Consider the following 56,739-nt stretch of genomic DNA (forward strand, 5'->3'; position numbering starts at 1 on the left):
CAGCAGTGCCGCAATCAGCCCGATACGGCCGAGATAGCCGCCGAGACCGGCGTGGCGCGTCAGGCGCCGCAACCACAACGCAACGGGCGGCCGATAGCCGATCTCCGCCTCGAACGCGGTGCGGCCGTCCGCCAGCAGGTAGTAACCGGGGTCCGTCTCGCGGGCCGGCACCGCGCCGCCGGCCGGCACGCGGCTCGCCCCTTGCGCCGCTGCATCCGCGACGACGCGGCGAGCAATCTCGAGTTCGCTGACAGGCGCGCCGCGGGCAAGCGCTTCCACCGCGTCGCGATACAGGTTACGCGTGGGGAAATCCATCTCCGCGAAGCCCGGATGGCTGCGCAGCACCTGATCGACCAGGCTGATGCGCTCGAACAGATCGGTCCAGTCCACCTCCGAAATCAGCCGCATGCTGGTGATCACGTTGCGCACGGTCAGGCTGGCGGCGCCCTGCTGATGGTTGACGGAGGCGACGATCTGGTCCGGCGTCGCGCCGCGCGCCGCCAGGTGCCGATGCAGCCACGCCAGCGCCGGCGCGACGGCCGGATCGGGATCATGCAGCCGCTGAATCAGTTGCACCGCGAACGCATCGTGCAATACGGCCTGCTCATAACGGGCGACGAGCGGCTCCGTTTCCACCCGTGCCTGCCCGCGTTCGCCGAGCAGGCGATCCGCGAGCGCGTCGGCGTCGAGTCGCGCGTGCCGATCGTCGATGATCTGGTCCGCGAGCCGCCGCAGGTTTTCGATCAAGACGATCCGCAGCGTGATCGCCACTGCCCACAGTTCGCCGATCGTCAGCGGTTCCACGGCCTGATAGGCGAGCATGAAGCGGCATAGCATATCGGGATCGAAGCGGCTGTCTGTATGGGCGACGAATGACCAGTTGATCTCGAATACGCGCGGATACCCGGCAAACGGCCCGTTGCCGAGCTTGGGCAGTTGCCGGTAATAGCGCGGGGAAAGATCGTCGCGGATCTGCCGCACCTGCTCCGCGACAAGATAGTAGTTGTCGAGCAGCCACTCCGCTGCCGGCGTGATTTCCTCGCCGCGCGCATCTGCGGCCACCGTGTTCCGGTACGCCTTCAGCAGATGATCCGCGTTGTCCTTCAGCCGCGTCGCCAGAGACGGGCCAGAGGGCGCCCCGGGAAGTACCTTCTGCGCACGCGCCAGACTGCCCGCATGCTGCGCAAGCCGTTCATCGCCGAAGAACTCCTCGCGAATCGGCCGTGCATTGCTCCATGGCGATGTCCGGCGTCGCGAAACACGCGCAACGTGAATCTTCAACGCACCTTCTCCCAATGACCGCACCACCCGTCCGGCGTCATACCCGGTGCGTCGCACCATCAACCCGCTTCCGACAGCGATTTCGCGACGGGTTCGAAACGCACGTCGCGATGCTGCGCGGATCGATCGGCGGCGTTCGCGCACGCCATCGACACGAACGCATCGCGAGTCATGCGCAGCGCGCTCGCCGTCATGTCGATGTCGCGCACGATGCGCTTCGGCAGGCACAGCGCGATCCGCACGGAATTCGAGGTCACGCCGGTCAGGTCGATATCGAAGAACCGCCAGATTCCGTTACCCCGGTCGACATCCGACGCCTGCAATATCGCCATGTCCGTGGTCGGCGGCGGCACGAGACGCGCGGAGCGGTCATAGCAGGCCATGACCTGTCGCGCCGCAGCCGCCTGCAACTCGCCATACGAGTCACCCTCCACATCGATTTCCGGAAAATCCGGAAGCGCGCCGCGATAGCGGGGATTCCCGTGATGCGTGATATAGACCGGATATTTCATGAACCGCTCCCGACAGAAAATGACGACGAACGTCATCATGCGTCGCGGCGGCCCGACGAGTCGGTACGCTGAAGAACAGTCTGCGGGGCACGTTTCGTGGTGACCTGCCCGCCGTTCACACCCCGGATCGCCCGATGCCTCGCCACCCGGTCAGTCAGGCACAACGCGCTCGATCGAGGTACGGCACCGTACCGATCGGCACTGCAATGGCGCGCACACTCACATCAAGGGCCTCTGTCCCTGTTGCCAGAATGCCCAAGACGACCTGGGTGCGGCGTGCTTCATCGCTCATCCGGCAGGTCGTTGTCACCCAAACGGAGCCTCACCATGAATCCCATCACACTCGTTTTATCGGCTGCGTTCGTCCTCGCGGCATTCGCCGTCGGCGCGTGGGGCTACCTGTATCTCGCGGTCTCCCTTTTTATCGTCGCGGTCCTGATCGCGTTGTCCGTGCGGGTCGCCAACGTCTGGGAAAAGTTCGTGATCCTTCGGATTGGCAAGTTGCAAAGCGTCAAGGGTGCCGGTTTCTTCATGATCATTCCAATCCTGGACAATGTTGTCGCGATCATCGACGAACGTATTCAAACCACCGCCTTCAACGCCGAACAAGCGCTGACCAAAGACACCGTTCCTGTCAATGTCGACGCCGTGATTTTCTGGCACGTCCATGACGCGCAGAAAGCCGCGCTCGCCATCACCGACTACCGGCAAGCCATTGACCGCGTTGCGCAAACCTCACTGCGGGAAATGATTGGGGCATCGATGCTGGCTGCATTGTTGTCGGATCGCAAGGCGGCCGACATGCACTTGCGCGACGAGATTGGCAGAAAGACCGTGGAATGGGGCGTGACCGTCCGCTCGGTCGAGACCCGCGATGTCGCGATCCCGGTCGCGCTGCAGGATTCGATGTCGCGCCAGGCGCAAGCCGAGCGCGAAAAGCAGGCACGGGTGATCCTCGGCTCGGCGGAGGCCGAAATCGCCGCCAAGTTCGTCGAAGCGTCGCAGGTCTACGAAAATCATCCGGGTGCGCTTCAGTTGCGGGCGATGAACATCATCTACGAAACGACGAAGGAACGCGGCGCGACGATCCTGATTCCCAGCGCGATGGTGGACAGCCTGAATCCCGTGCTCGCGCTTGCGATTGCCGGGCATGACGCGGCGGGCGCCGCGCCCGTGCCTTCGCTCAAGACAGCGGCGTAATCGCTAGCTCGTATTCACTCCCCTGCGACGCCTTGCACAGATCGCCCGGACATTGCCAGAACGGGGTACACCTACAATTTGATGGCGAGTCTGTTGTGAATACTCCACCATGGGCAGGAGGCAGAAATCGCTTTACCACGTTACAACGCGGGGATGGTCGCGGCGAAGGTCAGTCCGACACTCATTCCAGATCGGCCGTCGATCCTGATATAGCATCGATTGCTGAACCTGCGTGAACGTGTCATGGCAAGAAGGTAGTGGCCGCGCTCATATCGCAAAGGCTGATCTTCGAATTGCACCTGGTTCGTCACCGAGACGGTGCCGCCGACGCGCCACGCGACTGCTGCTACGAAGTTCGCCTGGTTCGCGTCGGCAACTGACCCGACATGCGCCGCGATGACGGTGCATCACCTTGCGGGAGACTCGCGCGCTTTCATTTCCTATTAACGGTTGGTTTGACGGTATGCCTCGAACCCGCCGGCATGGCACCCAGACAACAACCATTTGATTTTAAACCAATATTTAGTGGGGGCGGGTCGCAAACCCGCATGCAGTCTAGAGCGCTCTAACCGGAGAACTCCACGGAAATCAAGGTTACCCCCACCTGGATCAAAACATGCAGCGCAGGAATAGTTACAAAATCACTAATATCGCTTGGAAAAAGCACAATTTCTTGCAAAATATCTCTCCGGAAAGTTGTTCTCGAAATCCCGCAGTCGCCCTATTGGCGGAGTAGTGGCGAGAACAAATTTATGCAACCCATCGTCGTGCGCCGATTGATCGCGAACGGCGAGCCACGTACAGTGTTCGCCTGCCCCTCTTCCGGAACTGTCATGTCGCTCGGATTTCAGAAGATGAACGCGAATGGCGATGACTTCGCCATCGTCGACCTGCGCGGTCAGGATCAGGATCAAGCGCAGCACATCGCCCCCGATCTGGTGCGGCGCATGGGCGACCGGCGTTGCGGCATCGGCTTCAACCAGCTCGCGGTCGTGTCGGACTGCGACGACGCGGCGGCCCGCGTCGCGTTCTGGAACGCGGACGGCACGCCGCTCGACACCTGCGGCAGCGCGACGCGCGGCGTCGCGTGGCAGCTGATGCGGGAAACCGGCCTGTCGTCGCTCGTGCTGCGGACTCCCCGCGGGTATCTCGTGTGCTCGACGGAGGCGAACGGCCTGATCACCGTCGAGATGGGCAGACCGCTCACCGGCTGGCGCGACGTGCCGCTCGCCGAGGCACTCGACACGCTCGCGCTGCCGCTGCCCGGCGCGCCGGCCGCGTGCAACATGGGCAATCCCCATTGCACGTTCTTCGTCGACGATCTCCGCGCGCTCGATGTTGCGGCGCTCGGCCCGGCCATCGAAACCCATCCGCTGTTTCCGCAGAGAACCAACGTGCACTTCGTTCAGGTCATCGATCGCACGCATGTTCGCCTGCGCATCTGGGAGCGCGGCGGCGGCGTGCCGCTCGGTTCGGGATCGTGTTCGTGCGGGGCGGTCGTCAATGGCATCCGGCGCGGGTTGCTCGACGAGACCGTTCGGGTCGAGTGCGACGGCGGCGACGTGACGGTGCGCTGGGACGGTGCCGGCAGCGTGCTCCTGAGCGGGCCCGTCGCGTTCGGGTTCAGCGGGGTGTGGCTGTGACGGCCGACGACGCACACACGTTCCAGGCACTGCGTCCGCGCCTGCAGAAGATCGCGTACCGGATGCTCGGCTCCATCGCGGACGCCGAGGACATCGTGCAGGACGTCTGGCTGCGCTGGCACGACACGGCACGCGACGGGATCGAGAACGCCGAAGCGTGGCTCGTCGCCGTCACGACACGCACGTCGATCGACCGCCTGCGCGCCGCGAAGCTCCGGCGCGAGCAATACACGGGGATCTGGCTGCCCGAGCCGGAACTCGACGCGTCACCGGCCACGCCCGAGGAAATGATCGAGCGCGCGAACGACGTGTCGGTCGCGTTCCTGCTGCTGCTCGAACGGCTGACGCCGGAGGCGCGTGCCGCCTTCCTGCTGCATGAAATCTTCGAGATCGACTACGACCGGATCGCCGACGCGATCGGCAAGACCGAAGCCGCGTGCCGGCAACTCGTCAGTGCCAAGGCGCGGCTGCGCGACGACGGCTCGCCTCGCCACGCGGTGCCGCGCGAAACGCACCACCGGTTGCTGCAGACGTTCTCGCACGCGCTCGCGCAGGGCGACTTCCCGTCGATCCAGGCGCTGCTCGCCGAAGACGCGATCCTGATCGGCGACGGCGGCGGCAAGGTCCGGAGTGTCCCGAGGCCAATGGTCGGCAGCCGGCGTGTCGCACAACTGTTCTATGCGACGTGGCTGCGCCACGGCAGCGGGGTCGAGATGCGGTCCGTCGTGCTCAACGGCCAGTGGGCCATGCTGCGCTTCATCGACGGACAGCTCGACGCCGCGATGTCGTTCGAGACCGACGGCACGCGCATCGTCCGGATTCTCGTGCAGCGCAACCCCGACAAGCTCGCCCGGATCGCGTCAACCTGCACCGCCGGTTGACGTGCGCGCATCGCGCGCCATCGAAGCGCGTGCCCGTGCCCGTGCCGGAAAAATAGCCTGCCCGCCCACCGCCGCGTCCCTTTTTTAAAAAAGATCGCGGACGGTGTCACAGGCAGCTGTGCTGAAACGTCTAGTCGCGTATGGACACCACGATTCCAGCACCTTCATGTCAGATACTTCCATCCGCCGCCCTGACGCCGACGATCCGTTTGCACGCAGCTTCTCGACCTGCTACGCCGGCGTGGTCACCTTCCTGGCCGTCGTCACCGAAGGCAGCTTCGCCCGAGCCGCAGATCGCCTCGGCGTCGGCCGCTCGTCGGTCAGCCGCCACGTGCAGCGGCTCGAGGACCGGCTCGACGCGCGCCTGTTCCAGCGCACGACGCGCAGCATGTCGCTGACGCGTGAAGGCGAACGCTTCTATGAAAACTGCCGGCCCGGCATCGAACATCTCGCGCAGGCGATCGAGGACATGCGCGAGCTGCGCAGCGGCCCGCCGAGCGGACACCTGCGGATCGGCTCGACGCCCGGCTTCGGCCGCAAGATCATCGCGCCGCTGCTGGGCGATTTCCACGCGCAGTATCCGGACATCACGCTCGAACTGCTGCTGAGCGACCGGCCGGCCGATTTCTCCGCCGACCGCATCGACGTCGCGTTTCGCGACGGCCGCATGGAAGATAGCGCGATCGTCGCGCGCCAGCTGATTCCGATGCAGATGATCGTCTGCGCGTCGCCGTCGTACGCGCACCGGCACGGCTTGCCGCGTCACGTGGACGAGCTTGCGCAGCATCGCTGCATCAACCTGCGCACCGCATCGGGCCGCGCGACGGAATGGGAATTCAAGGTCGACGGGCTGGCGCAGCAGCGCCAGCTCGCCGCGCATCACACCTTCAACGACATGGATCTGGTCGTACGCGCGGCGCTCGACGGGCTCGGCATCGCGCAACTCCCCGCGTACCAGGTGTGCGACCTGCTCGCCGACGGGCAACTGGTGAGCTGCCTCGGCCAGCACGCGCCTGACGACGGCGGACACTATCTGTGTTACCTGAGCCGCAAGCACCTGCCGACGCGCATCCGCGTATTCATCGACTACATGATCGAACAGACGCGCGCACGCGACCTGCAGTGCCTGACGACGATGACCACGATGACCACGGTGACGACGGCGCCGCTGGAGACGATCGATTGATGCATTCGAAGCAACACCGTGAGCACCTGCGTGGCTCTACCGGATCGCGCGGCATCTGCCTACGATGCGGGCTGATCGAACGGCGTGCGGGCATCGCGGCACGCCATTCGGCACGGTGCCGGTGCACGCGCGCGATTGCGATGCGCGCCGGCCTCGACCGATTCAGGCGGCGCGCCTCCCGCGCGCCCGTTCAAGGAGAGCAATCGTGAAGATCGTCGTGATTGGTGGTACCGGCCTTATCGGCAGCAAAGTCGTCAGGAACCTGATCGCGCGCGGCCACGACGCCGTGGCGGCAGCGCCGTCGACCGGCGTCGATACGATCACGGGCGCGGGGCTGGGTGACGCGCTGGCGGGCGCGGACGTCGTGGTCGATCTCGCGAATTCGCCGTCGTTCGACGAAGCGGCCGTGAAGGCATTCTTCGAGACGTCGGGGCGCAACCTGTTCGCCGCGGAGCGCGCGGCGGGCGTGCGCCACCACGTCGCGCTGTCGGTGGTCGGTACCGACCGCCTGCAGCAAAGCGCATATTTCCGTGGCAAGTTCATTCAGGAAGACCTGATCCGCGCAGCGGGCGTGCCTTACACGATCGTGCGCTCGACGCAGTTCTTCGAATTCGTCGGCGCGATCGCACAAGCGAGCGCCGATGGCGACACCACGCGGCAGCCCACCGCGTTCTTCCAGCCGATCGCATCGGACGACGTCGCGGCCGCCGTCACCGATGTCGCGCTCGGCGCACCGCGCAACGGCATCGCCGAAATCGGCGGCCCCGATCGGGTGCGGATCGCCGACCTGGTCGAACATTTCCTGAAGATCACCCACGACCCGCGCACGGTGGTCAGGGACGCGGGCGCCGATTACTTCGGCGCGATGCTGCAGGACGACACGCTCGTCCCCGCGCCCGGCGCGCGCCTCGCTGCGACAACCTTCGATACGTGGTTTCAAAAGAACCAGCCCGCGCGCTGAGCCGCACCGCAGGATCGCACACGCCATGACGCCGCTACGGCCGCCGCCGCTCACGCTGCTCGACAAGTATCGCGGGCGGGAACCGCAGACGCTCTATTCGACGACGGTGACCGTCACGGGTGGGGCGACGGAGCATGGGCGCGCATCGGGTGTCGCGCGTTCCGACGACGGCTGCCTCGACGTGGCGCTGCGCCTGCCGTCCGCACTGGGTGGGCCGGGCGACGGCCCGAACCCGGAACAGCTGTTTGCCGCGAGCTATGCGGCGTGCTTTCACGGTGCGCTGAGCCTGCTCGCCACGCGGGCCGGCGTGTCGATCACCGGCGCGTCGGTCAGCGCATCGGTCGACTTCTGCCGCGATCCGGTGGATGGGCTGTTCATGCTGAACGCGAACATTCGCGTGCAGCTGCCGGGCGTCGAGCGCACGGTGGCGGAAGAACTCGTCCGCAATACCGAGCGCTTCAGCCCTTATACGAAGATGGCGCACGAAGGCATCAGCCACGTCGTGGCGCTCGCGCCACCGGACGATCCGTCGAACGGCTGAGCGCAAATGGAATACCCGGCGCGTTGCGCGCCGGGCATTGCCAATCCGTGCTGGCTCAGTGCTTGTCGTCGAGCTTCTTCGGCTTCGGCGGCGACGGCACCTTCGCGTACTGGAACGCGGGCGTGGCCTTCAGCGCATCCTTCGTCGCGCCCGGCAGGTAGATGTTGCCGTTGCGCACGTCGAGCGATGCGATCGGCACCGCGACGTCATGTGCGGCCACGCCGAGGAAGCCGCCGGCCGACACGATCGCCGCCGATACCGAGCCGTCCGGCGCGACGATCAGGTCGCGCACGGTGCCGACCTTCTGGTTCTCGTCGTTGTAGACGGCCTTGCCGAGCACGCTCTTCTTCACGCTCCAGCCTTCGAGCAGCGCCTGCGATTGCTCGACGGTCACGCTGATCGGCTGCGCACCCGCGATCTGCGCGTGTGCGCTGACGCTCGAGGCGAGGACGGTTGCTGCGATGAGGGTCTTGTAGAAAGCCATGCTGTTATGCACTCCGGTGAATTGTTGTCGGTGTCGGCGGCCGGCCAAGCCGCCTCCGTGCATGCGCCGCGTGAAACGGGAAGGCTTCCGTACGACGCATCACACCGGCCCATGTTAGCGCCACTCGCGAAACGCTGCATCGGACGTGATGACGCAGCCGCTGTCAGGCGCCTCTTGCAACGGCGACATTACGGACACCGCAGCGAATCGCGCACGCGGTCGAACTCCGGCAGATAACGCGCGTAGTTTTCCTCGCCCGCGGTGTATATCAGCGCGCAGGTCTTCGTGTCACCGGAGGTCACCACGACCGCCTGGTGGACGACTACTTCGTTGATCGCCTCCTTGTGCTCGCACGTCTGTGCGGGTCGGCCGGCTATCGTACTGTGCCCTGCATGCGGCGATTCGATCTCGCTGCCTCCTTCCTTGACCGGATCCTCCCACCCGTCGCATATTCTCGTCAGGGCATCGTCGCTCTTATCGCCGATGACGAAGTCGATCCCCGCCGAGATCAGTCCGAACCTGAAACGCCGGATCCGGTAGCTCACGTCGCCGTGATCCTCCGGCTGGCTCACGACCCGCCATTCCGGAGGCAGACGCAGCGCCGCAGGCGCCGGATAATTGCGCATGATCTGCAGGTCGTAGTTGAAGTTCAACACGCCCGCGACACCCAGCGCCACGCCCACCACGGCAATCGACAACCAGACGCCGAGCAGCGTCAGCAGGCCGATTCCCGCCGCGCGCCAGTTCGATTGCAGCGCGCCGCCGCCGGCCCGATGAGCGGCGACGGCCGCGCCTTGCGCGTGTCGTGCATAGACGATCGTCCCGGCGAGACCTGCGATGACGACGGCATGTACGAGCGCGTGCTGCACCTCCGTGGCTTCCGGCACGTTCACCGCCGCGTACAGCACGATCGACACGAGCGTGACGAGCGCCGTTGCGAGAATCTGCCGCTGCGCGAGCGCGCGATTCCCGAGACGCCGTGCGTTCGCCGCGAGCAGGATGCCGCCTGCGAGCGGCGAACCGAGGAACGCCGCCCAGCCGACGCCCGCCATCGTGAACAGCTTGCCGGGCGGCACCGCCGCCGTCGATGCCGTCGGGTCGGCAGCAGCGGGGGCGCCTGGTATGGCCGGCGCGTCGGACGGGGAGTCGGTCATGTCGGCATCGCCGCCGTCATGCGTTGCGCGAATACACCCTGCGTTGCCGCACCGCGTCGGCCAGCACGTCGAGCACCGGCTCCGACTGCGTCCAGCTCAGGCACGCATCCGTGATCGAGACGCCGTACTTCAGCGGCACGCCCGGCTTCAGGTCCTGGCGCCCGGCCTCGAGATGGCTCTCGACCATCACGCCGACGATCCGCTGCTCGCCCTGCGACAGCTGCCGCGCGAGATCCTGCGCGACGTCGATCTGCCGGTCGTGCGACTTGTTCGAGTTCGCATGCGAACAGTCGACCATCACCTGCTCGCGCAAGCCGGCCTTGCGCAGCACCGCGCAGCTCGCCTCGACATGCTCGGCGTCGTAGTTCGGGCCGTTCTTGCCGCCGCGCAGGATCACGTGCGCGTCGTCGTTGCCGCGCGTCTCGAAGATCGCGGCCATCCCCATCTTCGTCATCCCCATGAACGCATGGCTCGCGGCCGCGGCGACGATCGCGTCGGACGCGACCTGCACGCCGCCGTCGGTGCCGTTCTTGAAGCCGATCGGGCAGCTCAGGCCCGACGCGAGCTGGCGATGGCTCTGGCTCTCGGTCGTGCGCGCGCCGATCGCGCCCCACGCGATCAGGTCGGCGATGTACTGCGGGCTCAGCAGGTCGAGAAATTCGGTCGATGCCGGCAGGCCCAGCGCGTTGATGTCGAGCAGCAGCTGCCGCGCGGCGCGCAGCCCTTCGTTGATGCGGAAGCTGCCGTCGAGGCGCGGATCGTTGATGTAGCCCTTCCAGCCGACCGTCGTGCGCGGCTTCTCGAAGTAGACACGCATCGTGATCAGCAGGTCGTCCTTCAGCGCGTCGGCGGCCACCTTCAGGCGGCGCGCGTAGTCGAGCGCCTGGTCGTGATCGTGGATCGAGCACGGGCCGACGACGAGCAGCAGCCGGTCGTCGCGGCCGTGCAGGATGTCGCCGATCGCGCGGCGCGTATCCTCGACGAGCGTCTGCGTGGCAGCCGGCACCGGCAGTTCGTCCAGCAGCAGCGCCGGCGAAATCAGCGGGCGCACGGCGCCGATGCGGACGTCGTCGATGCGCGTGGTGTCCTGTGTCGCGTCGGCGCTGCCTACCTCGCGATCGTGGGAAGGATTGTCGAGGTTCTGCATGGTGATTCTCCGGGGGACGTCTGGAATGATGGGCAGGCTCGATTATGGCACCCGGGCGGGACGGCGGCGGGTTGCGGCGGGGGGGGACGGGCGCGGCTGCATGGCCGCAGCGCGACGGAGATCAACAGGTGAAAAGAAAAAGGCGACCCGCGGAGGGTCGCCCGGCCATGCGCCGCATCACCCGCGGCGTGGCGGCTAGTGCAGCGTCTCGGGCGCCAGCGAATTGCTCGGCAGCAGCGACGTCAGCCAGCAATTGCTCGGCGCCGCTTTCCCGTTGAAGCGGTCGTAGAGCCACGGCAGCATGCCGGCCACCCACGGCACGATCGCGCCCGCATGTTCGAGCGGATACTCGTTGTACGTGACGGGCGTGCCGCTGGCACAGAACTTCTGCGCCAGCGCGCGCACGTCGTACGCCATCATCACGCCGTCGCCCACCTGGTTGCTGAAGGTGCCATCGAGCGCGCCGGCCGTGCCCTGGCCGATGAACATCGGGATCGTCGGCGATGGGGCCAGCCCCGCATTCACCTTGTTCGCATACGTCACGTACACGGGAATGCTGTTGATGTCGTTCGCGTATTGCGGCTTGAACAGCGTGCCCCAGTACAGCCCCGTGTACTTCGGCAGGATGTACGCGAGCGACTGGCTCTGGATGTCCTTGAACACCGCGACGCCGGTATCGCTGAGATAGGGCGTCAGGTCGAAGCCGTAGCCGCGCGACAGCCCGGCCAGCGCGGCCGCGGCCACGCCGCCCCACACGATGCTGCCGTCGACGTAGCGCAGGTTGTGCGCGGGATCGACCAGCACGCCGCCTTCCGCCGCGCCGACGAGCTGCCTGTTGATCTCGGGTGCATAGCTCGGCGCGAGCTGAGCGGCCCAGTTCGTCGCGATCGCGCCGCCGGAATAGCCGATCATCGCGACCTTGCTCGACGGATTCAGCCCCGTGGACGGCGTATTGAGCGCCGCGCGGATCGAGTCGAGCGTTGTCATCCCGTATTCGGGGCCGGCGGCGAAATCGGCCGTCTGGCCTTCCGTATCGGGCACGATGACGTTGTAGCCGAGCAGCAGCAGCGACGACAGCGGAATCGATTCCGCGCTGTAGAGCAGCGTGCCGACGTTGATGACCTTGGTGACGTCGCGGTCGCCGGCGATCACCTGCGACGGCTCGTCGTACGGGTTCAGCGAATCGTAGGCCGACTGGTACGAGATGGCCTGGCCGTTGCTGACCGGGCTCCGGATCACGGACGTCACGTTGACGACCGGCTGGTTCAGCGCGTTATGGGTGCGATACAGCAACTGCTGCGCGGTCAGCGCGGTGGGGATGCCGGCCACGTGATAGGTGACGTTGCGCGTCTTGAGCACCGTGCCCGGTGGAATCGACGCCAAGGGCGTGGTGCCGGTGTACGTGTAGAACGGGTCGGATACGGTCGGCGCGGCGGCGCTGGCCGGCGGTGCCGCAATGGCCAGCGTCGCGGATACGGCGGCCGCGGCCATCATGAAACGTCTGGAGGACATGGTTGGGGCCCCTGGAATAACCTGCTTTCATCGAAGGAAGTTCGCGGTGTTGCAGACCATCGTGCGTGCCGCTTCAAAACCGGTTCCGAGCCATCGACTGTCTCCTGTGAATGAGTCATCCGGGTTGTTCTGAATCCGTCATTTTGGTAGGAGTACAAACCGGATGAATTGAAGCACAACGCGCACGCACTCGATGGGGGTTTTCCGTTGTTTGAAGGTAAACGTCTAAACCCGTCGTCGCGCGATGCCCGGTCGCTCCGGCCATTCGGCTGACTGTCCGCGTTGTGTCGAAGTGCCGTACGATCACGGCTGTCCGGTCCCGAAGGCCGCATCGTGCGATGCCGGCCGCGCCGCACACCGGCTGTCTGTCACCGAACGCTCCCTGCCCAACCGATACGCCACGATGACCGTCTCCGAACTGCTCCGCGCCATCCGCCAACCGTATGCCGACCTGCTCGCGAAAGCGGCGGCGCAACCGGCCGTGATCGTCGAACCGGCCTACCGGCGGGCCGACGGCACGCTCGCCACCGAAGGGCCGCTCGCGTTGCCCTGCCGGACCGACCTCATCGCCACCGAAGGCGAATCGGCCGGCCAGCCGGCGATGGTCGATTCCACCACGCAGCTGGCGTTCGAGCCGCTGGCATTCGACCTCGAAACAGCGGCCGTGTCGATCCGACCGTTCGTGTGGGACTGGGCCGCTATCGAGGCCGACGGTCTCGACGAAAGCGCGGCCGTCGAGGCGTTCAAGGCGTGGTTCTTCGCGTGGTTCGACGTCGACGACGAGAACACGCCGGCCGAAGACGGCCTGCACGGAATCGCTCACTACCTGTCGGAACCGGTTCGCACGGAACAGGGGTGGTGCGTCAATGCGGATCTTGGCTCCGCGCCCGAGACAGCCGTCGAGGACCTGCTGTTCCGGCTCGTCGATGCAGGCGCGACGCGGATCGTGCTCGGTTGATACCGCATTTCATCCTTCCACGGCCCATCATGAAAAAATCTTTTGCCGCCCTGCCGCTTTGCGCGTCGCTGCCCGCGTTCGCCAAGGTCTCCACCGAGGTGTACTGCTTCAAGTCGGACGGCGACGCGTCCGAACAGACCGGGTGCCGCTGGTGATGCGCCCGCTGATCCGGATGGTGCTGGTGCTGATCGCGCTGCGCGCGGGCTTCGTCGATGCCGCCCCGCGCACGGTCTACGAAGGAACGCTGCAAGGCGCCGGCGCCGTCGTGATGGAACTCGACAATCGCCCGGCTGCGGATGGTTCACTCTCGGGCCGCTACTTCTATGCGCAGCACGGCGTCGATATTCCGCTGCACGGCACGCCCGCGCAACTGGTCGAACCGCTCGTGCGAACGCAGTTGCCGGACGATGCCCGCACGCCATTGGGATTCGGTCAGCAAGCCGATTTCGATCACGCCGCAGCCACCTGGCAGGGCACGCGGGACAAGGCCGGCTATCGCGGCCGCTGGATCGATGCGCGCTCCGGCAAGACACGCAGCTTCGCGTTGCGCCGCGTCGCCCAATACGATCCCGACGCGGTTGCGCCCGGCTCCGTCGAAGCGATCACCAACAGCATCGCCGGCGGCGTCGGCAGCGGTATCGCAAGCGGCGTGGCCATCGACATGCGGCAGGCGCCTTATGCCACGCTGAAGCTTGCCGGGCACGAGCAGCCGGCCGGCCCCGAGATCGGCGACGGCACCGTCGCGTACCGGATGTGGCGCGACCCGCGCACGAAGCTCATGTATCCGCGTCTGAGCCGCCATCCCGATCCGGTCGTCATGGCACGCGTGAACCGCCTGCTCGAGCAGCAGCACTGGCAGATGAATCTCGCCGCGCTCGCATGTGCGTCGACGCGCTATATCGACGACGGGCCGGCGGCCGGTTCGCTCGGCGGCTACGACGAAGAACAGGTGACGGTCACGTGGCTGTCACCCGCGGCACTCGGCATCGTGGAATCGGGCAGTACGTTCTGCGGCGGCGCCCATCCGAACAATCACTACCATCCGGTCACGTTCGACCTGCTGCGCGGCGCGTATCTCGACTGGAATCGCGTGATCGACGCGACTACGGCGGGCAAGGACGGCGATCCGGGAACGAGCCCCGCGCTGGTGAGCTTCATTACGCGGTTGCGTGACAAGGCGACACACGGTCGGCAAGTGACGGACGGCGAAGGCGAGTGGCTGTCGTGCGCCGACGTGTTCCCCGAGTATCTGGCGTTCGAACTCGATGCGCCCGGCAAGCTGTCGTTCGTCGTATCCGGAATCGGTCACGCGGCGGGCGCCTGTCTCGGGCCCCAACTCGATGTGCCGTTTGCGGCGCTCGCGCCGATCCTGAAACCGGGCGGCGCGCGCTATCTCGTGCCGGGCGTCAAGCTGAAGTAACACGGCGATGCGGGTGGTGTCCGCATCGCGCTCCAGCCCGACCACGTGGCAACGTGGCCGGGCGATGCGCATACTTATATGTCAGATGTCAGCCCGCGTCGCCTTGCGCGTCGACGTCGATGCCCAGCTCGCCGGCCATCCGCATAACCAACGCATTCAGCCGCGCCACTTCATCCGCGAGGCGCTTCTGTTCGGCCTTCAGCGCTTCGAATTCGGAAGGCGGCACGGAATCCACACCGCCAGCCTCCGCGCTCGCGAAGTCGGCCATGTTCACTTCGCCGCACATCAGGTGCATCCAGCGGTTCTCGCGCGCGCCCGGCGCACGCGGCAGCCGGACGACGAGCGGCTGCGCACGCGCCGCGAGTTCGTCGAGGAACGCCTCGACCGACGAGATATCCGCGAAACCGTGCAGGCGCGCGCTGTTCAGGCGCAGTTCGGCGGCCGTCTGCGGGCCGCGCAGCAGCAGGATCGTCAGCAGCGCGATCGCCTGGCTCGGAATGCCGAGCACGCGGTTCACGTTGTGCTCGAAACGCGGCACACGGCTGCTGCTGCCTTCCATCACGAGGCTCAGGTGCTTCAGCCCGTCGAGCGCGGTCGTGACTTCATCCTCGCTGACGTTCATCACCGGCGAGCGCGCGGTTTTCTGGTTGCAGCCCGCGGTCAGCGCATTCAGCGACAGCGGATAGGTGTCCGGCACCGTGTGCTGTTTCTCGACGAGCACACCGAGAATGCGGGCCTCGAGGGGCGTGAGTTCGCGAAGGGCGCGTGGCGTGGGCGTAACCGGCGTGGTGTTCATGAGTGGCGTCGCAGCGTGCAGCAGGTGAAGGGAAACGGTCGCGGCCCGTCCGGCATCGCGCACGGGCGAGCCATATGATAGCTCGCGTCGCGCAGCCCGGCGCCGCACGGCGTGCCGGCGCGCGCACTTGCCGCAGCAGGCTTTCATCCGACCTGTCGGCTGGCCGGTGCCGTGGGGCAATGGATGCGGTGCCGCGACGCGGATTCCGCATTCTTGCGCACCGCGGCGTTTGCGCGACGCGCAGGCGGGCGCTACGATATGCGTCACCCTGACGCCCGCGGCGCCGCGCGACCGCCTTCGCGCACCACGTCACGCATCGCCCGACCCGCACGCCATGCCGCCACGCATGCGCACCGCTCGTCGACGCCGCTCATCCCGTTCACCTCTTCGAACCGCTCACCACCATGACCGCCTCCTCTTCCGCCCCGCACGTGCGTGCCATCGTCACCGGACACACGCGCGGCCTCGGCGCGTCGCTCGCCGAACAACTGCTGCTTGAAGGCGTCGCCGTACTCGGCGTGTCGCGCAGCCGCCATCCGTCGCTCGCGTCGCAAGCCGGCGACCGCTTCGCCGAAATCGAACTCGACCTGTCGGACCCGTCGGCCGTCGCGGCCTGGCTGGCCGGCGACACGCTGCGCCGTTTCGTCGACGGCGCGTCGATCGTGCTGCTGTTCAACAACGCGGGCATCGTCGACCCGATCGGCCCGCTCGCTGCGCAAGACCCGGCGATCGTCGCGCGCGCGGTCGGCGTGAACGTCGCGGCGCCGCTGATGCTGTCCGCCGCGCTCACGCAAGCGGCAGCGGCCACGACCGAATGCCGGATCCTGCACGTGTCGAGCGGCGCGGCACGCAACGCGTACGCGGGCTGGAGCGTCTACTGCGCGACCAAGGCGGCACTCGATCACCATGCGCGCGCAGTCACGCTCGACGCGAACCGCGCGCTGCGGATCTGCAGCGTCGCACCGGGCGTCGTCGATACGGGCATGCAGGCGACGATCCGCTCGACCAGCGAAGACAACTTCCCGATGCGCGAGAAATTCGACCAGTTGAAGGCGAGCGGCGCACTCGCGACGCCCGAGGCGGCCGCGCGACAACTGATCGGCTATGCGCTGAGCGATGCGTTCGGCTCGGTGCCCACGGCCGACGTTCGGGAACTGCCGAGCCACTGAGTCATACGGCACTCGGCACTCGGCACTCGGCACTCGGCACTCGGCACGCGGCACGCGGCACGCGGCACATCATCGTCCTTCGAGCCGCTTCGTCCAGTCTTCGACCTGCCGCTCCGTCCGGCGCCTTTCGAGCATCGTGCGCCAGCCGCGCGGCAGGTTCGGGACGTCGCACAGCGCATCGAGCGCGGCCATGTCGAGCGTGCGCCGGTACAGCACGTCGAGCACGGTCGACAGCGGCCATTGCGGGTAGCGGCGCTCATGCAGCGCCAGCACGTCACCCGACTCCACCCAGCCTTCCTGCAGCACGCGGTAGTACCAGCCGGTCCGGCCGCTTTGCTGCGCGAGCGCGGCCATCCGCGGATGATCGAAGCGCGCGTTCAGCTTCCAGCACGGCTGCCGCGACTGCGACACCTGAAGCACGGCGCCGCCCAGCGTGAACACGTCGCCGAGACACACGTCGCGCTCGGTCACGCCGTGCGTCGACAGGTTCTCGCCGAACGCGCCCGGTTGCGCAAGCACGTCGCGCACGCCGATCTGCGCCGACCACCACGCATAGTGATCGTGCGCATAGTGATGCACCGCCTTGTCAGGGCCGCCGTGATGCCGCGCATCGGCCTGCTCGTCGCCGGCGAAGCCGAGCATGCCCAGCCGCAGACGCGCGCCGACCGGCTGCTTGTCGATCGCGCTGGCGTGCGGCGTGCCGGCCAGCGGCCGGCGCTTGCCGACCCGCACCGCGCCGATGGCGACCGAGATCGCCGGCCGTGCCGCATCGCTCATGTCGTCACCCCGTCGGGCAGCGCCGCGAGCAGGCGTTCGAGTTCGCGCGTGCGCGCGTCGCCGAGCAGCATCAGCGGCTTCCTCGGTTCGCCCGCATCGAAGCCGCGCAGGCGCAACCCGGCCTTCACGGTCACCGGCAATCCGCCGTTGACGATGAACTGCAGCAGCGGCAGTTGCGCATGAAAGACCGTCCTCGCGCGCGCCAGGTCGCCCGCCTGCATCGCGTCGAACAGCGCCAGCGGCAACGCCGCATTCAGGTTCGGCGCGGCCGTGCACCATCCGGCCGCGCCCGCTGCAAGCGCGGCGAGCGCCATCGGATTGCTGCCGTTGTAGAACGGGATCGCACCGTCACTCAGCTGCGCGAGCCGGTGCATCCGCCCGATGTCGCCGGTGCTCTCCTTCACCATCGTCACGTTGTCGACGGCCCGGCAGATCGTCGCGATCAGGTCCGGCGACATGTCGACGCCGCTCGTCGCGGGGTTGTTGTACAGCATGATCGGAATGCCGATGGCTGCGCCGATCGCACGATAGTGCGCGAGGATCTCGTCGTTGGCGAGCTTCCAGTACGACACCGGCAGCACCATCACCGCATCGGCGCCGGCCTGTTCGGCAAAGCGCGCGCGGCGCACCGCGCCCGCCGTGGTGAGATCGGAAATGCCGACGACGGTCGGCACGCGCCGGCGCACCGCGCGAATCGATGCGGTGGCGACTGCCTCCCATTCGGCGTCGGACAGGTACGCGCTTTCGCCGGTGCTGCCCAGCGGGGAGATCGCGTGGACGCCGTCGGCAATCAGGCGCTCGATCAGCGCGTCGAGCGCTTTCAGGTCGACGCCGCCGTCAGCGGAGAACGGCGTAACCGGGTAGGCAATGATGCCTTTCAACAGGATGGACACGATAGGGATTCCTCAATGATGATCTGAGACGAGAGCGACGAATCGCCCGCTAATTCGATGCAGTCCTGATGCGTCCGCAATGCCCGGCGTGCGTAGTAGTCGAACGTCACCGCATCGCGCTTCGGCTTCGAAATCCAGTCGTGCGCTTCGCGCGCCAGTGCCGGCGGCACCGGCTTGATTTCGCCGGCCGCCATCGCGAGCAGCTGCAGCTTCGCGGCCCGCTCGATCAGCAGCGCGAGGATGCACGCTTCCTCGATCGTCTTGCCGACCACGAGCTGGCCGTGATGCGACAGCAGGATCGCGCGCTTGCTGCCGAGCGCCTTCGAGATGATCTCGCCCTCCTCGTTGCCGACCGGCACGCCGGGCCAGTCCTTCAGGAACGCGCAATCGTCGTACAGCGGGCAGGTATCCATGTGCGACACGACGAGCGGCTGCTCGAGCATCGACAGCGCCGCGACATGCGCCGGATGGGTATGGATGATGCAGTTCACGTCCGGGCGCTCGCGGTAGATCCACGTATGGAACCGGTTGGCCGGATTCGGGATGCCCTCGCCGTCGACGACGTCGAGATCCTCGTTGACGCGCAGCAGGTTCGCCGCCGAGATCTCGTCGAAACCGAGCCCGAGCCGCTGCGTGTAGTACGTGCCGGCGTCGCCCGCGCGGCAGGTGATCTGCCCGGCCAGGCCCGAATCGTGGCCGGCGTCGAACAGGATCCGGCACGTAAGCGCGAGCTTCTGCCGCGCGGACCAGCCGCTGTCGCCCACCGCGTTGTCCAGACGCCGCTCCGCCAGCGCGACCAGCGCCTCCTTCGTCAGATTCAGCGTTTCCGCCATGTTCACCTCCTGAATGGACCGGGTCGGCCGCGCCGTCCGCGGCCGCTTTCCCGGAGAAACATGACACACGATACACCACAGGACACTTTGTGTCATGCGTTACAATCGGTTTTTCGAAGGACACCTGGCGCCCCATGACGATTCGCCTGAAGCTGCTCAGAAAACAGAAGGGCTGGACGCTCGACGTGCTGGCCGACGAGACGGGCCTCACCAAGAGCTACCTGTCGAAAGTCGAGCGCGGCCTGAGCGTGCCGTCGATCGCGGTCGCGCTGAAGCTGTCGAAGGCACTGAATGTCGACGTCGAGCAGTTGTTCTCGGAAAGTCACAACCGCGAACTGATCACGGTCACGCGCGCCGGCGAGCGCACGGCGATGGGCGCGGCCGCCGACAGCCAGGCACACCGCTTCGAAAGCATCGCGGCCGGCGTCGCGCCGAAGAAGATGTTGCCGTTCGTCGTGCATCCGCCGCACGAATTCGTCGCGTCGACGTTCCGCGAGCACGAAGGCGAGGAATTCCTGTTCGTGCACAAGGGTCGCGTCGAAATCGAATTTCCGAACGAGACGGTGCAACTCAAGGCCGGCGATTCAGTCTATTTCAACGCACTCATCCCGCACCGCACGCGCAGCCTCGGCACCGCGCAGGCGGAGATCCTGGTCATCGTCAGTCACGACGACTAGCATCGTCACCTCTTCGCGCAAGGATCCCCGATGGTCACGAAGGCCACCGCACCGTTCCAGCAGATCAAGACGCTCGTTCGCCAGAACGTCGAAGCGGGCGACTGGCGCCCCGGGGATCGTATCCCGTCCGAGCTCGATCTCGCCGCCCAGTTCGGCGTCGCGCGCATGACGGTCAACCGTGCATTGCGCGAGCTGACCGAGGAAGGCGTGCTGAAGCGCATCGCGGGCGTCGGCACGTTCGTCGCCGAAGTGAAGCCGCAGTCGAACCTGCTGATGATCGCGCACATCCGCGACGAAATCCGCGCGCGCGGGCACGAATATCGCTGCCGCGTGCTGAGCCAGTCGAGCGAGCCCGCGTCGTTCGACGTCGCGGCCGCGTTCGGCCTGCCGGTCAACACGCCGGTGTTTCACGTGGTGTGCGTGCACGAGGAAAACGGCCGCCCGATCCAGCTCGAGGATCGTTACGTGAACCCGGCCGCCGCGCCCGGGTTCATCGACCAGGATTTCCAGGTCGAGCCGCCGTCCGAGTACCTGTTCAACAACGTGTCGCATGACGAACTGGAGATCGAGCACGTGGTCGATGCGTCGCTGCCGACCGGCGAACAGGTCCGGCTGCTCGACATGCGCGCCGACGAGCCGTGCCTCACGCTCACGCGCCGCACCTGGACGAACGGGCAGCCCGTCACGTTCGTGCACTTCCTGCATCCGGGCAACCGCTACCGGCTCGGCTCGCGCTTCAAGCCGGGCGCCGGACGCCACCCGACCTGATCCTGTTCCCCACGTACAAAAGCGCGCGGCGGCCGTTTCGTCAGGTAACGGCCGCCGCGTTCGTCATGCACACCCGCCCGCGTCAGATCGCGCCGACCTGCCCCGCGCCACGCGACCACACGACCGGAAACAGCGGATGATCGAGCGGCGCGCCATCGGGCAGCTGCTCGGCGAGCCCGGGGAAATCGGGTGACGTCTTCCAGCGGCGCGGCGCGTGGCGGATATCGTCGCCGACGAAGCGGATCGAGAACGCGCGCCGACGGTGCTGCGTACCACCCGACGCGTGCAGCGTGAGCATCCGGAAGCACACCATGTCGCCGGGCTCGAGCGCCCAGTGGCGGATCGGAAACGCCGCGCGGTCGCCTTCGATGTCCGGCAGATCCGCGAGGCTGCCTTCCGGGAACCACTTCGCTTCCTTGTCCATGAACGTGCGCGGCATCAGCCACGGCCCGAGATGCGAGCCTGCGACGAATTCCAGCGTCGATTCGAGCGGCACCGGATCGACCGGAATCCACATGCTGACGTTGTCGTCGCCTTCGATGTTGTAGTACGGCTGGTCCTGGTGCCACGGCGTGCGCTGCCGCGTGCCGGGCTCCTTCACGAGCAGGTGGTCGTGATGCAGCCGCACGGTGTCGGCGCCCATCAGCGCGGCCGCGACGGACGGCGCCGGCGAGCGCACGATGAAGTCGCGATACGCGTCGTTGTGCTGCCAGTTGCAGAAATCCTCGAAGAACCAGCCCGGATCGTCGGGCCGGCTCGCGACTTTCGCGCGCTCGCTGGGCTGCGCGAGATTCGCGTCGATCCCGGCGCGCAGCGCGGCGACTTCGTCGGGTGAGAAGATGCCCTTGATGCAGACCGCCCCTTCCTCGCGGAACGCGGCGATCAGTTCGGGCGTCACGGCTTGCGCGACGCGGTCCTGGATACTCGTCATGGTGTGCCTGTCGATGGAATGAATCACGGAATCACTGATTCACGGTGCGGACGTCAGCTGCTGCTTCGCGCCGTAGATGTCGAAGTCGAAATATTTGGCGGCGATCTTCTGGTACGTGCCGTTCGCGCGGATTGCGACGATCGCGTCGTTCAGCCGCTTCTTCATCGCTTCATCGCCCTTGCGCACGCCCATCGCGACGCCATAGCCGGTGATCCGAACGTCGGTCACGTCGGGGCCCGCAAACGCGTAGCCCTTGCCGCGCGGCGTCTTCAGGAACGAGTAGCCGGCCTGCGTCTTGTCCTGGAAGGTCGCGTCGAGGCGGCCATTGACGAGATCCTGGTACACCTGGTCCTGGTTCTGGTACGAGACGATCGTCACGCCCTTGGTCGCCCATTCGGCCTTCGCGTACGCCTCCTGCGTCGTGCCCTGGTCGATCCCGACGCGCTTGCCCGCGAGCGACGCGGCGGTCGGGAGCAGCGTCGAGCCGACCGGCGCGACGAGCGCGCCCGGCGACGCATACAGCTTGTTCGAGAAGTCGATCTGCTTGAGCCGCTCGTCGGTGGCCGTCATCGCGGACATGATCACGTCGAACTTGCGCGCGCGCAGCGCCGGAATCATCCCGTCGAAGCCCTGCTCGACCCACACGCACTTCGCATGCAGTTGCTCGCAGATCGCATTGCGCAGGTCGATGTCGAAGCCGGCGAGCGAGCCGTCGGGCTGCTTCGCCTCGAACGGCGGATACGTGGGATCGATGCCCCAGCGGATCGTCGACGTGTCCTGCGCGAACGACGCGAGCGGCGCGAACGCCAGCGCGGTAACGAGAAGCTTTGCAGTGCGGTTCATGGTGCGTCCTTGTAGGTCTCGACGCGGCGGGCGAACGCCGGCGTCCGGTGGGGAGCGGTGCGCGAAAGACAGGGACTTCGATGAAACTGCGACGCAGTCTAGACCGCTCAATTTTTGAGCGCAAGCGGGGACAGCGGGAATAGAAAGGCGGTGAAGGCGGACGCGAACCTGAAGGCTAGTGCAGTGGCCGGTCTACGGATAAAACGGTGATTTTTGCGTGTCTACCCTGTGCGATGTGCATCCGACACACAGCGTATTCCCCGGATATTCGCGAACGGCGACGTCTACACAGGCGATTGACGCAGCACTTTCCAAGCGCGGTTCAGACCGCTCCGGCAATGCGCCCTATACCGCCACTGGAATATGCGCCAGACGCCTCAACAGCCCACGAAATGTCACTCCGCGTCCGGCGAAACCGCGATTGCCCGCGGCGTCCGGCCATGTTAAAAGTCGTCGCACGCATTTGGAAATGAAATGTTCGAATCCGCAAAAGTGCAGAAATGAATAGACCCCTGTTCGACCTCGACCTGCTGCGCGCACTCGTGATGGTCGCCGACTGCGGCAGCTTCACGACGGCGTCCGCGCGCCTGCATTCGACGCAGTCGACGGTCAGCCAGAAGGTGCGCCGGCTCGAGGAAATCGCCGGGCACCGCCTGCTCGACCGCGGCACGCGTGACGTGCGGCCGACCGACGCGGGCGTGACCGTGCTCAGCTATGCGCGCCGCATGATCGCGCTGAACGACGAGATGCTCGAAGCGCTGTCGGGCGCGACGGTCGCGCTGACGATCCGGCTCGGCGTGCCCGACGATTTCGCGGCAGGCCGCACGACGCATGCGCTCGCGGCGTTCAAGCGCGCGCATCCGCAGGTGAAGCTCGAAGTGACGTGCGGGTTGAGCCGCGACATCAGCGCGGCATACGACCGCGGCGAGCTCGACCTCGTGCTGATCAAGCAGCGGCGCGACAGCCGCGAGGCCGTCGTGCGCTGGCCCGAGAAGCTGCGCTGGATCGACAGCGCGAAGCATCCGACGATCGATCTCGACCCGGTGCCGATCGTCGTGTTTCCGCCGCGCGGGCTCTATCGCGACGACATGATCAAGGCGATCGAGGAGCGCGGCCGCCGCTGGCGGATCAGCTTCACGACGTCGAGCCTGAGCGGCATCCAGGCCGCCGTCGCGGACGGGCTCGGCATCAGCGTGCTGCCCGCGCGCGTGGTGACGGACGAGCACGTCGTGCTGACCGCGAAGCAGGGCTTCGCGCCGATCGAGCACATGGACATCGCGATCCTGCATCGGCCGACGGCCGACCCGATGGTCAGCGAACTGACGAAGGCGCTCGCGACGATGCTGGAGTTGGAGGAGTAGCCAGCAAGCGGGAATGTGAAGGACGCCGCAGCGCCGCCCGCACGGCCGATGCGGCGAGATCGCGGACGCGTCGACTCGCCCGCGCACCCGGCCCCCGTCAGAACATCGTGTTCCCGTTCGCGGCCTGTTCGGGCACGGGTTGATTGACGTCCCAGTGCTCGACGATCTTGCCGTTCTCGAGCTTGAAGATGTCCATGATCGCGCTGCCGCGCGTGCCGGGTTCGCGCACCGCGTGCACGTGCAGGATCACGTAGTCGCCGTCGACGAACGAGCGCTTGATCTCGCTGTGCGACTGCGGATATTTGTCGCGCAGGAATGCGACGAACTTGCGGAAGCCGTCGCGGCCGTCGGCTGCGTTCGGGTTGTGCTGCACGTAGCGATCACCGACGTATGCGAGCGCGGCGTCGGCATCCTTCTCGTTCAGGCCTTTTTCGTAGAACGCGAGCACCGTCCGCCGGTTGGCTTCCTGCTGCGCGTCCGTTGGGCCGGCCGCCACCGCGTGCGCGGCGGTCACGGCGAACAGGGCCGCCGCCATCCATCGTGCGGCCCGTGCCGCTGTCGTGCGTCGCATCGTCGTCTCCCGGGAAATCCCGCTGAAAACCGGATCATACCGGGGCGACGCCGTTCTCACGCTTCCCTCAGACCAGCGCGCCGTTGCGCGCGACGATCTTCCCCGACGACACGACGAGCCGCCGCACCGGCCGTGCGACCACAGCCTCGGCGAACGTCAGCGCGTCGACCAGCACGACGTCCGCGCGGCTGCCCGGCTGCAGCCCGTAACCGTCGAAGCCGCAACCGCGCGCCGCGCCGTGCGTCACGCAGTCGAGCGCGACTTCGAGCGCATCGTCGCGGCGGAAATCGTTGCGCATGCCGATCAGCATCGCGCGCTCGAGCATGTCGGGCGACCCGTACGGCGTCCACGTGTCGCGCACGCCGTCGTTGCCGCCGATGACCGTCACGCCCGCCGCGCGGCACGCGGCCACCGACGGCACGGGCACCGCCGCCGGCGCGGTCGTGACGAGTCCGACGCCGAGTTCGGCCATCCGCGCGAGCAGCGCATCGCGCTCGCGGTCGGCGATATCGCCGAGACAGAACCCGTGGCTGATCGTCACCTTGCCCTGCATGCCGTGCGTAGCCGTGCGCTGCAGGATCAGGTCGAGCGAGTACGCGCCCATCGATCCGCGCTCGTGCAGATGAAGGTCGAGCCCGCGGCCGTGGCGCTCGGCGATTGCAAACAGCACGTCTACCGCCTCGACCGGATCGCCCTCGATCGCGCACGGGTCGAGCCCGCCGAGCAGATCGGCGCCGGCGCCCAGTGCTTCGGACAGCAGCGCATCGGTGCCCGGCCGCTTGAGCACGCCCGATTGCGGAAACGCGACGATCTGGATTTCGACTTCCCCGCGCAGCGTCTCGCGCGTCGCGAGCACGCCGTGCAGATGCCGCAGCCCGGCTTCGGTATCGATGTCGACGTGGGTACGGATGCGCGTCGTGCCGGCCGCGAGAAACGCGCGCGCCAGCGCGAGCGACGCGGCGCCGGCGTCATGGCCGCTCGTCGCGCGATAGTGGCGCTCGTTCTCGATGCGGTCGACGAGGCGCGGCCCGACCTGGTTGCGATACCACGGCATCCCCCAGTGCGTCTTGTCGAGGTGCGTGTGGCCTTCGACGAGGCCAGGCAGCGCGAGCGCGCCCGCACCGTCCTCGATCGCGCAGCCGGCGGGCGCGTCGAGCGACGGGCCGATGCGCGCGATGCGATCGCCTTCGATCAGGATGTCGAGCGCGGCGTCGGCGTTCGGGCGGACGTTGCGGATCAGCAGGTTCGTCATGTCGGTTCCGGTGGGGTCGGTCAGTGCGATCAGTGCGGTCAATGCGAAGCGGGCACGGCGCGTGCCGTGCCGCCGGTCGGGTCGGTCAGCGCGTGAAGCGCAGCGCGGGAGCGAACGGCGCGCCGGTGTCGCTTTCGCCGCGACGGAACACCCAGCGCTCGGCCGGCACGCCCGCAACGGCCGCCGCCGCATTCGGCGCACGTACCGCGACGAACGTCGCATCGCAGCCGACTGCAATTCCGTAGTTATCCTTGCCGATCACGCGCGCGCCGGCGTGCGTCGCCATGTCGAGCGCGATACCGAGTGCTTCGTCGGTGTAGAAGCCCGACCGATAGCCGACCATCATCGCGCGCTGCAGCATGTCGCCGTTGCCGTACGGCCACCAGGCGTCGCGGATGTTGTCGTTGCCCGCGAACACGTGCACGCCCGCGTCGCGCAGCGCTTGCACCGGCGGAAACGCGCAGTCGCCCGGCGCATTCGTCAGGATCGACACGCCGGCTTCGGCCAATGCCGCCGCCGTGCGCTGCACGTCGTCATCGCTCACCTGGCCGAGCGCATACGCATGGCTCACGTTCACGCGGCCGCCGAGCCCCGCCGCGCGCGTGCGCGCCGCGATCCGCAGCAGTTGTGCGATGCCCGTTTCGCCTGGCTCGTGCAGGTGGATGTCGATCTTCGCGCCGCGCTTCTCGGCGATGCCGAACACGATGTCGAGCTGGCCGTCCGCATCGCCGTCGAGCGTCGTCGGGTCGATCCCGCCGACCACGTCCGCGCCTTCGCGCACGGCCGCATCGAGAATCTCGGCGGTGCCGGGGCACGACACGACGCCCGCCTGCGGAAACGCGACGAGTTCGATATCGACGATCCCGCGCCATTGCTCGCGCGCGGCCATCACGGCCCGCAGGTTCGACAGGCCCGTGGTTGCATCGACGTCGACGTGGCTGCGCATCGCGACCGTGCCGAATGCGGCGGCCTGCGCGATCAGCGCATTCGCGCGCTCGGCGATCGGCGGCGCGGCCGCGAGCTGGCGCTTCTCGACCGCAAGCCGCTCGCGCAACGTGCCGACCGGTTCGTGCGGCACCCAGCGATCGCCGGCGAAGCTCTTGTCGAGATGGATGTGGCCGTCGACGAAGCCGGGCAGCACGACGCGGCCGTCGAGGTCGATCGTTTCCGCGCCGGGCGCGGCGGCGCAATCGGCGCCGATCGCGGCAAAGCGGCCATCACGGACGACGAGGTGGATGGGCTGGCCGCCGGCGTCGACGGCGTTGATGAAGATACGATCGGTCATGGCTCGGAATGTGGGGCGGTCGCGGCACGTCACCGGCGCGGACAGGGGAAGGCACCGCAGCCGGCAGGCGCGACCGTTGGCAGGGAATCCGGCCACGATATCGGACGCCGTCGCCCGAGGCCAATTAAATGTCGCGATGCCGCGCATTCGGTTTCGCGATGCGCGGCGCGCGCGGCCGCCGGGCCTGGCATGGCGAAGGGGCGGGATCGCGGGGAAAGCGACGGAAAAACCGAAGGCCGCGCAGCGTCGGCATCACCGGAAGGCGGCCGTCGGGAAGCCGCCTCGCGCCCTTGCCGGGCCTCGCTTCAACGCCCCGCCCGCTCGGCGATTTACGCGGCAACAGACTTTACACGTTGTTACCCGGCCGCACCGGACGCGCCTTCGGCCATTCCTTATACTCACGCCGAGTTCGCCACCCGTCCCGGCATTCGTCGGCGAACCCGTTGCCGATGCAGGAATCATCATAATGCGCATGCCTTCCACGAAGACCGTTCTGTTCGCCTCGCTCGTCGCCGTCGCGGCGCTTCCGCTGACCGCCTGCGTCGCGCCGGGTTACTACGGCGCACAGCCGGGGTATCCGCAGCAGCAGCAATACGCAACGCCCGGCTACGCGCAGCCCGCGTATTCGCAACCGGGCTACGTGCAGCAGCAACAGCCGTATCCGAACCAGGCGCCGCAACCGTACGATCAGTACGGCAACCCGCAGCAATACGGGTCGCAGCCGTATGACCAGTACGGCAATCAGCAGCAATACGGCAACGGCTACGGCACGCAGTACGGCACGGTCACGAACATCCAGCCGGTCAACGGCTCGGTCGGCCCGTCGGGCGTCGCCGGTACCGTCGTCGGTGCGCTGGTCGGCGGCCTGGTGGGCAACCAGTTCGGCCGCGGTCACGGCCGCGATGCGGCCACAGTGATCGGTGCGCTCGGCGGTGCGGTGGCCGGCAACCAGATCGGCCAGCAGATGGGCGCCGCACAAGGCCCGAGCAGCTACCGGATCGACGTGCAGGTCAGCGACGGCTCGATGCGCTCGTTCGACGTGCAGTCGCCGGGCAACCTGCGTCCAGGCGATCGCGTGCAGATCAACGGCAATCAGCTCGCGCGTTATTGATTCGGAAGCGGTGCGCCTGACCTGATCGGGCGCATCGTCGCGCGTTCGACGTCGGGCGCCGGTTCGGCGCGACGGCGCACCTGTTTCATCTCACCCTCATTCTTCGTACCCGCGCGGCGCGCATGATGCGCCGCCGACACTGCCGCGGCGCGACGCACCCGCCTTCAGCGCGCCCCGTCGCACAACCGCTCCCCCGCACCCACAGCCGCAACCCGGCGCCTGGCCGTCACACACGTTCGACGCCGAGCCCGACACGCGTCGACCGCGCAGCCGCCTGCAGGTGCCGCGAACGCCGGTAGATGATCGCCATCAACGCCATCACTGCCGCGCCGGCATACAGCGACCCGCGCGTCGAAGGATCGACGCCGAGCATCACGAACACGAACGCGACGAACACGAGGCAGATCCACGACGTGACCGACGCATACGGCATGCGGAACGCCACCGTCTCGCCGCGTGCGGCCAGCGCGCGCCGGAACCGCATGTGGGTCAGCACGATCATCGCCCAGATCACGGCCACGTCGAACGACAGGAACGACATCAGCCAGCCGAACACGCGCGCGGGAATCACGTAGTTCAGCACCACGCCGACCGACATGATCAGCACGGTCGCCCGCACCGCGCGCGACGGCGACCCGCTCGCGCTCAGCGCCGCGAACGATGCGGGCGCGAGGCCGTTGCCGGCCATGCTCGACAGCATGCGCGCGCCGCTGAACACGATGCAGTTGAAGCTCGACAGCGCGGCCGTCACGACCACGAAGTTGACGATGCCGGCCGCCTGCCGCAGCCCGAGCGATTCGAACGTCGTCACGAACGGGCTGCCATGCTCGCCAAGCTCGTGCCACGGGTACAGCGCCATGATGATGAACAGCGCGCCGACGTAGAAGATCAGGATGCGCCACAGCACCGAGTTGATCGCGCGCGGGATCATCTTCTGCGGCTCGCGCGCCTCGCCGGCCGTGAGGCCGATCATCTCGACGCCAGCGAACGAATACGCGACGATCGGCAGCGCGCTCACGACCCCGAGCACGCCGTGCGGAAACACGCCGCCGTGGCGCCACAGGTTCGACAGGCCGACGGGCTCGCCGCCATGGCCGATCCCGGTGAACACGATCAGCGCGCCACCCGCGATCATCAGCACGATCGTCACGACCTTCACGATCGCGAACCAGAACTCAAGCTCGCCGTACACCTTCACGTTGAGCAGGTTGAACGCCGAGATCGCGGCGATCGCCGATACGACCCACAGCCACTGCGGCACATCCGGAAACCAGAAGCCCATGTAGATGCCGATGGCGGTCGTCTCTGCCACGCCGACGCCGACCATCAGCAGCCAGTAGCTCCACCCGACCACGTAGCCGGCGAACGGCCCGACGTATTCGAACGCATACGCGCCGAACGAGCCGGACACCGGCCGGTGCACGGCCATCTCGCCGAGCGCGCGCATGATCAGGAAGATCATCGCGCCGCCGATCAGGTAGGCGAAGAGCGCGCCGGGCCCGGCCGCCTTGATCGCCGACGCCGAGCCGAGGAACAGGCCGACGCCGATGGCCATGCCGAGGGCCATGAACGAAATCTGGCGCGCGCCGAGTTCGCGCCGCATCGTGTGCTGTTGCATGTTGTCTCCAGTCGTTGATCGTCGCGGCGAGCCGGATCGGCCGGCCGCTGGATGGAGCGGCCGGCGTCGTGTGCCGGCCGCCCTGCTGCAGCGCACGGTCGCCGGTTCAGCGGCCGTGCAGAAAGCGTTCGACGCGAAACGGCGTCGGGTCGACGAACGGCTGCGTGCCGGTCATCAGGTCGGCGATCAGCCGGCCGGTCACGGGGCCGAGCGTGAAGCCGTGATGTGCATGCCCGAACGCGAACCACAGATCGCGGTGGCGCGGCGCCGCGCCAATGACGGGCAGCATGTCGGGCGTGCACGGCCGGCGGCCGAGCCACGGCGTGCCGTCGACGCGTGCGCCGAGCGGAAACAGCTCGCGCGCGACCGGTTCGACGGCGTCGAGCTGGGTGGGCGTCGGCGGCGTATCGCAAAGCCCGAGCTCGACACCGGTCGTCAGGCGGATGCCGCGCGTCATCGGCGTGATCAGGAAGCCGCTGTCGGCATCGAGCACGGGCCCGTTCAGCCGCGCGCCCGGCTGCGCTGCATAGTGCATGTGATAGCCGCGCTTGACCGCGAGCGGCAGCGTGTAGCCGAGCCGTTCGCACAGCAGGTCCGACCACGGCCCGAGCGCGACGACCGCCGCGCGCGCGTCGACCGGGCCTTGCGCGGTGTCGACGCGCCAGCCGTTCGCGGCGGACAGCGTCAGCGCATCGCCGGTCAGGATGCGGCCGCCGAGTTGCTCGAAGCGGCGCGCATACGCGGTCACGAGTGCATTCGGATCGCTGATCGAATCGGAGCCCGTGTAGCGCAGCGCGCCGACCAGCGCGCGGCTCAGGTTCGGCTCGGCGTCGCGCAGCGCGGCCGCATCGAGCGCGTCGAAGGTCACGCCGAATTCGGCGCGCCAGCGCTCGGCGTCGCGCGTTTCGGCATCGCGCGTCGCGGCCGTGCGGAACACCTTCAGCCAGCCGCCTTCGCGCAGCAATGCGCCCGCGCCGGCCGCGTCGATCAGCGCGCGATGCTCGGTCACGCAGTGTTCGATCAGCGGCGCATACGCGCGCGCGATCTCCGCATGGCGCGCCGGATGCGAGTTGCGCCAGTAGCGGTACAGGAACGGAATCAGTTTCGGCAGCGCGCCGACGTGATAGCGGACGTCGGGCGAGCGGTTGCACGCGTATTTCAGCAGCGTGCCGAAGCCGCGCGGAAACGCATACGGATACACGCCTTCGCGCTGGATCAGCCCGGCGTTGCCGAGCGACGTCTCGTTGCCGGGCGCCTGGCGGTCGACGAGCGCGACCGACAGGCCACGCTGTTGCAGGTGAACGGCAACGGACACGCCGATCATGCCGCCGCCCAGGACGAGCGTGTCGTATGTCATCGGGAATTCCTCCGGCGGGCGGTGCCGGCGTCAGGCGAGCGCGGTCACGGCGATCTCGACGTCGAGACCGGGTTTCATCAGCAGCGCCTGCACGCACGCGCGGGTCGGCGCGTGGCCGGCCGGCACCCAGGCGTCCCACACCGCATTGAACGCGTCGAAGTGCGCGGCATCGCTGAGCCACACGTTGGCCGTCAGCACGCGCGTCTTGTCGACGCCGGCCGATGCGAGCAACGCATCGATGCGCGTGAGGATTTCGGTCGCCTGCACGGCGATCGGCGCGCCGGCCGTATCGGGCACCTGGCCGGCCAGGTGGACGAAGCCGTTCGCGATCACGACCTGGCTCATGCGTGCGCCGGTCTGCAGACGTTTGATTTCACTGGACATGAGGGTTTGCACCTTCGCGGGGCCGGCCGCGAGCGGCCGGGAAAATAAATGGCTGGGAAAGCCGCCGCCGTGTGCGGAATCGTCGGGCAACCGCCGCACGGGCGAGCTGCGCCGATGCGCACACGTGTCGTTCACGCCGGCCGCACCGGCCCCGCGAGTTTCGCGCCGTCCGATGCTAGAGTGGCCGTCACGCCCACCGTCGGCGATTTCGACGAAAATTATCATATACGAGAAAATTTATTCTCGTATACGACAAAACCCGTATTCACGCCACGTCCGTCGCGCCCCGTATCCGCATGCCCAAATCCACCGTCCCCGTTCCGCCGCCCACCGACGCCGCGCCGCAGCTCGACCACCAGACGGTCGGCGCGCGGCTGCGCGACGCGCGCAAATCGCGCGGCCTGACGCTCGCGCAACTGTCCGAGCGCTCCGGTATCGCGGTGTCGACGATTTCGAAGGCCGAGCGCGGCGACATCGCGCTCACCTACGACAAGTTCGCAGCGCTCACGCATGCGCTCGCGCTCGACTTCGACACGATGTTCGGCCGCCCCGCGCCGGCCGGCGCGATGACCCCGTCGTTCACGCCGGCCGGCCAGCAGATGGTGTACGACACGCCGAACTATGCGTACGGGATGCTCGCGAACGACCTGACCGGCAAGCGGATGGTGCCCGTGCGCGGGCGGATCCATGCGCGCAAGCTGTCGGACTTCGCCGACTACATCCGGCACAGCGGCGAGGAGTTCGTGTTCGTGCTGAGCGGCGAGCTGGAGCTGCGTTTCGAGAACGGCCATGCATACCGGCTCGGCGCCGGCGACAGCCTGTATTTCGACAGCGCGGTCGGGCACGTGTACCTGAGCCTCGGCGACACCGATGCCGAAGTGCTCGCGTGCTGTGTCGACGGCGATGCCAAGCGGCCGCGCGACGCGATCTGACGATCTGGCGATCTGAATTCGATCACGCGGCGGTGTCGAACGCCGCCACGCGACAACGGGATTCCTATTACGATAAGGACGATGCATCCCGCGGCCCCAGCGGCTCGCGCCGGCATGCACGACCTTCAACCGGAACGCCCCCGATGACGATTACCACCCGCCTGCTCGATGCGGCCGACGCCGCCCGTTTCCAGACCGTTCGCCTGCGTGCGGTCGACACCGCCCCCACCTCCTTCCTGCCGACGCTCGACGAAGAATCGCAGGTGCCGGTCGACGTATTCGCGACGCGCATCACGCCGACTCGTGAACGCGCAGTGTTCGGCGCGTTCGACGGCGATACGCTCGTCGGCATCACGGGCGTGCGCCGCGATGCGCGCGTGAAGATCGCGCACAAGGCGACGATCTGGGGCGTGTTCGTCGATCCCGCGTATCGCGGGCAAGGCATCGCGCAAACGCTGCTCGAAAGCGCGACCGCGCACGCGGCGCGGGAATGGGACTGCAAGCAACTGATGCTGTGCGTGAACGAGGTCAACGCCACCGCGGAGCGGCTGTATGCATCACAGGGGTTCGTGCGGTTCGGTACGGAACCGCGCTCGATGTTCGTCAACGGCCGCTTCTACGACGAACACCACATGGTCAAGACGCTGGCGTAACGCGATACGGCGGCGAACGGGCATCGTGAGACGCAGCCAGACGCGTCCCGGTGCCCGCTTCGCCTGCACTGGATTCGATGCCCCGAATGTGAGCGCCCACCAACATTCCATGCAATAAAACAGGCCGGAGCACCCCGCGCCGGTTTATGCGCAAAAACTTTTAGAAAAATATCTGCACCTCGGGCTCGCCCGACGCCGCCGCGCCCCAGCCAACCCGCCTCCGTAATTCCGCCCCTGTTCATCCCCCCACTGCCCGCGCTATCGTTTCCGGACCTTCACAGCCCAGGAGCTGCCTTTGCCTTCCCGCCACGGAGTCGACCTCATCCGCGCCCGCGCACTGTTCGATCGCGAGCGCCGTGCATTCACCGAAGCCATGCCGATCTCCCGCGCCCTGTCCGCGGAAGCGTCGGAGCACTTGCTGTTCGGCGTGCCGTTGCACTGGATGCAGGACTGGTCGACGCCGTTCTCGCTGTACGTGAAGGAAGCACGCGGCGCGACGTTCATCGACGTCGACGGCCATCACTACGTGGACTTCTGCCTCGGCGACACCGGCGCGATGTTCGGCCATGCGCCCGAACCCGTCGCGCGTGCACTCGTCGAGCAGGCCACGCGCGGCTACACGACGATGCTGCCGAGCGAGGACGCCACGTGGGTGTCGCGCGAACTCGCGCGCCGCTTCAGGCTGCCGGTCTGGCAGTTCGCATTGAGCGCGAGCGACGCGAACCGCTTCGTGCTGCGCTGGGCGCGCGCGGCGACCGGCCGCAAGACGATCGTGGTATTCAACGGCTGCTATCACGGCACGGTCGACGACGTGTTCGTCGATCTCGTCGATGGCCGCCCCGTGCAGCGCGACAGCCTGCTCGGGCAATCGTACGACCTGCTCGCGAACACGCGCGTCGTCGAATTCAACGATCTCGCCGCGCTCGAAGCGGCGCTGCAAGGCGGCGATGTCGCCTGCGTGCTCGCCGAGCCCGCGATGACGAACATCGGGATGGTGCTGCCCGATCCGGGCTTCTGGGAGGCGGCACGCGAACTGACGCGTCGCTACGGCACGCTGCTCGTGATCGACGAAACGCACACGATCAGCAGCGGCCCGGGCGGCTACGCGGTCGCGCACGATCTCGAGCCGGACATGCTGGTAGTCGGCAAGCCGATCGCGGGCGGCGTGCCGTGCGCGGTGTACGGATTCAGCGCGGAATGTGCCGAACGCGCGAAGCAGGCGAAGCTGAACGCGCCGCCCGGCCATTCGGGGATCGGCACGACGCTCACCGCGAACATGCTCGCGATGCATGCGATGCGTGCAACGCTCGCCGAAGTGGCGACCGACGCGGCGTATGCGCACATGTTCGAACTCGCCGCGCGATTGGCGACGGGGCTCGAACAGGCGATCGCGAAACACGAACTGCCGTGGTGCGTGACGCGCATCGGCGCGCGCACCGAGTTCCAGTTCGCGCCCGTGCCGCCGCGCAACGGGACGCTCGCCGGCGCGCAGCTCGACAGCGAGCTCGAACACATCGTGCACCTGTACCTGCTGAATCGCGGCGTGCTGATCACGCCGTTCCACAACATGATGCTCGTGTGTCCGCAGACGACGGCCGATGATGTCGACCGGCTCGTCGCGCAGTTCGATGCGTGTCTCGGCGAGCTGGTGTGATCGTGTGACATGCGCGGCGGGATGCACGTCGCACGCGTATGGCCGCGATGCGTCGCGGGCGGTGTCGTTTGCATCGCGCGACGGTGAAACGGCTCGCCGCCCCGCGAGCCGTTTCACGTTGCATGCGAATCGCGCACCGACGCGCTATGCCACCTGCAACGCCCGCCGCGCCACTTCCGCGAAATACCGCGCGCCGATCGACAGGATCTCGTCGTTGAAGTCGTAGCCCGCGTTGTGCAGCGGCACGCCGCCGCGCCCGGCGGCCTCCCCGTTGCCGATGAAGACGAAATTGCCGGGCACCGCCTGCAGGAACGCACCGAAGTCTTCCGAGATCATCATCGGCTGGACGTTCGCGTCCACGTTCTCCGCACCCGCCACCTGCGCTGCGGCCCGCACGGCCGTGTCGACCCACTCCGGCGAATTCACCGTCGGCGCGAACTCGTGCGTGTACTCGAACGTGCAGGTCGCGCCGTGCGTGCGGCAGATCCCTTCGCTGATCTCGCGCATCCGCGTGACCAGCAGCGCCTGCACGTCACGCGAATAGCTGCGCGTATCGCCCTTGATCGTCACCGTCGACGGCAGCACGTTGCGTAGCCCGTCGGTGATGAACTCCGTGCACGAGATCACGGCCTGCTGGCCTGGATCGAGATTGCGCGACACGATCGTCTGCAGCGCGAGCACGACCTGCGCGCCGATCACGATCGGATCGATGCCCATGTGCGGGCGCGCCGCGTGCGTGCCGCGCCCGTCGATTCGGATCACGAAATTGTCTTCGCTCGCCATGATGCCGCCCGCACGCGTCGAGAACGTGCCCGCGCGCATCCCCGGCATGTTGTGCGCGCCGAAGATCGCGTCGACCGGAAAGCGCTCGAACAGCCCGTCGGCCATCATCGCTTTCGCGCCACGGCCATGCTCCTCGGCCGGCTGGAAGATGAAACGCACGGTGCCGTCGAAATCCTTGCGCTCGGCCAGCAGCCGCGCGGCGCCGAGCACCATCGACATGTGGCCGTCGTGCCCGCACGCATGCATCTTGCCGGGCGTGCGCGACGCGTGTTCGCGGCCGGGCGCGTGCTCGGCGATGTTCAGCGCGTCCATGTCCGCGCGGATGCCGATCGCGCGCTTGCCGGTGCCGGCCGTCAGGTTCGCGACGAGCCCCGTGCCGCCGATCCCGCGATGCACGTCGAGCCCGAGCGCCGTCAGGATGCGCGCGACGTAATCCGACGTGTTCACCTCTTCGAACCCCGTCTCCGGATGCTGGTGCAGATGGCGGCGCCAGGTCTTCAGTTGCCCCTGCAGCGTGCTTTCTTCGGTTGCGTCCATGGCGTTGGCCTCGTCAGTCGTGGTTGATCGGGATCGGTCGTGATGTCGTTCAGGCCGCCACTGCCGCGCGGTCCAGCCAGGCGCGCTGCCGCGCGAGCACGGCGTCGGCCGTTTCGCCGACGCAGTTCCGGTACACGGAGGGCGCCGTCGCGCCTTCCGTATTGATCGCCAGCACGCGCGAGTGCGCATCGAGCCCCACCTGCCGCGCGAGCGCAGGGTCGCGCATCAGCACGTCGAGCCCCGCGACGCCGGCCGCACCCGATTCGCCGGCCACGAGCGGCACATCGCGAACGCTGCCGGCCGCGAGGCCGCGCATCGCCTGCACCGCGTCTTCATCGTCGATCAGCATGAAGTAGTCGATGCACATCTCGAGGAAATCCCACGCGAGCGGCGACGCCTCGCCGCACGCGAGCCCGGCCATCACGGAATCGACGCTGCCGGTCGCCCTGGACGCGCGCCCCGCGAGCGCACTCTGGTACAGGCAGTCGGCCTGGCGCGGCTCGACGACGATGAAATGCGGCCGCTGCACGCCGTCGCGCTCCCACAGGTAACTCGCGACACCCGCGGCGAGGCCGCCCACGCCGCCCTGCAGCAGCACGTGCGTGAACGGCCGCCCGTCGTCCTGCGCCGCCTGCGCGGCGGCCTCGGCGGCGATCACGCCATAGCCCTGCATCACGTCGCGCGGAATCGCTTCGTAGCCGTCGTACGACGTATCCGACACGACATACCAGCCGTTCGCCTGCGCAAGCTGCGCCGCGCAGACGACCGACTCGTCGTAGTTCCCCTCGATGCGCACGATCCGCGCGCCGTACGCCGAAATCGCACGTTCGCGCTCGGCGTCGACGTTCGCGTGCAGCACGATCACGCACCCGCAGCCGATCGCACGCGCGGCAGCGGCGAGCGCGCGGCCGTGATTGCCGTCGGTCGCGCTGATCACCGTCAGGTCGGCCAGCTCCGCCGCGTAGCGGCCGGTGACGAGCCCCTGCGGATCGAGATCCTGCGTGCGCCGCAGGCGCTTCACGAGCCGCACCAGTGCGATCGGCGCGCCGAGCGCCTTGAAGCTGCCGAGCGGCGAGCGGCACGACTCGTCCTTCACGCTGACGCTCGCGACGCCGAGCCGCGCGGCAAGATCCGGCAGCGCGCGCAGCGGCGTGCGCGCGTTGCCGACGAGCGGCCAGTGCGACAGCCACGCGCCGCTTTCGTCGGCCGATGCGATGTTCATCACGCGGCGCAGCGCGTGGGGATAAGCGGTGCGCGAGGCGCGGGGGTTGGCGATCAGCATGGCGGGCAGCACTCCGTGAGTCGGTTCGGGACGGGCGCGCAAGGGTTGCACGCGCCGCCGGTTCGAAAAATAATATTGCGCATGCGGGTCAATAAAATCGCCAAATCGGCGGCCGCCACGCAAAAATTTCTCATTCTTTCGAGGCTTCACGCGCCATCATGACCACCCCACTCGATGCGTTCGATCGCAAGCTGCTGATGGAAATCCAGCGCGACGCGCAGACGCCGCAAAGCGAGCTCGGCGCGCGCGTCAACCTGTCGACCGCGGCCGTGAACCGGCGCCTGAAACGTCTCGCGGACGACGGCGTGATCGAGCGCTACACGGCCGTCGTCGCACCGGACAAGGTCGATCACCCGCTGACGATCGTCGTCAACGTCGAGGTCGAAAGCGAGCAGATCGACCAGCTCGACGCGATGAAGCGCACCTTCGAGCGCTGCCCGCAGATCCAGCAGTGCTACTACGTGACGGGGGAATGGGATTTCGTGCTGATCCTGGCCGTGCGCAACATGGATCAGTACAACGCGCTCACGCGCGAGCTGTTCTTCGCGAACAACAACGTGAAGCGGTTCAAGACGCTGGTGAGCATGAGCCGCGTGAAGGTCGGGCTCGAGGTGCCGGTCGAACCGGGCGAGTGAGTGAGCGGTTGCACACATGAGGCGACCGGCGCGCGCTTGCATGCGCCGGCCGCCTCCCATCGACCGCTACGTCAGCGGCAGCTGAAGCTCGCCGCCGAATTCAGGTCGCCTGACCCGTTGTAGCGCGCCACCTGCGGGTACGGGCACAACGGCCGCGTACGCCCCGCGCCCCATGACGCAGGCACGTCCGCATTCGGCACTGCGTTCGTCGCATCGCGCGCGGTGGCGACCACCGCATTGGGCGCCTGCCCCTGCTCGACCCAGGCCACGAGCGGCGTCAGCAGGTCGAACTGGTCGGCGGCCGGCCCGCCCGAGCAGTGGTTCATTCCCGGCACCGGATAGAAGCGTGCAAAGCTCGACGCATCGCCGCCGTTCGCCTGCGCGACTTGCGCGTACCAGTCGCGCGTGTCGTTGAACGAGAACACCGGGTCGCCCGTGCCGTGATAGACGAGCAGCTTCGCGCCGCGCGACTTCAGCGCGGACAGGTTGGTCTCGTCGGGCGGCGTCATGAACGACCACGACGATTGCGTGTAAGTGCTGTTCGTCGCAAAGATCGCCGGCGCGTCGTTGTCCATGTCGAAGCCGAGCGCGAAACCGGACAGGTTCGCGAGCGCCGCGGCGGTCTTCGGCGGCGTCATGAACGTGAACGCCATCGCGGCCGGGTCGAGCACGACGGAATTCGACTGCTTCCACGCGGCCCAGCCAGGGCCCGACACGCCCGGATCGTACGGAAAGCTCGCGTACAGCGCCGTGCCCGCGCTGTTGCGTGCGCCGGCGAACACGTTCTCCAGCGCGGTTTTCTGCGCGGGTGTCAGGCACGATCCTGTCCGCGTGCCGTTCGCGCAGGTCGGAATATCGGTATCGACGCTGAAGTGCGCCTGGCACGCGGCGACGTCCTGCACCATCCCGTCGGCCGCGCCGTCGAGCGCATCGCATTTCTCGAGAATCTTCGCGCCGACGAACTGCCGCTCCGCATCGGTGAAGCCGCTGCGGATATCCGGCAGCCCGTTCGACCCGGTCGCCGATGCGATCTTCGCGAACTGCTGCGCGCCGTACATCTCGCCGATCGCCGCCTTCGGCAGATGGAAGCCCGGGTCGCCCGCGATGATGCCGTCGTAGTCGGCCGGGTTACGCACCGCCGTGACCATCGCATGTCGGCCGCCGTTCGAGCAGCCGCCGAAATAGCTGCGGTCGGGCGCCTTGCCGTACGCGAGCCGGATCACCTGCTTCGCCATCGGCGTGAGCGCATCGACCGCGCCGTAGCCGTAGTCGATGCGCGCCTGCGGATCGAGCCCGAACAGCGGGTTCTGCGCGGCGCTGTGCCCGGAATCCGAGCTGATCACCGCGAAGCCCTGGTTCAGCGCATCGGTCAGCGGCCCGCCGCCGCCGATCTCGCCGGTCGCGGTCACGACGTTGCCGTCGAGCCCGCCGTTCGCCTGGTAGAAGAAGCGGCCGTTCCACGCCTTCGGCAAGCGCATCTCGAAGCCGATCGCATAGGTCTTGCCGTCGACCGTGCTCACGCGCTCGTTCATCTTCCCTTCGATCACGCAATGCTCGGCGATTGGTTTGCCCGCCACCGTGAGTGCGCCGGCGGCCGCGGTCGTCACCAACGTGAACGACGTGTTCGCATACGCGAGCTTCGCGGCGAGCGCGTCGCACGTCTGCGCCATCGCGGCCGGTGTCGCGGCGCTCAGATGCGTGGGCGCGGCGCTGATCGAATCGTCGCCGCCGCAACCGGCGAGCAGGGCGGCGGCGGACAGCGGCGCAATACAGAGGAATGCAGATTTCCTGTTCAAGATAACTCCCGTTCGGTTCGTCACGCCGGTGAATCAGAACATGTGCCGCACGCCGACCATCGCGCCGAGCTGCCCCATCCCCGCGCCGGGCGTCGTGCCGGGCCCGCCGCCGCTGACCGAGTAGCGCGCATGCGCGCTGTTCCACAGATACGACGACTGCGCATAAACGGCCGTGCGCTTGGTGAGCAGATAGGTCGCGCGCAGCGTGGCCATCGTCGCGCGCGTGTCGTGCGCGCTGTTGACGATCCGGTAGCCTTCGCCATCGACGATGAAATCGGGCTTCACCGCATACGACGCGCCGACGAAGAACAGGTCCGAATGCGCACCCGCCGCGGCCGGCGAACCGGTCGACACGCGCCGCCCGATCCAGCCCGCGCCGATCTTCGCGCCGGCCGCCTGCGCATACGCGCTCACGTGCGTGCGCGCGTCCTTGCCGCCACTGCTGGTGAAGGGAACGGGCGCCACGCCGTCGAAGAAGTTCGCGGCCGCGCCGGTGCCGCCGCGCTGTTCCTCGTACGACGCCGCCGCACCGAAATACGCGCTGTCGTACTTGAGCATCACCGACCAGTTGCGGCACTGCACCGCGTCGCCCGGCACCTGCCCCGCGCACGTGCCCTGCCCCGGCGAGTTGCCGGTGCCCGCGCCGTCGCGGCCGAACGAATACGCGGCGCCGAACGTCACGCCGCGATACGCGCCGACGTAGGTCACCGCGTTGTCGGCGCGGCCGTTCGGCACGTACGCGTCGAACGAGCCGAGCCCGTAGATGTCGGGACCGATGATGTCCGCGCCCTGCAGCGCGAGATAGGTCATCGTGTACTGGCGGCCGAACGCAAGCGTGCCGAAGCCGCTCTTCAGCCCGACGAACGCCTGGCGCCCGAACAGCCGGCCGCCCTGCCCGAGATCGCCGCCGCGCACGTTGAAGCCGCTTTCGAGCGTGAACACCGCCTGATAGCCGCCGCCGAGATCCTCGGTGCCGCGCAGCCCCCAGCGCGACGGCAGCTCGCCCGTCACGCCCGGCATCCGCACGACGTGGTCGCCTGCCGCGTTCGCATGCGACACGTATTCGACGCCCGTATCGATGATCCCGTATAGCGTCACGCTCGACTGCGCATGCGCACCGGGCGCGGCGAGTGCGCAGCACGCGCCGGCAGCCAGCAGGCCGTTCCTGGTTTTCGTCTTCATTGCGTTGTGTCTCCAGACCTTGAGTAAGCGCGCTCTGACGGCGCGCATTGATAAAAACGAACCATCAGTCGCCAGCTTGCGGGCGGCGAATCAGCACGAATGCAGCGAAGGCCGCGACGAGCGTGACGGGGATGCTCGCGCCGATCACGACCGGCGCGCTGCGGCCCGCAGCCAGCAGCGTCGCGGCCGCGAGCGGCCCGACGACGGAGCCGAGCCGGCCGACCGCCACCGCCGCGCCGACGCCGGTACCGCGCATCGCGGTCGGGTAATAGATCGCCGCGAGTGCGTACAGCACCGACTGCCCGCCGACGACGAACATCCCGGCGGCGAACGCGGCCGCCGCGAGCGACGCGAAACCGGGCGCGGCCGCGAGCGCGGCGAGCGACAGCACGATCCCGACATACATGCCGCCGACCACGCGCGACGCGCGCATCCGGTCGAGCGCCGCGCCGATGCCGAGCGCGCCGAGCCCCGCGCCGACGTTGAACGCGATCTGCACGAGGCCGACGTACGCGCGGTCGAGCCCGCGCGAGGCCATCAGCGACGGCAGCCAGTTCAGCAGGAAGTAGAGGACGATCAGTGTGCAGAAGTAGCTGACCCACAGCGCGACCGTCGACGTGGTGCGCCCGTCGCCGAACAGCGTGCGTGCGACGCTGGACCGCGCGGCCTGCGTGCCCGCTACGTCGAGATACGCACGCGATTCCGGCAGGAACCACACGAGCAACGGCACGAGCAGCAACGGCCCCACGCCGCCGACGTAGAAGATGTGCCGCCATTCGGTGTCGCCGGCGAGCAGCACGCCGATCACCGACGCGATCACGCCGCCGAACGGGATCCCGCAGTACATCGTCGCCACCGCGCTGCTGCGCGAGCGCGGCTCGACCGCTTCGGACGACAGCGCGATCAGGTTCGGCATGGCGCCGCCGAGGCCGATGCCGGTCAGCACGCGCACGACGACGAGCATCGCGAACGTCGATACCTGCGCGGTCGCGATCGACAGCAGCCCGAACAGCACGACCGATGCGATCAGCACGCGCTTGCGGCCGATCCGGTCGGCGAGCCGACCGCCGAGCATCGCGCCCGGCAGCAGCCCGAAGGTGCCCGCGCTGAACGCGATGCCCATCTGCGATACGGACAGCCCGAATTCGCGCGCCATGCGCGGCGCGGCGACGCCGACCGACTGCAGGTCGAGCCCTTCGAGGAGTGCGATCGCGAAACACAGCGCGAGCGTGGTCGCGACCGTGGATTTTTCCGCAACGTAGGTGTTCATCGTGTCTCCAGTCCCATGTCTTGTAATCGGTCGGCCATGCAACGGCCGCCGCGCGCCGCCGCCGGCCAGTGGCGGGTCGGCGCGCGAGGTGTCGTCCGAACGGTCGCATTTATCAGGCAGCCTGATTAACAGACCGCAACAATGCCTGCCGGTATCGTGGCCGGCCGGTCGTTGTGCGTGTTTGCTTCGTTTGTTGCCGCTTACGCGTAAATCACGTCGGGATCGCGCCGCGCCGGGTCGTACAGCGCGTCGATCGTCGCCGCGCGATGCTTCTGCACGGCCGCCTGGTTCAGCGAACCCTTGTCCGTCACTTCGCCGAGATCGAGCGACGGCGGCGTGTCGATCAGCCGGATGCGCGCGACGAACGTCGACCCGCCGCTCGCGTTCCGGTTCAGTGCGCCGAGCCACGTCGCGAACGCGGCGCGCACGGTCGGTGCGCGCAGCACGTCGGTCACCGATGCATCGGCGGGGAGCCCAGCCAGTGCACGGCATGCATCGACGCGCGGAAACACCAGCAAGCCGATGTCGTCGCGATTGATCCCGGTGACGACCACGTCCTGCACGTACGGTGCGCCGGTCGACACCGCATTCGCGCGCAACGGCCCGACGCTGACGAACGTGCCGCTACTCAGCTTGAAATCCTCGGTCAGCCGCCCGTCGAAGAGCAGCCCGAGTTCCGGCCGCTCGGGATCGGCGAACACGCCCGCGTCGCCGCTGCGGTAATAGCCCTCTTCGTCGAACACGTCGCGCGGATCGACATCCGCATGCCAGTAGCCGCGCATCACGTTCGGCCCCTTGAAGCGCAGTTCGTGCTTGCCGCCGCACGGCACGAGCTTCGCGTCGCAGCCGGGCGCGGGCAGCCCGATATAGCCGGCGCGCATCAGCGGCCCGGTCGTGAACAGGCACGACGGCGACGCCTCCGTCATCCCGAGGCCGGCCATGATCCGGATGCGCTCGCCGCAATGAGCTTCGGTCACGCGGTCGAGCCGGTCCCACGCGGCCTGCGACAGCCCCGCGCCGCCGAAGAAATACAGCTTCACGCGCGAGAAGAACGTCGCGCGCAACTCGGCATCGCGTTCGAGCGCGACGGTCAGCTCTTCCCAGCCTTTCGGCACGTTGAAGTAGATCGTCGGCGCGATCTCGCGCAGGTTGCGCACGGTTTCGTCGAAGCGGCCGGGCATCGGGCGGCCGTCGTCGATATACAGCGAGCCGCCGTTGTACAGCGCGATGCCGAGGTTGTGACTGCCGCCGAACGTGTGATTCCACGGCAGCCAGTCGACCAGCACCGGCGGTTCGCGCGTGAGTTCCGGCATCGTCTGGCGCAGCATCTGCTGGTTGCTGCATAGCATCCGGTGCGTGGTCGGCACGGCCTTCGGCTGCTTCGTCGAGCCGGACGTGAACAGGATCTTCGCGAGATGGTCGGGACCGACCGTCGCGTGGATCGCGTCGATCGTGCGCGGGACGGCGGCGAGCAGGCGCGACAGCGGCACCGCGCGGCCCTTTCCGTCGGCGTCGACATCGGCATCGTCGTCGCGTGCGACGATCAGCGCCGCATCGGCCGGCAACGTGACGTCGAGTGCACGCGCGAACGGCGCGCGTTCGGCGACGAACACCGCACCCGGCTTCAGCACGCCGAGCGTGTGACGCAGCTTGCCGTAGTCGGTCGACACCAGCGAATACGCAGGCGAGATCGGCGAGTACGGCACGCCGGCCAGCATCGCCGCGAACATCAACTGCAGGTGTTCGATATCGTTGCCGGACAGCACCGCGAGCGGACGCTCGGCCGACAGCCCGAGATCGACGAGGCCCTGCCCGATCGCGCGGGCGCGTTCGAGCATCTGCGCGTAGGTGATCTCGATCCAGTTCCCGTCGGCGCCGCGCCGCGCGGCCAGCACGCGGTCGGGATGCGCCTGCGCGCCCCGCACGAGGCAGTCGGTGATGCGCGTCGGGTAATCGCCGAGCGGCTCGCGCGAGCGCAGGTACCAGGTGCCGTCGTCCGCGCGGCGAATCTCGGCCGCGCCCACGGCGACGGCCGCCGCGCGATAGCGGACGCCGCCCGTGTCGTTCGCCGGCCCGCTCGCGGGCTTCGATGCATTCATCGTGGCCTCGCTCATATCGGGTAATGCCGTGGCGTGGTCTGCACGGTGATCCAGCGCAGCTCGGTGAATTCGGCGATCGACGCACGGCTGCCGAAGCGGCCGTAGCCGCTCGCCTTCGTGCCGCCGAACGGCATCTGCGCCTCGTCGTGCACGGTCGGGCCGTTGATGTGGCAGATCCCCGATTCGATCCGTCGTGCGACCGCCATCGCGCGCGCGATGTCGCGGCTAAACACACTCGCCGACAAGCCGAACTCGCTGTCGTTCGCGAGCGCGACCGCTTCGTCGTCGTTGTCCGCACGCAGGATCGCAACGACCGGCGCGAACGATTCCTCGCGATACAGGCGCATGTCGCGCGTCACGCCGTCGACGATCGCCGGCTGCATCGTCGCGCCTTCCACGCGGCACCCGAGCGGCAGCTGCGCACCCTGCGCCCGCGCATCCTCGACGAGCGATGCCGCGCGAGCGGCAGCCGTCGCGTCGACCATCGTGCCGAGCGGATGGCCGGCCAGCGGATCGCCCGCGACCAGCGTGCGGGCCTTCGCGGCGAGCCGTTCGACGAGCGCATCGGCGATCGGCCGCGCGGCGATCACGCGCTCGGTCGACATGCAGATCTGCCCCTGATTGAAGAATGCGCCGAATGCGATCGCGTCGACGGCCGCATCGAGATCGGCATCGTCGAGCACGAGCACCGGCGCCTTGCCGCCGAGTTCGAGCAGCACCGGTTTCAGGTGGGCCGCCGCGTGGCGCGCGATGATGCGCCCGACATGCGTCGAGCCGGTGAAGTTGATGCGCTTCACGTGCGGATGCGCGATCAGCCGCTCGACGAGTTCGGGTGCATCGGCCGCCGCATGCGTGATCACGTTGACCACGCCCGCGCCGAGCCCCGCTTCATCCAGTACCGCGCCGATCAGCGCATGCACGCCGGGGCACGCTTCGGACGCCTTCAGCACGACCGTGTTGCCGCATGCGAGCGGCATCGCCAGCGCTCGCGTGCCGAGGATCACCGGCGCGTTCCACGGCGCGATGCCGAGCACGACGCCGCACGGCACGCGCATCGCGAGCGCGAGATTGCCCGGTACGTCGGACGGAATCACGTCGCCGGCGATCTGCGTCGTCATCGACGCGGCCTCGCGCAGCATGTTCGCCGCGAGCGTCACGTTGAAGCCGATCCAGCCGGGCGTCGCGCCGGTTTCGGCCACGCCGGTCGCGATGAACGCGTCGATGCGCGCGTCCATCAGGTCGGCCGCCTTCAGCAGCAGCAGCCGGCGCTCGGTCGGCGCGAGCGCCGACCACGCCGGAAACGCGCGGTGCGCGGCGTCGATCGCCGCGTCGGCGTCGGCAATGCCGGCCGCCGGCGCGCGCGACGCGAGCGTGCCCGTCGCGGGGTTGAAGCGGTCGAAAGTGCGGCCGTCGCGAGCGTTGCACCACTCGCCGCCGATCAGCATTCGTCTGTCGGTCATGTCGTCTCCTGCCTTGCCTGTCTCTTGCGATTACGCCGGCGGGGAAGCCGGCGGCTGCGTCCGCGCTTGTATCAGCGCTTGTATGCCTGCAGGCCCGGCTTGATCGTCTTGTCGTCGAGGAACTGCTTCAGACCCTGCTCGCGGCCGCGCTCCGGGTCACGCAGCTGCGCCTGGTCGAGCTTCGCATACAGGTAATCCTCGCACTGTTCCCACGTGAGTTCGCGCGAACGCTTGAAGCCGTGCTTCGCCGCGCGCAGCACGACCGGGTTCTTGTCCATCAGCCGCGCCGCAAGCGCGATCGTCGCTTCACGCAGTTCGACCAGCGGCACGCTGCTGTTCACGAGGCCCATGTCGGCGGCTTCCACGCCGGTGAACGTGTCGCCGGTCATGATGTAGTGCAGCGCGCGGCGGTGCCCGACCGTGTCGGCCATCGCCTTGCTGACGAGGTTGCCCGGCGGGATGCCCCAGTTGATTTCCGACAGCCCGAACACGGCTTCGTCGGCCGCGATCGCGAGGTCGCACGCGACGAGCGGCGAGAACCCGCCGCCGAAGCACCAGCCGTTCACCATCGCGATCGTCGGCTTGTTGTACATCCGCAGGCGGCGCCACTGCCATTCCGATGCGTCGCGACGCACCTTTTCCTGCAGCGCGTCGGAGCCGCCGTCGATCTCGCGGAAGTATTCCTTCAGGTCCATGCCGGCCGTCCACGCGGCGCCCGCGCCGGTCAGCACCAGCACCTTCGCCTCGTCGTCGAACTCGACCGCGTCGAGGACTTCCAGCATCTCCCGGTTCAGCGTCGGGCTCATTGCGTTGCGCTTCTCGGGGCGATTCAACGTCACCCACGCGATGCCGGCCTCCACCTTCACTTCAACGGTCTGCCAGCGGTTGTCGTACTTGCTCATGTCTGTTCCTGTCGTTCGTTTCCAGTGCGATTCGGTGCGCAGCATCCCTGCTGCGGACGACTTCATTTAATATCAGGCTACCTGATATTGCAAGCGGCACGAGCGCCGGTGTAAACCCGGAGCGGAACGCGGAGAAAGCGGCGGGGAAATCAGGGCGCGGTCGGGCGGCCGTCGATGGCGCGGACGAAGCGAGCGCGGGCCCGTGTCGTGAAAATCGGGGAAGCGGTCAGCCGCGCAGGTTGCGCGAGAACAGTTCGAGCGCGCGCTGCACGTGCGCGGCGTCGTCGGCCGAGATGTCACCCAGCATGCGGGCCTCGAGCGGGCGCAGCACGGCTTCACATTCACGCAGCATCGCCGCGCCTTCGTCGGTCAGCGTCAGCAGGATGATGCGGCCGTGCGACGGGTCGGCTTCACGCGTGACGAAGCCGCGGGCGGCCATCACGCTCATCACTTCATTCGCCGATTGCGGCGTGATCCACGAGCGCTCGGCCAGTTGCGCGTTCGACGATGCGCCGCGCGCCTCGAGCACCGACAGCGCCGTGTATTGCGCGAGCGTGATGCCAAGCGGTGCGAGCGCGTCGGTCATGTGGCGGCGCAGCAGCCGGTCGAGACCGCCGATCACGTAGGTCAGGCGCTGCTGCACGCGCGCCTTCGGCTTGTCGCCCGTCGCGCGGGCGGCGGGCTTCGTGGCGTTTTTCGGGTTCGCGGGTTTGGTCGGTGCGGAACTCATGATGCGGGCGGGATGGAATTGCGGGCCATCTTACCAGCACGTCAGAAGGCGAACGGCGGTTCCAGGCATGCCTGACAGCCGCTGTGCACTCCCGCGCGCGTGGCGGACTGCCGGCCTGGACGCGAAACCCGCCGCGTCAGCGGCATCCCATGAACGGCATCCCGTACGCGATCAGCCGCGCGGCGCCCCCGCGAACCTCACCGTCGCCATCCCCGCGTGCCGCGTCTGCGCGACGAACACGCCGCCCGCATGCGGGTCGTTGGCCAGCACATCGTCGCTCAACCCGATGCGCGCGCTCGTCACGTACAGGCGGCCTTCACCGTCGAGCGCCGTGCAGCTCGGCTGCGCGGTCGGTACGGCCACGCGATCCGTCTCGACACCGTCCCGCCCGTAGCGCACCACACGCCTGCCGCCCCACTGCGCGTTCCACAGGCCGCCGTCGCGGTCGATCATCGACCCGTCCGGGTCGCCATCGGCATCGGTCAGCCGCGCGAACGACCGCACGTTCGCGACATCGCCACCCGCACGGTAATCGCACACAAAAATCTCGCGCACCAGCGAATCGCAGAAATACATCTTCGACCCGTCCGGCGAGAACCCGATACTGTTCGCAATCGCGGCAGCAGGCAACGCGAGCCGTTCGAGCGTGAGATCGGCATTGAGCCGATAGAACCCGCCGACCGCGTGCGGCGGCTCGGCGCCTTCGTCCTTCATCCCGAACACGAATGCGCCGGAACCGTCGCAGCGCCCGTCATTCAGCCGCGTCGGCAGTTCCGGCTCGACGTCGACGATCCGCGTAAACGCGCCGCTGCGCAGATCGAAGAACGCGAGATGCGTCGCGAGCCCGACGAGCAGCACGTCCGGGTCGTCGGTCAGCGCGAAGCACGCGAGCCGTTCGGGCATCGCCCACTGCGCGAGATCGGAACCGTCCGCGCTACAGCGCCACAGCTGCGCGCCTTCGATGTCGACCCAGTACAGCGCGTGCGTCCTGTCGCACCACGTCGCGCCTTCGCCGAGCGTGTTGCGGCTGTCGGCCAACAGCGTCGCCGACGCGGCCGGATGAGTCTGTTGCATGCCGTCTCCCGATATTCGTCGTCTATGCAGGCGGCCGCGCGTGGTCGAAATCAGATCTTCATCGCGCGCCGCTGGTTGCGACGATACTGGTCGAACAGCACCGCGAGCAACAGAATTCCGCCGCGTATCAGATATTGGTAAAACGTCGGCACGTTCAGCAGACTCATCGCGTCCTGGACGGAGCCCATGATCAGCACGCCGACCAGCACGCCGGAGATCGTCGCGACGCCGCCCGTCAGCGACACGCCGCCGAGCACGCATGCGGAAATCACGCCGAGCTCGAGGCCGACCGACGTCTTCGGGTCGCCGAGGCTCATCCGCGACGCGAGCATCACGCCGGCAAAACCGGTCACGAGCCCCTGCAGCACGAACACGGTGATCTTGATGCGCATCACCGGCAGCCCCGCGAGCAGCGCGGCCTCGCCGTTGCCGCCCACTGCGAGCACGTTCTTGCCGAACACCGTCTTGCGCAGCAGGAAGCCGAACACGACGAAGCCGACGATGTTGCTCCAGATCGGATACGAGATGCCGAGGAACGAGCCGCCGCCGAGATCGAAGAAGCGCTCCTCCGAGATCATCACCGCGTCGCCGTTCGACGTAATGAAGGCGAGCCCGCGCACGACTTCCATCATCGCGAGCGTGACGATCAGCGAGTTGATCCGCCAGCGCGCGATCAGCACGCCGTTGACGAGTCCGACCGCACCGCCCGCGAGCACGCCGCCCGCGATGCCGAGCACGACGCTGTGCGTCGCGGTGATCAGCGTCGACGCGACGACGCCCGAGAACGCGACGATCGACGCGACCGACAGGTCGACTTCGCCGAGCGCGAGCACGAACATCATCGTCACCGCGATCGAGCCGATCAGCGTGACCGACAGCAGCAGGCCCTGGATGTTGCGCGGCGTGAGGAAGTCCGGCACGGTCAGCGACAGCGTCGCGAACAGCACGAGAAACACCATCACGATGCCGGAGCGGTTGATCAGCTGCCACATGCCGCCGCGCGCTCGCGCGGGTGCGACGGCGGCATCGGGGGACGGGGAAGTGCGTTGGGGTTGCATTGCCTGGCTCATTTCGTTTGCATCCGGTTGATCGTTGCGGGGCGCTAGCGCGGCAGCGCGAGCTTGATCAGCGCGTCGGGCGTCGCCTGCGCCTTCGCGACCTCGCCCGCGATCCGCCCTTCCTTCATCACGATGATCCGGTCCGACACGCCGATCACCTCGGCCAGGTCGCTCGACACGAGGATCACCGTGCGGCCCGCTTCCGCGAGTTCGTAGAACAGGTTGTAGATTTCCGCGCGCGCGCCGACGTCGATGCCGCGCGTCGGCTCGTCCATCAGGAACACGTCGATGCGCTCGGCCAGCCAGCGCGCGAGCACGACCTTCTGCTGGTTGCCGCCGGACAGCGCGCCGATCGGCGTGTCGCCGTCGCGGGTCTTGATCGCGAGCCGCTCGATGTAGCGTTGCGCGAGCTCGCGTTCGCGCCGCCCGTCGAGCAGCACCCGCGCCGGGCTGAAATGTCGGCGCGCGCTGATGTTCAGGTTGTCGGCCACCGACGCGATCGCGACGATGCCCTCCTGCTTGCGGTCTTCCGGGCACAGCGCGAGGCCGGCGCGCACCGCGTCGCGCGGGCTGCCGAACGCAACCCGCTTCCCGTTCAGCTCGACGTGCCCCGCGCTCGGGCGCGCGGCACCGTACAGCAGCTTCATCAGCTCCGAGCGGCCCGCGCCGACGAGCCCGAAGAAGCCGACGATCTCGCCGCGTCGCGCGGTGAACGACACGGGTTCGGACAACCCGGGCCCCGCCAGCCCTTTCGCCTCGATCAGCACGTCACCGGCCGTGCGCGGCCGGTAGCCGTACACGTCCTCGATCGAGCGGCCGACCATGCAGCCGATCAACCGGTCGCGGTCGAGATCGGTCACGGAATCGAACGTGTCGATGCGGCGGCCGTCACGGAACACCGTCACGCGGTCGCACAGTTCGTACACTTCCTCCATCCGGTGCGTGACGTAGATGATCGCGCGGCCTTCCGCGCGCAGCGCGCGGATGATCCGGAACAGCTGCGTGGTTTCGCGCGCGGACAGCGAACTCGTCGGTTCGTCGAACGCGATCACACGCGCGTCGCGCATCAGCGCCTTGCCGATCTCGATCATCTGGCGCTGGCCGATCGACAGGTACTTCACCGGAATACCCGGATCGATGTGTTCGCCGAGCCGCTCCAGCGCATCGAGCGCGCGCGCGGCAAGCGTGCGTTCGTCGACCACGCCGAGCCGGCTCGGCAATTGCCCGAGCATCAGGTTTTCGGCGACCGTCAGCTCGGGCACCAGATGCAGCTCCTGGTAGATGATCGCGATGCCGGCCTCCAGCGCCGCCCGCGTCGACGCGAAGCGCTGCACCGTGCCGTTCAGCGTCAGCGTGCCGGCCTGCGGCTGGTTCACGCCGGAGAGCACCTTCAGCAGCGTCGACTTCCCCGCGCCGTTCTCGCCCATCAGCCCGTGCACTTCGCCCGCGCGCACCGACAGCGACACGGCGTCGAGCGCGCGCACGCCCGGGAACGTCACCGTGATGCCGTCGAGCGCGAGCAGCGGGCCGCCCGGCGGCGACGCGCCGGCATCGCCGCCGGTGCCGCCATCATTGCCGGATACGGCCGTCATCGTCTGCGTCGTCATCGCGTTCTCGCCTCGTGCGCTCAGATGCCGAGCTCGGCGCGCACGGCCTGCCAGTTCGCACGCGTCATCAGCTTGCCGCTCGTCTGCGTGTCGGCCGGCGGCGTCTTGCCGTCGCGAATCCATTCGACGAGGTTCTGCGTGCTGTCCTTGCCGTGGTTCGTCGAGCTGACGGCGATCGTCCCGTAGAAGCCGGTCGGCTCTTTCTTCTGGAATTCGGCGAACGCCTCGCCCGCGCCGTTGATGCCCACGCCGATCACGTCGGCCGCCGGGATGTGCAGCTGCTCGGTCGCGCGCACCGCGCCGAGCACGGTTTCCTCGTTCAGCGCATAGACCACCCACTTCTTCACGTTCGGATGGCGCGCGAGCACGGGCGCGGCCGCGCTGAAGCCGCCTTCGTCGTCGGTCGTTTTCTGCGGCGCGTCGAAGATGTTCTCCTTGCGGAAGCCGTTCGCAAGCAGCGCCTGCGTCGCGCCGTCGGTGCGCAGCTTCGCGGTCGGCAGCTCGTAGTTCGTGATCCGCAGCGCGCCGACTTCCTCGGGCTTCCAGCCGCGCCGCTTCATCTCGTCGGCAATGGCCTGGCCGACCTGGTTGCCGATCTTGGTCGCCGACATCCCGAGGTGCGGCACGTTCGGCAGCGGCTTGCCGCTCGAATCGACGAGCTGATCGTCGACCGTCACGAACTTCATGTTGTAGCGCTTCGCACGCGCGGCGATCGCCGGGCCGAGGCGCACGTCCGGCGCGCAGATCACGAAGCCCTGTGCGCCCTGCGAGCCGAGGTTGTCGATCGCGGCCAGCACCTTCTCGCCGTCGGGCGTGCCGATCTTCACGACCGAGAAATTCTCCTTCTGGCCGAGCGCGGAGGCCGCGTTCTGCTCGTTGATGAACCAGGCCTGCTCGGGCATCTTCACCAGGAAGCCGATCTTCAGCGGCGCGTCGGCGCGCGCGGCGCCCTGCATGCCGAGCGGCGCGATGCAAAGCGCGGCCAGCAGCGCGCGCAAGGTATGTCGGCGAATCGTGCGGTTCATGTCGTGTCTCCTTTGTATCGGCTGATGCCGTGATGTGTGCCGTAATCCATCATTCGTCGCGCGCTTCGTGCGGAAGCGCGCATGTTCAGCGGCCGAACGCGTCGGTCTGCACGCGCCGGCCGAACAGGAAGGCATCGGCGACGAGCCGCAGCGGCCGCACGTCGACGTCGCTTTCGCCACGCTCGATCAGCGCATGGAAGTGCGCATACAGCGCCGGATACTCGCGCTCGGGCCCGACCTCGACCGGCTCGCCCGCGATCGACAATTGCGCGCCGCCACGGCTGATCGCGAGCACGCCGTCGGCCGTATCGACCGCGATCTCCCATTGCTCGACCGGGCCATGCCGCCAGTCGAATTCCGCGCGCACCGGCACGCCGTCGGTATCCGCGCAATCGAGTTCGGCGGCAATCGGTGTCTGCACGTCGCTCGGCACGATGAGCGTCGCCTCGCGCAGCACCAGTTCGCGCGGCAGGATTCGCGTGACGATCGACAGCGCGTTGATGCCCGGGTCGAACACGCCGAGGCCGCCCGGCTCCCAGATCCATTGCTGCCCCGGATGCCAGCGCCGCACGTCTTCCTTCCAGCGCACCTGCACCGCGCGGATCGCGCGCGTCGCCAGCCACGCGCGGGCCGGCTCCACCGCACTCGCGCAGCGCGAATGCCAGGTCGCGAACAGCGTGAGGCCGCGCTCGCGCGCGAGCGCCTCCAGCACGGCCACTTCGCCGAGCGTCGCACCCGGCGGCTTTTCGAGCATCACGTGCTTGCCGGCTTCGAGCGCGGCGCGCGCCTGCGCATAGCGCACCTGCGGCGGCGCGCACAGCGACACGGCGTCGAGCTCGCGCTCGGCGGCCAGCAGCGCGCGCAGATCGCGATAGTTGCGCACCCCGGTGACTTCCGCGTGACGGCTCGCGCACGCGGTCAACCTGAAACCCGGTTCGGCGTCGATCGCCGGCAGATGCTGGTCGCGCGCGATCTTGCCGATGCCGACGACCCCCAGCGAAACCTGATCACTCATCGTGCATGTCTCCTTCGCGAATCGTTCGGTGACCGTTCAGTGCGCCCAGCGCAGCACGAGCGGATCGAGCCGGCGCGCGATCGCGAGCAGTTCGGCGTGCGTGTCCGGATGCAGTTCCGGCATCGGATGCCGCGGCCGCTCGCACGCGATCACGCCGCCTTCGCGCATCAGCGCCTTTGCGGTGAGGATCCCGGACTGGCGGTTCTCATGGTTGATCAGCGGCAGCCATGCCTGGTAGCGCGCGTAGGCGTCGTCGTGCCTGCCGTCGCGCCACGCTTCGAGGATCGGCCGGATGCCGTCCGGAAACCCGCCGCCCGTCATCGCGCCGGTCGCGCCCGCGTGCAGATCGGCGAGCAGCGTGATCGCTTCCTCGCCGTCCCACGGCCCTTCGATTGCATCGCCGCCGAGCCGGATCAGCTCGCGCAGCTTGTTCGCGGCGCCCGGCGTCTCGATCTTGAAGTACGCGACCTGCTCGATCTCGCGTGCCATCCGTGCGAGAGACGGGGCCGACAGCGCGGTGCCGCTCGCGGGCGCGTCCTGGACCATGATCGGAATCGCGATCGCGTCGGACACGCGCGCATAGAACTCGAAGATCCGCGCTTCGGGCACGCGAAACGTCGCGCCGTGATACGGCGGCATCGCCATCACCATCGCCGCGCCGAGCTGCTGCGCACGCAGGCTGCGCGCCGCGCACACCCGGGTGCTGTAATGCGACGTCGTGACGATCACCGGTACGCGGCCCGCGACGTGCTCGAGGATCGTGCGCGTGAGCACGTCGCGTTCGTCGTCGGTGATCGCGAACTGCTCGGAGAAGTTCGCGAGGATGCACAGCCCGTCCGAGCCCGCGTCGATCATGAAATCGACCGCGCGCTTCTGGCTCGCGAGATCGAGTTCGCCGGTGTCGGTAAACGTCGTCGGGACGACGGGGAAAATGCCGCGATAGCGCGGCGTGCTGCTCGATGTCATGGTTCGCGTCCTGCTTCGGCCTCGGTGACGACCGGCCGTCATGCGTTTACGGTTTCGCGTTGCGCGGGCCCGGAAAGCCCGCAACCGGCTGCCGCGCAGCCGCTCAATGCGAATGGCTCGGCACTTCCGCGCCGCGCGTGCCGACCAGGAAGTCGAGGTCGCACCCCTCGTCGGCCTGCAGCACGTGATCGATGTACAGCCGTGCGTAGCCGCCCTTGCCGAGCTGGCCGGCCACGCCCGGCGCCGCGGTCGGATCGACGTCCGACAGGCGGCGCTGCAGTTCGTCATCCGTAATGTCGAGATGCAGCGTGCCGGCCTCGCAATCGAGCTCGATCCAGTCGCCGTTGCGCACGGCCGCGAGCGGCCCGCCTGCGGCGGCTTCCGGCGCGACGTGCAGCACGACCGTTCCGTACGCTGTGCCGCTCATCCGCGCGTCGGAAATCCGCACCATGTCCTTCACGCCCTGGCGCAGCAGCTTCGGCGGCAGCCCCATGTTGCCGACCTCGGCCATCCCCGGATAACCGCGCGGCCCGCAGTTCTTCAGCACCATCACCGAGCTCGCATCGATGTCGAGCGCCTCGTCGTTGATCGTCGCCTTGTAGTGGTCGAGGTTCTCGAACACCACCGCGCGGCCGCGATGCTTCAGCAATTCGGGGCTCGCCGCCGACGGTTTCAGCACCGCGCCGCGCGGCGCGAGATTGCCGCGCAGAATGCGGATGCCGCCGTCCGCGATCAGCGGCCGGTCGAGCGGGCGGATCACCTCGTCGTCGTAGTTCGGCGCTTCGCGCACGTTGTCCCACAGCGACTTGCCGTTCACCGTCAGCGCATCCGGGTTCGGCAGCAGCCCGCCTTCGCCGAGCCGGCGCAGCACCGCCGGCAGCCCGCCCGCGTAATAGAACTCTTCCATCAGGAAGCGCCCCGACGGCATCAGGTCGACGATCGTCGGCGTGTCGCGGCCGATGCGCATCCAGTCTTCCAGTTCGAGCGGCACACCGATGCGGCCCGCGATCGCCTTCAGGTGAATCACCGCGTTGGTCGAGCCGCCGATCGCCGCGTTCGCGCGGATCGCGTTCTCGAACGCCGCGCGCGTGAGGATCTTCGACAGCACGAGCCCTTCGAGCGCCATCTCGACGATGCGGATGCCGGACATGTGCGCGAGCACGTAGCGGCGCGAATCGACAGCCGGGATCGCCGCGTTGTGCGGCAGCGCGACGCCGAGCGCCTCGGCCATGCATGCCATCGTCGACGCGGTGCCCATCGTGTTGCAGGTGCCGGCCGAGCGCGACATCCCGGCTTCGGCCGACAGGAAGTGATGGACATCGATCTCGCCGGCCTTCAGCGCTTCGTGCAGTTGCCACACGGCGGTGCCGGAGCCGATGTTCTTGCCCTCCAGCTTGCCGTTCAGCATCGGGCCGCCGGACACGACGATCGCCGGAACGTCGCAGCTCGCCGCGCCCATCAGCAGCGCGGGCGTCGTCTTGTCACAGCCGGCGAGCAGCACGACCGCGTCGATCGGGTTGCCGCGGATCGCCTCCTCGACGTCCATCGACGCGAGGTTGCGCGTGAGCATCGCCGACGGGCGCAGGTTCGATTCGCCGTTCGAGAACACCGGGAACTCGACCGGGAAGCCGCCCGCCTCGGAGATCCCGCGCTTCACGTGCTCGGCGAGCTTGCGGAAATGCGCGTTGCACGGCGTCAGTTCGGACCACGTATTGCAGATGCCGATGATCGGCCGGCCGTCGAACTCGTGATCGGGGATGCCCTGGTTCTTCATCCAGCTCCGGTACATGAAGCCGTTCTTGTCGTTCGTGCCGAACCATTGGGTGGAGCGCAGCCTGGGTTTCGTTGCCGACATCGTCAGTCCTGTGGTGACGGGATACCGGCGCAGTCTAGGCAGATTTTTGATAACTGGCTAATGACGTTTTTGGCGATTACGATATCGATTCCGATATCGATATAAACCCGTACGATGCCCGAAGCCAGCCCGTGGGGAAACCGTGGCCGCCTGAAGACGCGCCAGCTTCTGCTGGTCGTCGCGCTCGCCGACGAAGGCAGCATTCACCGCGCGGCGGCCGCGCTGAACATGACGCAGCCGGCCGCGTCGAAGCTGCTGCGCGAACTCGAGGAATCGATCGGCGCGGTGCTGTTCGAGCGCCTGCCGCGCGGGATGCGGCCGACGCTCTACGGCGACGCGCTGATCCGCCATGCGCGCGCGGCGCTCGGCAGCCTCGACCAGGCGCACGAGGAGCTGGCCGCGCTGAAGGCCGGCCATCTCGGGCACGTGGCGGTGGGCGCGATCACGTCACCCGGCCTGCGGCTCGTGCCGCCGGCCGTCGCCGCCGTGAAGGGCACGCATGCCGGCCTGCACGTGTCGGTCGAGATCGACACCAGCAACGTGCTGCTCGAACATCTCGCGCAGGAGAAGATCGACATCGTGCTCGGCCGGCTCTCCGCCGAACACGACAAGCTGCGGCTGCGCTACGAGCCACTGACCGGCGAATCGGTCGCCGCGGTCGTGCGGCCCGGCCATCCGCTGCTCGCGCAGGCGCCGCTGTCGCTCGCGGACGTGCAGC

At 67.9% G+C, this 56,739-nt stretch carries 52 protein-coding genes and 1 pseudogene (2 of these 53 running past the window's edge); 19 read left to right on the forward strand and 34 right to left on the reverse strand.

The genetic code is table 11. From position 1 onward, the window contains the following. Positions 1–1,281, reverse strand: the beginning of a protein-coding gene (locus tag CFB50_RS32905) for a GH36-type glycosyl hydrolase domain-containing protein (RefSeq protein ID WP_089448658.1). Its footprint begins 7,344 nt before the window's first position; 1,281 of the gene's 8,625 nt are visible here — the first part of the coding sequence; the start codon lies at positions 1,279–1,281; the stop codon falls past the left edge of the window. A gap of 59 nt (positions 1,282–1,340) precedes the next feature. Further along, on the reverse strand, positions 1,341–1,793 hold the full coding sequence (locus CFB50_RS32910; protein WP_089448721.1) for a type II toxin-antitoxin system HicB family antitoxin: 453 nt from the start codon (positions 1,791–1,793) through the stop codon (positions 1,341–1,343). A gap of 327 nt (positions 1,794–2,120) precedes the next feature. Between CFB50_RS32910 and CFB50_RS32915 the strand changes: the two genes are divergently transcribed. The 6 genes from CFB50_RS32915 to CFB50_RS32940 all read left to right on the forward strand — a co-directional run bounded on the left by CFB50_RS32915 (position 2,121) and on the right by CFB50_RS32940 (position 8,205). After that, complete coding sequence (locus tag CFB50_RS32915; RefSeq protein WP_089448659.1) at positions 2,121–2,993, forward strand: slipin family protein; 873 nt, start codon at positions 2,121–2,123, stop codon at positions 2,991–2,993. Positions 2,994–3,826: 833 nt separating this feature from the next. Next, complete coding sequence (gene dapF, locus CFB50_RS32920; protein ID WP_089448660.1) at positions 3,827–4,636, forward strand: diaminopimelate epimerase; 810 nt, start codon at positions 3,827–3,829, stop codon at positions 4,634–4,636. Continuing rightward, complete coding sequence (locus tag CFB50_RS32925; protein WP_089448722.1) at positions 4,633–5,517, forward strand: RNA polymerase sigma-70 factor; 885 nt, start codon at positions 4,633–4,635, stop codon at positions 5,515–5,517. The genes dapF and CFB50_RS32925 overlap by 4 nt, the downstream gene beginning before the upstream one ends. A 166-nt stretch (positions 5,518–5,683) precedes the next feature. Next, the gene (locus CFB50_RS32930) at positions 5,684–6,703 is read left to right on the forward strand and encodes a LysR family transcriptional regulator (protein ID WP_089448661.1); all 1,020 of its coding nucleotides are present in this window, start codon (positions 5,684–5,686) and stop codon (positions 6,701–6,703) included. 205 nt (positions 6,704–6,908) lie between these two features. After that, complete coding sequence (locus CFB50_RS32935; protein ID WP_089448662.1) at positions 6,909–7,664, forward strand: SDR family oxidoreductase; 756 nt, start codon at positions 6,909–6,911, stop codon at positions 7,662–7,664. Between the two features lie 25 nt (positions 7,665–7,689). Then, the gene (locus tag CFB50_RS32940) at positions 7,690–8,205 is read left to right on the forward strand and encodes an Ohr family peroxiredoxin (RefSeq protein ID WP_069252740.1); all 516 of its coding nucleotides are present in this window, start codon (positions 7,690–7,692) and stop codon (positions 8,203–8,205) included. A gap of 55 nt (positions 8,206–8,260) precedes the next feature. Here CFB50_RS32940 and CFB50_RS32945 read toward each other — a convergent pair whose 3' ends face one another. The 4 genes from CFB50_RS32945 to CFB50_RS32960 all read right to left on the reverse strand — a co-directional run bounded on the left by CFB50_RS32945 (position 8,261) and on the right by CFB50_RS32960 (position 12,502). Beyond that, positions 8,261–8,689: a PRC-barrel domain-containing protein gene (locus CFB50_RS32945; protein WP_046548755.1), complete on the reverse strand. Its 429-nt coding sequence runs from the start codon at positions 8,687–8,689 to the stop codon at positions 8,261–8,263. Positions 8,690–8,877: 188 nt separating this feature from the next. Then, entirely contained in the window at positions 8,878–9,843 is a 966-nt protein-coding gene (locus CFB50_RS32950; protein ID WP_144020732.1) for a hypothetical protein, read from the reverse strand. A gap of 16 nt (positions 9,844–9,859) precedes the next feature. Then, positions 9,860–10,990 carry a 3-deoxy-7-phosphoheptulonate synthase gene (locus CFB50_RS32955; protein WP_089448664.1) on the reverse strand — a complete coding sequence of 377 codons (1,131 nt, stop codon included), beginning with the start codon at positions 10,988–10,990 and terminating at the stop codon, positions 9,860–9,862. A gap of 195 nt (positions 10,991–11,185) precedes the next feature. Further along, positions 11,186–12,502, reverse strand: a complete 1,317-nt coding sequence (locus CFB50_RS32960) for a lipase family protein (protein WP_089448665.1) — start codon at positions 12,500–12,502, stop codon at positions 11,186–11,188. Between the two features lie 403 nt (positions 12,503–12,905). Between CFB50_RS32960 and CFB50_RS32965 the strand changes: the two genes are divergently transcribed. From CFB50_RS32965 to CFB50_RS32970, 3 genes are read left to right on the forward strand one after another with little or no spacing between them, the layout of a single operon-like run. Then, positions 12,906–13,460: a hypothetical protein gene (locus CFB50_RS32965; protein WP_089448666.1), complete on the forward strand. Its 555-nt coding sequence runs from the start codon at positions 12,906–12,908 to the stop codon at positions 13,458–13,460. A 29-nt stretch (positions 13,461–13,489) separates the two neighbouring features. Further along, positions 13,490–13,615: a hypothetical protein gene (locus CFB50_RS40300; RefSeq protein WP_256979375.1), complete on the forward strand. Its 126-nt coding sequence runs from the start codon at positions 13,490–13,492 to the stop codon at positions 13,613–13,615. Next, positions 13,615–14,880, forward strand: coding sequence for a hypothetical protein (locus CFB50_RS32970; protein WP_089448723.1), 1,266 nt, complete (start codon positions 13,615–13,617; stop codon positions 14,878–14,880). The genes CFB50_RS40300 and CFB50_RS32970 overlap by 1 nt, the downstream gene beginning before the upstream one ends. Before the next feature lie 88 nt (positions 14,881–14,968). Here the strand turns inward: CFB50_RS32970 and CFB50_RS32975 are convergent, their stop codons facing one another. Next, a complete protein-coding gene (locus CFB50_RS32975) occupies positions 14,969–15,676 on the reverse strand; it encodes a YceH family protein (RefSeq protein ID WP_089448667.1) in 708 nt (235 codons plus the stop codon). A 404-nt stretch (positions 15,677–16,080) separates the two neighbouring features. On the opposite strand from CFB50_RS32975, the gene CFB50_RS32980 reads away from it, so the two are divergent. Then, the gene (locus CFB50_RS32980) at positions 16,081–16,845 is read left to right on the forward strand and encodes an SDR family oxidoreductase (RefSeq protein WP_089448668.1); all 765 of its coding nucleotides are present in this window, start codon (positions 16,081–16,083) and stop codon (positions 16,843–16,845) included. 69 nt (positions 16,846–16,914) lie between these two features. Here the strand turns inward: CFB50_RS32980 and CFB50_RS32985 are convergent, their stop codons facing one another. The 3 genes and pseudogenes from CFB50_RS32985 to CFB50_RS32995 form a co-directional block, all read right to left on the reverse strand. Further along, a complete protein-coding gene (locus CFB50_RS32985; protein ID WP_089448669.1) occupies positions 16,915–17,622 on the reverse strand; it encodes an MOSC domain-containing protein in 708 nt (235 codons plus the stop codon). Next, positions 17,619–18,515, reverse strand: a complete 897-nt coding sequence (locus CFB50_RS32990) for a dihydrodipicolinate synthase family protein (RefSeq protein ID WP_089448670.1) — start codon at positions 18,513–18,515, stop codon at positions 17,619–17,621. Before CFB50_RS32990 ends, CFB50_RS32985 begins: the two co-directional genes overlap by 4 nt. 56 nt (positions 18,516–18,571) lie before the next feature. Next, positions 18,572–19,348, reverse strand: a pseudogene (locus tag CFB50_RS32995) (aldolase); the annotation flags it as partial. Positions 19,349–19,482: 134 nt separating this feature from the next. Here CFB50_RS32995 and CFB50_RS33000 point away from each other — a divergent pair. Both CFB50_RS33000 and hutC read left to right on the forward strand, forming a co-directional pair. Beyond that, positions 19,483–20,025: a helix-turn-helix domain-containing protein gene (locus CFB50_RS33000; protein WP_039340426.1), complete on the forward strand. Its 543-nt coding sequence runs from the start codon at positions 19,483–19,485 to the stop codon at positions 20,023–20,025. A gap of 30 nt (positions 20,026–20,055) precedes the next feature. Next, positions 20,056–20,793: a histidine utilization repressor gene (gene hutC, locus CFB50_RS33005; protein WP_089448671.1), complete on the forward strand. Its 738-nt coding sequence runs from the start codon at positions 20,056–20,058 to the stop codon at positions 20,791–20,793. Between the two features lie 82 nt (positions 20,794–20,875). Here the strand turns inward: hutC and CFB50_RS33010 are convergent, their stop codons facing one another. Both CFB50_RS33010 and CFB50_RS33015 read right to left on the reverse strand, forming a co-directional pair. Next, the gene (locus CFB50_RS33010) at positions 20,876–21,724 is read right to left on the reverse strand and encodes a phytanoyl-CoA dioxygenase family protein (protein ID WP_089448672.1); all 849 of its coding nucleotides are present in this window, start codon (positions 21,722–21,724) and stop codon (positions 20,876–20,878) included. A 39-nt stretch (positions 21,725–21,763) separates the two neighbouring features. Continuing rightward, on the reverse strand, positions 21,764–22,567 hold the full coding sequence (locus CFB50_RS33015; RefSeq protein ID WP_089433508.1) for an ABC transporter substrate-binding protein: 804 nt from the start codon (positions 22,565–22,567) through the stop codon (positions 21,764–21,766). A gap of 500 nt (positions 22,568–23,067) precedes the next feature. Between CFB50_RS33015 and CFB50_RS33020 the strand changes: the two genes are divergently transcribed. Further along, positions 23,068–23,928, forward strand: a complete 861-nt coding sequence (locus tag CFB50_RS33020; RefSeq protein ID WP_069252751.1) for a LysR family transcriptional regulator — start codon at positions 23,068–23,070, stop codon at positions 23,926–23,928. A 97-nt stretch (positions 23,929–24,025) separates the two neighbouring features. On the opposite strand, the gene CFB50_RS33025 is transcribed toward CFB50_RS33020, so the two are convergent. The 3 genes from CFB50_RS33025 to CFB50_RS33035 form a co-directional block, all read right to left on the reverse strand. After that, a complete protein-coding gene (locus CFB50_RS33025) occupies positions 24,026–24,499 on the reverse strand; it encodes a nuclear transport factor 2 family protein (RefSeq protein WP_089448673.1) in 474 nt (157 codons plus the stop codon). Positions 24,500–24,566: 67 nt separating this feature from the next. Continuing rightward, positions 24,567–25,751 carry an amidohydrolase family protein gene (locus CFB50_RS33030; RefSeq protein WP_089448724.1) on the reverse strand — a complete coding sequence of 395 codons (1,185 nt, stop codon included), beginning with the start codon at positions 25,749–25,751 and terminating at the stop codon, positions 24,567–24,569. An 85-nt stretch (positions 25,752–25,836) separates the two neighbouring features. Then, positions 25,837–27,036 (reverse strand): amidohydrolase family protein, encoded by a 1,200-nt coding sequence (locus CFB50_RS33035; protein ID WP_089448674.1) that lies wholly within the window; start codon positions 27,034–27,036, stop codon positions 25,837–25,839. Positions 27,037–27,499: 463 nt separating this feature from the next. Between CFB50_RS33035 and CFB50_RS33045 the strand changes: the two genes are divergently transcribed. Continuing rightward, on the forward strand, positions 27,500–28,147 hold the full coding sequence (locus CFB50_RS33045) for a glycine zipper 2TM domain-containing protein (protein WP_089448725.1): 648 nt from the start codon (positions 27,500–27,502) through the stop codon (positions 28,145–28,147). A gap of 226 nt (positions 28,148–28,373) precedes the next feature. On the opposite strand, the gene CFB50_RS33050 is transcribed toward CFB50_RS33045, so the two are convergent. The 3 genes from CFB50_RS33050 to CFB50_RS33060 form a co-directional block, all read right to left on the reverse strand. Then, positions 28,374–29,765, reverse strand: a complete 1,392-nt coding sequence (locus CFB50_RS33050) for an amino acid permease (protein WP_089448675.1) — start codon at positions 29,763–29,765, stop codon at positions 28,374–28,376. A 106-nt stretch (positions 29,766–29,871) separates the two neighbouring features. Beyond that, positions 29,872–31,122 carry an NAD(P)/FAD-dependent oxidoreductase gene (locus CFB50_RS33055; RefSeq protein WP_089448676.1) on the reverse strand — a complete coding sequence of 417 codons (1,251 nt, stop codon included), beginning with the start codon at positions 31,120–31,122 and terminating at the stop codon, positions 29,872–29,874. 30 nt (positions 31,123–31,152) lie between these two features. Continuing rightward, positions 31,153–31,506, reverse strand: coding sequence for a RidA family protein (locus CFB50_RS33060; protein WP_043186509.1), 354 nt, complete (start codon positions 31,504–31,506; stop codon positions 31,153–31,155). A 296-nt stretch (positions 31,507–31,802) separates the two neighbouring features. Between CFB50_RS33060 and CFB50_RS33065 the strand changes: the two genes are divergently transcribed. From CFB50_RS33065 to CFB50_RS33075, 3 genes are all read left to right on the forward strand, one after another. After that, positions 31,803–32,438, forward strand: a complete 636-nt coding sequence (locus CFB50_RS33065; protein ID WP_011353677.1) for a helix-turn-helix domain-containing protein — start codon at positions 31,803–31,805, stop codon at positions 32,436–32,438. Between the two features lie 143 nt (positions 32,439–32,581). Then, on the forward strand, positions 32,582–33,091 hold the full coding sequence (locus tag CFB50_RS33070) for a GNAT family N-acetyltransferase (RefSeq protein ID WP_089448677.1): 510 nt from the start codon (positions 32,582–32,584) through the stop codon (positions 33,089–33,091). Between the two features lie 295 nt (positions 33,092–33,386). After that, positions 33,387–34,745, forward strand: a complete 1,359-nt coding sequence (locus tag CFB50_RS33075; protein WP_089448678.1) for an aspartate aminotransferase family protein — start codon at positions 33,387–33,389, stop codon at positions 34,743–34,745. Positions 34,746–34,889: 144 nt separating this feature from the next. Here the strand turns inward: CFB50_RS33075 and CFB50_RS33080 are convergent, their stop codons facing one another. Both CFB50_RS33080 and CFB50_RS33085 read right to left on the reverse strand, forming a co-directional pair. Then, positions 34,890–36,065 (reverse strand): M20 aminoacylase family protein, encoded by a 1,176-nt coding sequence (locus tag CFB50_RS33080; protein ID WP_089448679.1) that lies wholly within the window; start codon positions 36,063–36,065, stop codon positions 34,890–34,892. A gap of 49 nt (positions 36,066–36,114) precedes the next feature. Next, complete coding sequence (locus tag CFB50_RS33085; protein WP_089448680.1) at positions 36,115–37,347, reverse strand: diaminopropionate ammonia-lyase; 1,233 nt, start codon at positions 37,345–37,347, stop codon at positions 36,115–36,117. Between the two features lie 158 nt (positions 37,348–37,505). On the opposite strand from CFB50_RS33085, the gene CFB50_RS33090 reads away from it, so the two are divergent. After that, positions 37,506–37,982, forward strand: a complete 477-nt coding sequence (locus tag CFB50_RS33090) for an Lrp/AsnC family transcriptional regulator (protein WP_039340400.1) — start codon at positions 37,506–37,508, stop codon at positions 37,980–37,982. Positions 37,983–38,053: 71 nt separating this feature from the next. Here CFB50_RS33090 and CFB50_RS33095 read toward each other — a convergent pair whose 3' ends face one another. The 14 genes from CFB50_RS33095 to CFB50_RS33160 all read right to left on the reverse strand — a co-directional run bounded on the left by CFB50_RS33095 (position 38,054) and on the right by CFB50_RS33160 (position 56,021). Next, the gene (locus tag CFB50_RS33095) at positions 38,054–39,778 is read right to left on the reverse strand and encodes a tannase/feruloyl esterase family alpha/beta hydrolase (RefSeq protein WP_089448681.1); all 1,725 of its coding nucleotides are present in this window, start codon (positions 39,776–39,778) and stop codon (positions 38,054–38,056) included. A gap of 33 nt (positions 39,779–39,811) precedes the next feature. Further along, a complete protein-coding gene (locus tag CFB50_RS33100; RefSeq protein ID WP_069252762.1) occupies positions 39,812–40,960 on the reverse strand; it encodes a porin in 1,149 nt (382 codons plus the stop codon). Between the two features lie 64 nt (positions 40,961–41,024). Beyond that, positions 41,025–42,230, reverse strand: a complete 1,206-nt coding sequence (gene mhpT, locus CFB50_RS33105; protein WP_089448682.1) for a 3-(3-hydroxy-phenyl)propionate transporter MhpT — start codon at positions 42,228–42,230, stop codon at positions 41,025–41,027. Between the two features lie 200 nt (positions 42,231–42,430). Further along, entirely contained in the window at positions 42,431–44,344 is a 1,914-nt protein-coding gene (locus CFB50_RS33110; protein WP_089448683.1) for a feruloyl-CoA synthase, read from the reverse strand. Then, positions 44,341–45,789, reverse strand: a complete 1,449-nt coding sequence (locus CFB50_RS33115; protein ID WP_089448684.1) for an aldehyde dehydrogenase — start codon at positions 45,787–45,789, stop codon at positions 44,341–44,343. The genes CFB50_RS33110 and CFB50_RS33115 overlap by 4 nt, the downstream gene beginning before the upstream one ends. Before the next feature lie 71 nt (positions 45,790–45,860). Further along, positions 45,861–46,691 (reverse strand): p-hydroxycinnamoyl CoA hydratase/lyase, encoded by an 831-nt coding sequence (locus CFB50_RS33120; protein ID WP_089448685.1) that lies wholly within the window; start codon positions 46,689–46,691, stop codon positions 45,861–45,863. Between the two features lie 226 nt (positions 46,692–46,917). Next, positions 46,918–47,421 (reverse strand): MarR family winged helix-turn-helix transcriptional regulator, encoded by a 504-nt coding sequence (locus CFB50_RS33125; protein ID WP_089448686.1) that lies wholly within the window; start codon positions 47,419–47,421, stop codon positions 46,918–46,920. Between the two features lie 171 nt (positions 47,422–47,592). After that, on the reverse strand, positions 47,593–48,495 hold the full coding sequence (locus CFB50_RS33130) for an SMP-30/gluconolactonase/LRE family protein (protein ID WP_089448687.1): 903 nt from the start codon (positions 48,493–48,495) through the stop codon (positions 47,593–47,595). Positions 48,496–48,545: 50 nt separating this feature from the next. Continuing rightward, the gene (araH, locus tag CFB50_RS33135) at positions 48,546–49,565 is read right to left on the reverse strand and encodes an L-arabinose ABC transporter permease AraH (RefSeq protein ID WP_089448688.1); all 1,020 of its coding nucleotides are present in this window, start codon (positions 49,563–49,565) and stop codon (positions 48,546–48,548) included. Positions 49,566–49,597: 32 nt separating this feature from the next. Then, positions 49,598–51,160 (reverse strand): L-arabinose ABC transporter ATP-binding protein AraG, encoded by a 1,563-nt coding sequence (gene araG, locus CFB50_RS33140; RefSeq protein WP_089448689.1) that lies wholly within the window; start codon positions 51,158–51,160, stop codon positions 49,598–49,600. 20 nt (positions 51,161–51,180) lie between these two features. Next, positions 51,181–52,185 (reverse strand): arabinose ABC transporter substrate-binding protein, encoded by a 1,005-nt coding sequence (locus tag CFB50_RS33145; protein ID WP_089448690.1) that lies wholly within the window; start codon positions 52,183–52,185, stop codon positions 51,181–51,183. Positions 52,186–52,270: 85 nt separating this feature from the next. After that, a complete protein-coding gene (locus CFB50_RS33150; protein WP_089448691.1) occupies positions 52,271–53,200 on the reverse strand; it encodes a Gfo/Idh/MocA family protein in 930 nt (309 codons plus the stop codon). 36 nt (positions 53,201–53,236) lie between these two features. Then, entirely contained in the window at positions 53,237–54,166 is a 930-nt protein-coding gene (locus tag CFB50_RS33155; protein WP_089448692.1) for a dihydrodipicolinate synthase family protein, read from the reverse strand. A 103-nt stretch (positions 54,167–54,269) separates the two neighbouring features. Beyond that, positions 54,270–56,021: an IlvD/Edd family dehydratase gene (locus CFB50_RS33160; protein ID WP_069252773.1), complete on the reverse strand. Its 1,752-nt coding sequence runs from the start codon at positions 56,019–56,021 to the stop codon at positions 54,270–54,272. Positions 56,022–56,135: 114 nt separating this feature from the next. Between CFB50_RS33160 and CFB50_RS33165 the strand changes: the two genes are divergently transcribed. Further along, a protein-coding gene (locus CFB50_RS33165) for a LysR substrate-binding domain-containing protein (protein ID WP_089448693.1) crosses the window boundary here: on the forward strand, positions 56,136–56,739 show its 5' portion. The gene runs 347 nt beyond the window's last position; only the first 604 of its 951 coding nucleotides appear in the window; its start codon is at positions 56,136–56,138; the stop codon falls past the right edge of the window.

Origin of the sequence: Burkholderia sp. AU33423 (assembly GCF_002223135.1) — a bacterium.
GTDB classification, from domain to species: Bacteria; Pseudomonadota; Gammaproteobacteria; order Burkholderiales; family Burkholderiaceae; genus Burkholderia; species Burkholderia lata_D.

Coding starts and splice junctions, on each gene's coding strand:
- CFB50_RS32960 (WP_089448665.1), bottom strand. CDS start 12,502: ATGTCCTCCAGACGTTTCATGATGGCCGCGGCCGCCGTATCCGCGACG.
- CFB50_RS33155 (WP_089448692.1), bottom strand. CDS start 54,166: ATGACATCGAGCAGCACGCCGCGCTATCGCGGCATTTTCCCCGTCGTC.
- CFB50_RS33055 (WP_089448676.1), bottom strand. CDS start 31,122: ATGACATACGACACGCTCGTCCTGGGCGGCGGCATGATCGGCGTGTCC.
- CFB50_RS32930 (WP_089448661.1), top strand. CDS start 5,684: ATGTCAGATACTTCCATCCGCCGCCCTGACGCCGACGATCCGTTTGCA.
- CFB50_RS32910 (WP_089448721.1), bottom strand. CDS start 1,793: ATGAAATATCCGGTCTATATCACGCATCACGGGAATCCCCGCTATCGC.
- mhpT (WP_089448682.1), bottom strand. CDS start 42,230: ATGAACACCTACGTTGCGGAAAAATCCACGGTCGCGACCACGCTCGCG.
- CFB50_RS32915 (WP_089448659.1), top strand. CDS start 2,121: ATGAATCCCATCACACTCGTTTTATCGGCTGCGTTCGTCCTCGCGGCA.
- CFB50_RS33110 (WP_089448683.1), bottom strand. CDS start 44,344: ATGAGCGAGGCCACGATGAATGCATCGAAGCCCGCGAGCGGGCCGGCG.
- CFB50_RS33130 (WP_089448687.1), bottom strand. CDS start 48,495: ATGCAACAGACTCATCCGGCCGCGTCGGCGACGCTGTTGGCCGACAGC.
- dapF (WP_089448660.1), top strand. CDS start 3,827: ATGTCGCTCGGATTTCAGAAGATGAACGCGAATGGCGATGACTTCGCC.
- CFB50_RS33065 (WP_011353677.1), top strand. CDS start 31,803: ATGCCCAAATCCACCGTCCCCGTTCCGCCGCCCACCGACGCCGCGCCG.
- CFB50_RS32985 (WP_089448669.1), bottom strand. CDS start 17,622: ATGAGCGATGCGGCACGGCCGGCGATCTCGGTCGCCATCGGCGCGGTG.
- CFB50_RS33050 (WP_089448675.1), bottom strand. CDS start 29,765: ATGCAACAGCACACGATGCGGCGCGAACTCGGCGCGCGCCAGATTTCG.
- CFB50_RS33160 (WP_069252773.1), bottom strand. CDS start 56,021: ATGTCGGCAACGAAACCCAGGCTGCGCTCCACCCAATGGTTCGGCACG.
- CFB50_RS33120 (WP_089448685.1), bottom strand. CDS start 46,691: ATGAGCAAGTACGACAACCGCTGGCAGACCGTTGAAGTGAAGGTGGAG.
- CFB50_RS33025 (WP_089448673.1), bottom strand. CDS start 24,499: ATGCGACGCACGACAGCGGCACGGGCCGCACGATGGATGGCGGCGGCC.
- CFB50_RS33000 (WP_039340426.1), top strand. CDS start 19,483: ATGACGATTCGCCTGAAGCTGCTCAGAAAACAGAAGGGCTGGACGCTC.
- CFB50_RS33020 (WP_069252751.1), top strand. CDS start 23,068: ATGAATAGACCCCTGTTCGACCTCGACCTGCTGCGCGCACTCGTGATG.
- araH (WP_089448688.1), bottom strand. CDS start 49,565: ATGAGCCAGGCAATGCAACCCCAACGCACTTCCCCGTCCCCCGATGCC.
- CFB50_RS33115 (WP_089448684.1), bottom strand. CDS start 45,789: ATGACCGACAGACGAATGCTGATCGGCGGCGAGTGGTGCAACGCTCGC.
- CFB50_RS40300 (WP_256979375.1), top strand. CDS start 13,490: ATGAAAAAATCTTTTGCCGCCCTGCCGCTTTGCGCGTCGCTGCCCGCG.
- CFB50_RS33060 (WP_043186509.1), bottom strand. CDS start 31,506: ATGTCCAGTGAAATCAAACGTCTGCAGACCGGCGCACGCATGAGCCAG.
- CFB50_RS32945 (WP_046548755.1), bottom strand. CDS start 8,689: ATGGCTTTCTACAAGACCCTCATCGCAGCAACCGTCCTCGCCTCGAGC.
- araG (WP_089448689.1), bottom strand. CDS start 51,160: ATGACGACGCAGACGATGACGGCCGTATCCGGCAATGATGGCGGCACC.
- CFB50_RS32965 (WP_089448666.1), top strand. CDS start 12,906: ATGACCGTCTCCGAACTGCTCCGCGCCATCCGCCAACCGTATGCCGAC.
- CFB50_RS33150 (WP_089448691.1), bottom strand. CDS start 53,200: ATGAGTGATCAGGTTTCGCTGGGGGTCGTCGGCATCGGCAAGATCGCG.
- CFB50_RS33125 (WP_089448686.1), bottom strand. CDS start 47,421: ATGAGTTCCGCACCGACCAAACCCGCGAACCCGAAAAACGCCACGAAG.
- CFB50_RS33100 (WP_069252762.1), bottom strand. CDS start 40,960: ATGAAGACGAAAACCAGGAACGGCCTGCTGGCTGCCGGCGCGTGCTGC.
- hutC (WP_089448671.1), top strand. CDS start 20,056: ATGGTCACGAAGGCCACCGCACCGTTCCAGCAGATCAAGACGCTCGTT.
- CFB50_RS33145 (WP_089448690.1), bottom strand. CDS start 52,185: ATGAACCGCACGATTCGCCGACATACCTTGCGCGCGCTGCTGGCCGCG.
- CFB50_RS33010 (WP_089448672.1), bottom strand. CDS start 21,724: ATGACGAGTATCCAGGACCGCGTCGCGCAAGCCGTGACGCCCGAACTG.
- CFB50_RS33035 (WP_089448674.1), bottom strand. CDS start 27,036: ATGACCGATCGTATCTTCATCAACGCCGTCGACGCCGGCGGCCAGCCC.
- CFB50_RS32980 (WP_089448668.1), top strand. CDS start 16,081: ATGACCGCCTCCTCTTCCGCCCCGCACGTGCGTGCCATCGTCACCGGA.
- CFB50_RS32950 (WP_144020732.1), bottom strand. CDS start 9,843: ATGACCGACTCCCCGTCCGACGCGCCGGCCATACCAGGCGCCCCCGCT.
- CFB50_RS33015 (WP_089433508.1), bottom strand. CDS start 22,567: ATGAACCGCACTGCAAAGCTTCTCGTTACCGCGCTGGCGTTCGCGCCG.
- CFB50_RS33090 (WP_039340400.1), top strand. CDS start 37,506: ATGACCACCCCACTCGATGCGTTCGATCGCAAGCTGCTGATGGAAATC.
- CFB50_RS32975 (WP_089448667.1), bottom strand. CDS start 15,676: ATGAACACCACGCCGGTTACGCCCACGCCACGCGCCCTTCGCGAACTC.
- CFB50_RS32970 (WP_089448723.1), top strand. CDS start 13,615: ATGCGCCCGCTGATCCGGATGGTGCTGGTGCTGATCGCGCTGCGCGCG.
- CFB50_RS33070 (WP_089448677.1), top strand. CDS start 32,582: ATGACGATTACCACCCGCCTGCTCGATGCGGCCGACGCCGCCCGTTTC.
- CFB50_RS33030 (WP_089448724.1), bottom strand. CDS start 25,751: ATGACGAACCTGCTGATCCGCAACGTCCGCCCGAACGCCGACGCCGCG.
- CFB50_RS33085 (WP_089448680.1), bottom strand. CDS start 37,347: ATGCTGATCGCCAACCCCCGCGCCTCGCGCACCGCTTATCCCCACGCG.
- CFB50_RS33080 (WP_089448679.1), bottom strand. CDS start 36,065: ATGGACGCAACCGAAGAAAGCACGCTGCAGGGGCAACTGAAGACCTGG.
- CFB50_RS32940 (WP_069252740.1), top strand. CDS start 7,690: ATGACGCCGCTACGGCCGCCGCCGCTCACGCTGCTCGACAAGTATCGC.
- CFB50_RS32955 (WP_089448664.1), bottom strand. CDS start 10,990: ATGCAGAACCTCGACAATCCTTCCCACGATCGCGAGGTAGGCAGCGCC.